General features: G+C 67.8%; 55 protein-coding genes and 1 riboswitch (2 of these 56 only partly in view). Of the genes, 24 read left to right on the top strand and 31 right to left on the bottom strand.

Annotated elements, in window-relative coordinates:
• Positions 1–571 carry the start of an argininosuccinate lyase gene (gene argH, locus Q8S30_RS14805; protein WP_305666797.1) on the bottom strand. Its footprint begins 842 nt before the window's first position, so 571 of the gene's 1,413 nt are visible here — the first part of the coding sequence; its start codon is at positions 569–571; the stop codon falls past the left edge of the window.
• 34 nt (positions 572–605) lie between these two features.
• Between argH and Q8S30_RS14800 the strand changes: the two genes are divergently transcribed.
• Complete coding sequence (locus tag Q8S30_RS14800; RefSeq protein ID WP_305666796.1) at positions 606–1,163, top strand: TlpA disulfide reductase family protein; 558 nt, start codon at positions 606–608, stop codon at positions 1,161–1,163.
• A gap of 72 nt (positions 1,164–1,235) precedes the next feature.
• Here Q8S30_RS14800 and Q8S30_RS14795 read toward each other — a convergent pair whose 3' ends face one another.
• Entirely contained in the window at positions 1,236–1,826 is a 591-nt protein-coding gene (locus Q8S30_RS14795; RefSeq protein WP_305666795.1) for a DNA-3-methyladenine glycosylase I, read from the bottom strand.
• Between the two features lie 70 nt (positions 1,827–1,896).
• On the opposite strand from Q8S30_RS14795, the gene Q8S30_RS14790 reads away from it, so the two are divergent.
• From Q8S30_RS14790 to Q8S30_RS14775, 4 genes are all read left to right on the top strand, one after another.
• Positions 1,897–2,745 carry an EAL domain-containing protein gene (locus Q8S30_RS14790; protein WP_305666794.1) on the top strand — a complete coding sequence of 283 codons (849 nt, stop codon included), beginning with the start codon at positions 1,897–1,899 and terminating at the stop codon, positions 2,743–2,745.
• A 176-nt stretch (positions 2,746–2,921) separates the two neighbouring features.
• The gene (locus Q8S30_RS14785) at positions 2,922–4,097 is read left to right on the top strand and encodes an acetyl-CoA C-acetyltransferase (protein WP_305666793.1); all 1,176 of its coding nucleotides are present in this window, start codon (positions 2,922–2,924) and stop codon (positions 4,095–4,097) included.
• 91 nt (positions 4,098–4,188) lie between these two features.
• Complete coding sequence (locus Q8S30_RS14780) at positions 4,189–4,911, top strand: beta-ketoacyl-ACP reductase (RefSeq protein WP_305666792.1); 723 nt, start codon at positions 4,189–4,191, stop codon at positions 4,909–4,911.
• 105 nt (positions 4,912–5,016) lie between these two features.
• Positions 5,017–5,946, top strand: coding sequence for an EamA family transporter (locus Q8S30_RS14775; RefSeq protein ID WP_305666791.1), 930 nt, complete (start codon positions 5,017–5,019; stop codon positions 5,944–5,946).
• Here Q8S30_RS14775 and Q8S30_RS14770 read toward each other — a convergent pair.
• The 3 genes from Q8S30_RS14770 to Q8S30_RS14760 all read right to left on the bottom strand — a co-directional run bounded on the left by Q8S30_RS14770 (position 5,912) and on the right by Q8S30_RS14760 (position 7,204).
• Positions 5,912–6,079, bottom strand: a complete 168-nt coding sequence (locus Q8S30_RS14770; RefSeq protein ID WP_305666790.1) for a YdcH family protein — start codon at positions 6,077–6,079, stop codon at positions 5,912–5,914. The two genes, Q8S30_RS14775 and Q8S30_RS14770, sit on opposite strands and share 35 nt — an antisense overlap.
• Before the next feature lie 118 nt (positions 6,080–6,197).
• On the bottom strand, positions 6,198–6,986 hold the full coding sequence (locus Q8S30_RS14765) for a tRNA1(Val) (adenine(37)-N6)-methyltransferase (RefSeq protein WP_305666789.1): 789 nt from the start codon (positions 6,984–6,986) through the stop codon (positions 6,198–6,200).
• A gap of 2 nt (positions 6,987–6,988) precedes the next feature.
• The gene (locus tag Q8S30_RS14760; RefSeq protein WP_305666788.1) at positions 6,989–7,204 is read right to left on the bottom strand and encodes a DUF2007 domain-containing protein; all 216 of its coding nucleotides are present in this window, start codon (positions 7,202–7,204) and stop codon (positions 6,989–6,991) included.
• A gap of 55 nt (positions 7,205–7,259) precedes the next feature.
• Between Q8S30_RS14760 and Q8S30_RS14755 the strand changes: the two genes are divergently transcribed.
• Complete coding sequence (locus tag Q8S30_RS14755) at positions 7,260–8,261, top strand: polyprenyl synthetase family protein (protein ID WP_305666787.1); 1,002 nt, start codon at positions 7,260–7,262, stop codon at positions 8,259–8,261.
• On the opposite strand, the gene Q8S30_RS14750 is transcribed toward Q8S30_RS14755, so the two are convergent.
• The 3 genes from Q8S30_RS14750 to Q8S30_RS14740 form a co-directional block, all read right to left on the bottom strand.
• Entirely contained in the window at positions 8,237–9,103 is an 867-nt protein-coding gene (locus Q8S30_RS14750; protein WP_305666786.1) for a 4-(cytidine 5'-diphospho)-2-C-methyl-D-erythritol kinase, read from the bottom strand. The two genes, Q8S30_RS14755 and Q8S30_RS14750, sit on opposite strands and share 25 nt — an antisense overlap.
• The gene (locus tag Q8S30_RS14745) at positions 9,093–10,820 is read right to left on the bottom strand and encodes a tetratricopeptide repeat protein (protein ID WP_305666785.1); all 1,728 of its coding nucleotides are present in this window, start codon (positions 10,818–10,820) and stop codon (positions 9,093–9,095) included. Before Q8S30_RS14745 ends, Q8S30_RS14750 begins: the two co-directional genes overlap by 11 nt.
• 106 nt (positions 10,821–10,926) lie before the next feature.
• Positions 10,927–12,579 (bottom strand): electron transfer flavoprotein-ubiquinone oxidoreductase, encoded by a 1,653-nt coding sequence (locus Q8S30_RS14740; RefSeq protein ID WP_305666784.1) that lies wholly within the window; start codon positions 12,577–12,579, stop codon positions 10,927–10,929.
• A gap of 258 nt (positions 12,580–12,837) precedes the next feature.
• On the opposite strand from Q8S30_RS14740, the gene greA reads away from it, so the two are divergent.
• Positions 12,838–13,308 carry a transcription elongation factor GreA gene (greA, locus tag Q8S30_RS14735; protein ID WP_305666783.1) on the top strand — a complete coding sequence of 157 codons (471 nt, stop codon included), beginning with the start codon at positions 12,838–12,840 and terminating at the stop codon, positions 13,306–13,308.
• 19 nt (positions 13,309–13,327) lie between these two features.
• The gene (locus Q8S30_RS14730) at positions 13,328–14,353 is read left to right on the top strand and encodes a hypothetical protein (protein ID WP_305666782.1); all 1,026 of its coding nucleotides are present in this window, start codon (positions 13,328–13,330) and stop codon (positions 14,351–14,353) included.
• A 3-nt stretch (positions 14,354–14,356) separates the two neighbouring features.
• On the opposite strand, the gene Q8S30_RS14725 is transcribed toward Q8S30_RS14730, so the two are convergent.
• Both Q8S30_RS14725 and mobA read right to left on the bottom strand, forming a co-directional pair.
• Positions 14,357–14,941 carry a GNAT family N-acetyltransferase gene (locus Q8S30_RS14725; protein WP_305666781.1) on the bottom strand — a complete coding sequence of 195 codons (585 nt, stop codon included), beginning with the start codon at positions 14,939–14,941 and terminating at the stop codon, positions 14,357–14,359.
• Positions 14,938–15,597, bottom strand: coding sequence for a molybdenum cofactor guanylyltransferase MobA (gene mobA, locus Q8S30_RS14720; RefSeq protein WP_305666780.1), 660 nt, complete (start codon positions 15,595–15,597; stop codon positions 14,938–14,940). Before mobA ends, Q8S30_RS14725 begins: the two co-directional genes overlap by 4 nt.
• 96 nt (positions 15,598–15,693) lie before the next feature.
• Here mobA and Q8S30_RS14715 point away from each other — a divergent pair, with 96 nt between their 5' ends.
• A complete protein-coding gene (locus Q8S30_RS14715) occupies positions 15,694–16,410 on the top strand; it encodes an AzlC family ABC transporter permease (RefSeq protein WP_305666779.1) in 717 nt (238 codons plus the stop codon).
• Positions 16,407–16,730: an AzlD domain-containing protein gene (locus Q8S30_RS14710; RefSeq protein WP_305666778.1), complete on the top strand. Its 324-nt coding sequence runs from the start codon at positions 16,407–16,409 to the stop codon at positions 16,728–16,730. Before Q8S30_RS14715 ends, Q8S30_RS14710 begins: the two co-directional genes overlap by 4 nt.
• Positions 16,731–16,739: 9 nt before the next feature.
• Here Q8S30_RS14710 and Q8S30_RS14705 read toward each other — a convergent pair whose 3' ends face one another.
• The 4 genes from Q8S30_RS14705 to Q8S30_RS14690 all read right to left on the bottom strand — a co-directional run bounded on the left by Q8S30_RS14705 (position 16,740) and on the right by Q8S30_RS14690 (position 20,389).
• Complete coding sequence (locus Q8S30_RS14705) at positions 16,740–17,360, bottom strand: hypothetical protein (RefSeq protein ID WP_305666777.1); 621 nt, start codon at positions 17,358–17,360, stop codon at positions 16,740–16,742.
• Between the two features lie 34 nt (positions 17,361–17,394).
• Positions 17,395–17,529, bottom strand: a complete 135-nt coding sequence (locus Q8S30_RS14700; protein ID WP_305666776.1) for an aa3-type cytochrome c oxidase subunit IV — start codon at positions 17,527–17,529, stop codon at positions 17,395–17,397.
• A gap of 122 nt (positions 17,530–17,651) precedes the next feature.
• Positions 17,652–18,692 carry an MBL fold metallo-hydrolase gene (locus Q8S30_RS14695; protein WP_305666775.1) on the bottom strand — a complete coding sequence of 347 codons (1,041 nt, stop codon included), beginning with the start codon at positions 18,690–18,692 and terminating at the stop codon, positions 17,652–17,654.
• Entirely contained in the window at positions 18,689–20,389 is a 1,701-nt protein-coding gene (locus Q8S30_RS14690; RefSeq protein WP_305666774.1) for an acyl-CoA dehydrogenase, read from the bottom strand. Before Q8S30_RS14690 ends, Q8S30_RS14695 begins: the two co-directional genes overlap by 4 nt.
• A gap of 127 nt (positions 20,390–20,516) precedes the next feature.
• Between Q8S30_RS14690 and Q8S30_RS14685 the strand changes: the two genes are divergently transcribed.
• Positions 20,517–21,476: an L-threonylcarbamoyladenylate synthase gene (locus Q8S30_RS14685; RefSeq protein WP_305666773.1), complete on the top strand. Its 960-nt coding sequence runs from the start codon at positions 20,517–20,519 to the stop codon at positions 21,474–21,476.
• Here Q8S30_RS14685 and Q8S30_RS14680 read toward each other — a convergent pair.
• The 4 genes from Q8S30_RS14680 to leuC all read right to left on the bottom strand — a co-directional run bounded on the left by Q8S30_RS14680 (position 21,473) and on the right by leuC (position 25,801).
• Entirely contained in the window at positions 21,473–22,498 is a 1,026-nt protein-coding gene (locus Q8S30_RS14680; RefSeq protein ID WP_305666910.1) for an endonuclease/exonuclease/phosphatase family protein, read from the bottom strand. The genes Q8S30_RS14685 and Q8S30_RS14680 overlap by 4 nt on opposite strands.
• A gap of 50 nt (positions 22,499–22,548) precedes the next feature.
• A complete protein-coding gene (locus Q8S30_RS14675; protein WP_305666772.1) occupies positions 22,549–23,382 on the bottom strand; it encodes a hypothetical protein in 834 nt (277 codons plus the stop codon).
• 267 nt (positions 23,383–23,649) lie between these two features.
• Positions 23,650–24,255: a 3-isopropylmalate dehydratase small subunit gene (leuD, locus tag Q8S30_RS14670; protein ID WP_305666771.1), complete on the bottom strand. Its 606-nt coding sequence runs from the start codon at positions 24,253–24,255 to the stop codon at positions 23,650–23,652.
• Between the two features lie 106 nt (positions 24,256–24,361).
• Positions 24,362–25,801 (bottom strand): 3-isopropylmalate dehydratase large subunit, encoded by a 1,440-nt coding sequence (gene leuC / locus Q8S30_RS14665; protein WP_305666770.1) that lies wholly within the window; start codon positions 25,799–25,801, stop codon positions 24,362–24,364.
• 461 nt (positions 25,802–26,262) lie between these two features.
• Between leuC and rsfS the strand changes: the two genes are divergently transcribed.
• The 6 genes from rsfS to Q8S30_RS14635 all read left to right on the top strand — a co-directional run bounded on the left by rsfS (position 26,263) and on the right by Q8S30_RS14635 (position 31,972).
• A complete protein-coding gene (gene rsfS / locus Q8S30_RS14660; RefSeq protein WP_371135529.1) occupies positions 26,263–26,637 on the top strand; it encodes a ribosome silencing factor in 375 nt (124 codons plus the stop codon).
• Between the two features lies 1 nt (position 26,638).
• Positions 26,639–27,109, top strand: coding sequence for a 23S rRNA (pseudouridine(1915)-N(3))-methyltransferase RlmH (gene rlmH, locus Q8S30_RS14655; RefSeq protein ID WP_305666768.1), 471 nt, complete (start codon positions 26,639–26,641; stop codon positions 27,107–27,109).
• Between the two features lie 265 nt (positions 27,110–27,374).
• The gene (gene gpmI / locus Q8S30_RS14650) at positions 27,375–28,895 is read left to right on the top strand and encodes a 2,3-bisphosphoglycerate-independent phosphoglycerate mutase (protein ID WP_305666767.1); all 1,521 of its coding nucleotides are present in this window, start codon (positions 27,375–27,377) and stop codon (positions 28,893–28,895) included.
• Positions 28,896–28,903: 8 nt separating this feature from the next.
• Positions 28,904–30,076, top strand: a complete 1,173-nt coding sequence (locus Q8S30_RS14645) for a murein hydrolase activator EnvC (protein ID WP_305666766.1) — start codon at positions 28,904–28,906, stop codon at positions 30,074–30,076.
• A 3-nt stretch (positions 30,077–30,079) separates the two neighbouring features.
• Positions 30,080–31,423, top strand: coding sequence for a S41 family peptidase (locus tag Q8S30_RS14640; RefSeq protein ID WP_305666765.1), 1,344 nt, complete (start codon positions 30,080–30,082; stop codon positions 31,421–31,423).
• A 48-nt stretch (positions 31,424–31,471) separates the two neighbouring features.
• A complete protein-coding gene (locus tag Q8S30_RS14635) occupies positions 31,472–31,972 on the top strand; it encodes an RNA pyrophosphohydrolase (RefSeq protein WP_305666764.1) in 501 nt (166 codons plus the stop codon).
• A gap of 27 nt (positions 31,973–31,999) precedes the next feature.
• On the opposite strand, the gene Q8S30_RS14630 is transcribed toward Q8S30_RS14635, so the two are convergent.
• The 6 genes from Q8S30_RS14630 to Q8S30_RS14605 all read right to left on the bottom strand — a co-directional run bounded on the left by Q8S30_RS14630 (position 32,000) and on the right by Q8S30_RS14605 (position 38,207).
• A complete protein-coding gene (locus Q8S30_RS14630; protein WP_305666763.1) occupies positions 32,000–33,085 on the bottom strand; it encodes a hybrid-cluster NAD(P)-dependent oxidoreductase in 1,086 nt (361 codons plus the stop codon).
• Entirely contained in the window at positions 33,082–34,320 is a 1,239-nt protein-coding gene (locus tag Q8S30_RS14625; protein ID WP_305666762.1) for an SRPBCC family protein, read from the bottom strand. Before Q8S30_RS14625 ends, Q8S30_RS14630 begins: the two co-directional genes overlap by 4 nt.
• Before the next feature lie 103 nt (positions 34,321–34,423).
• Positions 34,424–34,643, bottom strand: a riboswitch (cobalamin riboswitch).
• Positions 34,644–34,707: 64 nt separating this feature from the next.
• A complete protein-coding gene (locus tag Q8S30_RS14620; protein ID WP_305666761.1) occupies positions 34,708–35,883 on the bottom strand; it encodes an acetyl-CoA C-acyltransferase family protein in 1,176 nt (391 codons plus the stop codon).
• 91 nt (positions 35,884–35,974) lie between these two features.
• On the bottom strand, positions 35,975–36,439 hold the full coding sequence (locus Q8S30_RS14615; RefSeq protein ID WP_305666760.1) for a CreA family protein: 465 nt from the start codon (positions 36,437–36,439) through the stop codon (positions 35,975–35,977).
• A complete protein-coding gene (locus Q8S30_RS14610) occupies positions 36,421–37,236 on the bottom strand; it encodes a metallophosphoesterase (RefSeq protein WP_305666759.1) in 816 nt (271 codons plus the stop codon). The genes Q8S30_RS14615 and Q8S30_RS14610 overlap by 19 nt, the downstream gene beginning before the upstream one ends.
• Positions 37,236–38,207, bottom strand: coding sequence for a diacylglycerol kinase family protein (locus Q8S30_RS14605; protein WP_305666758.1), 972 nt, complete (start codon positions 38,205–38,207; stop codon positions 37,236–37,238). The genes Q8S30_RS14610 and Q8S30_RS14605 overlap by 1 nt, the downstream gene beginning before the upstream one ends.
• A gap of 160 nt (positions 38,208–38,367) precedes the next feature.
• Between Q8S30_RS14605 and Q8S30_RS14600 the strand changes: the two genes are divergently transcribed.
• Positions 38,368–39,255 carry an MBL fold metallo-hydrolase gene (locus tag Q8S30_RS14600; protein WP_305666757.1) on the top strand — a complete coding sequence of 296 codons (888 nt, stop codon included), beginning with the start codon at positions 38,368–38,370 and terminating at the stop codon, positions 39,253–39,255.
• 3 nt (positions 39,256–39,258) lie between these two features.
• Here Q8S30_RS14600 and Q8S30_RS14595 read toward each other — a convergent pair whose 3' ends face one another.
• The 3 genes from Q8S30_RS14595 to Q8S30_RS14585 all read right to left on the bottom strand — a co-directional run bounded on the left by Q8S30_RS14595 (position 39,259) and on the right by Q8S30_RS14585 (position 43,001).
• On the bottom strand, positions 39,259–40,017 hold the full coding sequence (locus Q8S30_RS14595; RefSeq protein WP_305666756.1) for a metallophosphoesterase family protein: 759 nt from the start codon (positions 40,015–40,017) through the stop codon (positions 39,259–39,261).
• 133 nt (positions 40,018–40,150) lie between these two features.
• Entirely contained in the window at positions 40,151–41,746 is a 1,596-nt protein-coding gene (gene serA, locus Q8S30_RS14590; RefSeq protein WP_305666755.1) for a phosphoglycerate dehydrogenase, read from the bottom strand.
• Positions 41,747–41,846: 100 nt separating this feature from the next.
• Positions 41,847–43,001, bottom strand: a complete 1,155-nt coding sequence (locus tag Q8S30_RS14585; protein ID WP_305666754.1) for a phosphoserine transaminase — start codon at positions 42,999–43,001, stop codon at positions 41,847–41,849.
• Positions 43,002–43,208: 207 nt separating this feature from the next.
• Between Q8S30_RS14585 and Q8S30_RS14580 the strand changes: the two genes are divergently transcribed.
• The gene (locus Q8S30_RS14580; RefSeq protein ID WP_305666753.1) at positions 43,209–44,336 is read left to right on the top strand and encodes a lytic murein transglycosylase; all 1,128 of its coding nucleotides are present in this window, start codon (positions 43,209–43,211) and stop codon (positions 44,334–44,336) included.
• A gap of 32 nt (positions 44,337–44,368) precedes the next feature.
• Here Q8S30_RS14580 and Q8S30_RS14575 read toward each other — a convergent pair whose 3' ends face one another.
• A complete protein-coding gene (locus tag Q8S30_RS14575) occupies positions 44,369–45,727 on the bottom strand; it encodes a GntP family permease (RefSeq protein ID WP_305666752.1) in 1,359 nt (452 codons plus the stop codon).
• A 203-nt stretch (positions 45,728–45,930) separates the two neighbouring features.
• Between Q8S30_RS14575 and serB the strand changes: the two genes are divergently transcribed.
• The 3 genes from serB (at position 45,931) to Q8S30_RS14560 (ending at position 48,505) form a co-directional block, all read left to right on the top strand.
• The gene (gene serB, locus Q8S30_RS14570) at positions 45,931–46,824 is read left to right on the top strand and encodes a phosphoserine phosphatase SerB (RefSeq protein ID WP_305666751.1); all 894 of its coding nucleotides are present in this window, start codon (positions 45,931–45,933) and stop codon (positions 46,822–46,824) included.
• Positions 46,825–46,849: 25 nt separating this feature from the next.
• Positions 46,850–47,347, top strand: coding sequence for an acyl-CoA thioesterase (locus tag Q8S30_RS14565; RefSeq protein ID WP_305666750.1), 498 nt, complete (start codon positions 46,850–46,852; stop codon positions 47,345–47,347).
• 399 nt (positions 47,348–47,746) lie between these two features.
• A complete protein-coding gene (locus Q8S30_RS14560; RefSeq protein WP_305666749.1) occupies positions 47,747–48,505 on the top strand; it encodes a TSUP family transporter in 759 nt (252 codons plus the stop codon).
• Between the two features lie 3 nt (positions 48,506–48,508).
• Here Q8S30_RS14560 and Q8S30_RS14555 read toward each other — a convergent pair whose 3' ends face one another.
• Positions 48,509–49,498: an asparaginase gene (locus tag Q8S30_RS14555; protein WP_305666748.1), complete on the bottom strand. Its 990-nt coding sequence runs from the start codon at positions 49,496–49,498 to the stop codon at positions 48,509–48,511.
• A gap of 194 nt (positions 49,499–49,692) precedes the next feature.
• Between Q8S30_RS14555 and Q8S30_RS14550 the strand changes: the two genes are divergently transcribed.
• Positions 49,693–50,235, top strand: coding sequence for an invasion associated locus B family protein (locus tag Q8S30_RS14550; RefSeq protein WP_305666747.1), 543 nt, complete (start codon positions 49,693–49,695; stop codon positions 50,233–50,235).
• A 378-nt stretch (positions 50,236–50,613) separates the two neighbouring features.
• Positions 50,614–51,792: a 23S rRNA (adenine(2503)-C(2))-methyltransferase RlmN gene (rlmN, locus tag Q8S30_RS14545; RefSeq protein ID WP_305666909.1), complete on the top strand. Its 1,179-nt coding sequence runs from the start codon at positions 50,614–50,616 to the stop codon at positions 51,790–51,792.
• On the opposite strand, the gene pbpC is transcribed toward rlmN, so the two are convergent.
• A complete protein-coding gene (gene pbpC, locus Q8S30_RS14540; protein ID WP_305666746.1) occupies positions 51,789–53,825 on the bottom strand; it encodes a penicillin-binding protein 1C in 2,037 nt (678 codons plus the stop codon). The genes rlmN and pbpC overlap by 4 nt on opposite strands.
• 25 nt (positions 53,826–53,850) lie before the next feature.
• Positions 53,851–54,883: the 3' portion of an alpha-2-macroglobulin family protein gene (locus Q8S30_RS14535; RefSeq protein ID WP_305666745.1), read on the bottom strand. It continues 4,439 nt past the right edge of the window; 1,033 of the gene's 5,472 nt are visible here — the last part of the coding sequence; its start codon lies beyond the right edge, outside the window — the gene reads right to left on this strand; it ends in the stop codon at positions 53,851–53,853.

Raw genomic sequence — 54,883 nt, 5'->3', positions numbered from 1 at the left:
TCATGTCGCGCCCGAACATCTCGACATAGGCCATCATGTGATGCCCCCAGGTCACCGGCTGCGCGGTCTGCAGATGGGTGAAGCCCGGCATCACCCAGGCGGCGCCAACCTCTGCCTGCCCCAGCAGCGCGCCGATCAGCGCCTGAAGGCCGCCGACTGCCGCATCGCATTGCTCGCGCACCCACAGCCGGAAATCGGTCGCCACCTGATCGTTGCGGCTGCGCGCCGTGTGCAGCCGCCCGGCAGGCTCGCCGATGATCTCCTTCAGCCGCGCCTCCACGTTCATGTGGATGTCTTCCAGCGCCACCCGGAACGGGAACTCCCCGCCCTCGATCTCTGACAACACCGTGAGCAGGCCTTCCCGGATCGCCTCTGCATCGCTATCCGTCACGATGCCCGTCGCCGCCAGCATCGCGGCATGGGCCCGGCTGCCGCGGATATCCTGCGCGTAAAGCCGCTTGTCGAACGAGATAGAGGCGTTGATCGCCTCCATGATCGCGTCCGGCCCTGCGGCGAAACGCCCGCCCCACATCTGGTTGGAGGGCTGGTTATCCTGGGTGCTGTCGGTCATGTCGGTCCTGTCCCCGGCCCCCGAAGGAGGCAAAATGCGTCTGATCCGTTCCGCCGTCCTCTACACAGCCCTTGCGCTCGGCGCAAATCCTGCCTTTGCCGCGCCCGACCTTGTGCCCTTCCTGCAAGGCGACATGCGCAAGCTGGTGCTAGCAGATGAGCCCGCCGCGCCGCTGGACGCCGTGGTGATCGACGCCGCCGATGCCGAGGTGCCGCTGTCAAGCTATCGCGGCAAATATGTGCTGCTAAACTTCTGGGCCACCTGGTGCCCGCCCTGTCGGGCCGAGATGCCGGCGCTCGACCGGCTGCAGGCAGAACTTGGGGGCGAGCGCTTCGCCGTCGTCACCATCGCCACCGGCCGCAACCCGGTGCCGGCGATCAAGGACTTCTTCGCCAGCGCATCCATCACGCACCTGCCGATGCTGCGCGACCCCAAGCAGACGCTGGCCCGGCAGATGGCGGTGCTTGGGCTCCCCGTCACCGTGATCCTCGATCCCGAGGGGCGAGAGATCGCGCGGATGCAGGGCGACGCGCATTGGGACGGGCCAGAGGCAAAGGCGCTGATCGCCGCGCTGATTGCGTCCGAAGGGTAGGCGCGGGGCATGCGGCAAATCGTATGTATGGTTGCCATATGGTTTCCATACGCTTTCCAGATGCCGTTTGCCTCACCCCAGCCGGAACCCCGCCCCCATATCTAGAACCCGCTCATGGCAGCGGCAGGTCACGATATGGTCGTTCACCATCCCTGTTGCCTGCATGAACGCATAGACAATCGTCGGCCCGCAGAACCGAAACCCGGCCTTTTTCAAGGCCTTGGACATCGCCTCCGCCTCGGGCGTGGTCGTCGGCACTTCGCCCATCGAAGCGCGCCGCGTCGGCAAGGGCGCGCCGCCGACAAACCCCCACAGGAACGGCGCAAACCCCTGTTCCTGCTCGATTTTCAGATAGGCCTGCGCATTCCCGATCGTCGCCTCGATCTTCCCCCGATGCCGCACGATCCCCGGATCCGCCAGCAGCCGCAGCACATCATCCTCGCCCCATTCCGCGATGACCTCCGGCGCAAACCCCTGAAACGCTTCACGAAATCCGTCCCGTTTCCGCAGGATCGTGATCCAGGCCAGCCCGGCCTGAAACCCGTCCAGCACCAGCTTCTCCCACAGCGCCCGCCCGTCCGGCTCCGGCACGCCCCATTCCGCGTCGTGATAAGCGACATAGAGCGGGTCGGTCCCGCACCAGCTACATCTTGTGTGGTCCATCCGATCCCCGCCCTTTCACCCGATCTTAACCCGCCACCCCGATAAATCTGCCGTGGTGACGGAGGGTATGATGCGCAGACCAGATGACATGGCCTCTTGGGAGGTGCCAGAGGGTATGGAAAGCCCGCTGGACTTCGCCCTGGCCGAACGCGACCGCGACACCATGGAGATGGTGCGCAGCGCGCTTGAACGCCAAGATGTGGTGCTGGCCTTCCAGCCGGTCGTGCAGGGCGCTCGGCCGGGCTCCGTCGCCTTTTACGAAGGGCTGATCCGCATCCTCGATGAAACCGGCAGGGTGATTCCCGCCAGCGATTTCATCGAAACCGCGGAAACCTCGCAGATCGGGCGCAAGATCGACTGTCTGGCACTGGAAATGGGCCTGATCGCCCTGTCCGAACACCCCTCGCTGCGACTGTCGATCAACATGTCCGCACGCTCCATCGGGTCACCGCACTGGATGCAAGTGCTGAAAGACGGGCTTCGCGCCGACCCGACCGCAGGCGACCGGCTGATCCTGGAAATCACCGAATCCTCGGCGATGATGCTGCCCGACCTCGTCGGCGCCTTCATGCATGACCAGCAATGCAGCGGCATTGCCTTTGCTCTCGACGATTTTGGGGCCGGTCACACCTCGTTCCGCTATCTGCGAGAGTTCTATTTCGACCTCGTGAAGATCGACAGCCAGTTCATCCGCGGCATCGCGCAATGCGCTGACAATCAGGTGCTGACCACCGCACTGCAGTCGATTTCCCGGCATTTCGACATGTTCACCGTCGCCGTGGGCGTGGAAACCGCCGAGGATGCAGCCTTTCTCCAACAGATCGGCATCGACTGCCTGCAGGGTTATTACTACGGCGCGGCAACGATCCAGCCGCCCTGGAAGACACCGTCGCGAAAGGGGCTGCTTCAGGTCGGATGACGTCTCCGGACGCCCGCGCCACCATGTCGCGGCCCTTCGGCGCATGACACCGTTGCGCCCCCAACGCCGCCATTGTGCTTGACCGCAGGTCCCCTTACGTCATTCTGCGACACAGCGTCGGGAGGGCGCTTCCGGGCCCCTCCTGCACAATTTCCGTGCCAAGGGAGAGGACCCTCATGACCAATGTCGTAATCGTTTCGGCGGCCCGCACGGCCGTCGGCAGCTTCAACGGGGCCTTTGCCGCCACTCCGGCCCATGACCTCGGCGCCGCCGTGCTGGAGGCCGTCGTCGCGCGCGCCGGGATCGAGAAATCCGATGTCTCGGAAACCATCCTCGGCCAGGTGCTGACCGCCGGTCAGGGCCAGAACCCGGCCCGTCAGGCGCATATCAATGCCGGCCTGCCCAAGGAAAGCGCCGCTTGGTCGATCAACCAGGTCTGCGGCTCGGGCCTGCGCGCTGTCGCGCTTGGCGCGCAGCATGTGATGCTGGGCGATGCCGCTATCGTCGCGGCTGGCGGGCAGGAGAACATGTCGCTCTCGCCCCACGTCGCGCATCTGCGCCAGGGCTACAAGATGGGCGATGTCTCCTTCATCGACTCGATGATCCGCGACGGGCTCTGGGACGCCTTCAACGGCTACCACATGGGCCAGACCGCCGAGAACGTGGCGAACCAGTGGCAGATCAGCCGCGAGATGCAGGACGAATTCGCCGTCGCCAGCCAGAACAAGGCCGAGGCCGCGCAGAAGGCCGGCAAGTTCGCGGATGAAATCATCGCCTTCACCATCAAGACCCGCAAGGGCGAGACTGTAGTGGATGCCGATGAATACATCCGCGCCGGCGCCACGCTCGAGTCGATGACCAAGCTGCGCCCCGCCTTCACCAAGGACGGCACTGTCACCGCCGGCAACGCCTCGGGCCTCAACGATGGCGCCGCCGCCGTGATCCTGATGTCCGAGGAAGAGGCCGCCAAGCGCGGGCTTACCCCGCTGGCCCGCATCGCCTCCTACGCCACCGCCGGGCTCGACCCGTCGATCATGGGCGTCGGCCCGATCCATGCCAGCCGCAAGGCGCTGGAAAAGGCCGGCTGGAAGGCCACAGATCTCGATCTGGTCGAGGCGAACGAGGCCTTTGCCGCGCAGGCCTGCGCGGTGAACAAGGACATGGGCTGGAACCCCGAGGTGGTGAACGTCAATGGCGGCGCCATCGCCATCGGCCACCCGATCGGCGCCTCGGGCGCGCGGATTCTGAACACGCTGCTGTTCGAGATGAAGCGCCGCGAAGCCAAGAAGGGCCTCGCCACGCTGTGCATCGGCGGCGGCATGGGCGTTGCGATGTGTCTTGAAGGTCTGTGAAACTTTGCAATTCATGCGCGCAATAATATTGCGCGCATGAATCATTTTAGGTAACAGAGTTTCAATGCACATTTTCCACGAGGGAGGAATCATGTCCAAAGTAGCACTCGTCACCGGCGGAACCCGGGGCATCGGCGCAGCCATTTCGCTCGCGCTTCAGGCGGCCGGTTACAAGGTCGCGGCAAACTACGCCGGCAATGATGAAGCGGCGGCGAAATTCACCGAAGAGACCGGCATCCCCGCCTATAAGTGGTCGGTGGCCGACTATGACGCCTGCGCCGAGGGGATCGCCAAGGTCGAGGCAGATCTGGGCCCGGTCGATGTGCTGGTCAACAATGCCGGCATCACCCGCGATTCGATGTTCCACAAGATGACCCGCCAGATGTGGCAGGAGGTGATGGACACCAACCTGTCGGGCCTGTTCAACATGACCCACCCGCTCTGGCCCGGGATGCGTGACCGCAAGTTCGGCCGCGTCATCAACATCTCGTCGATCAACGGCCAGAAGGGCCAGGCCGGACAAGCCAACTATTCGGCGGCGAAGGCTGGCGATCTGGGCTTCACCAAGGCGCTGGCGCAAGAAGGTGCCCGCGCCGGCATCACCGTCAACGCGATCTGCCCGGGCTATATCGGCACGGAAATGGTGATGGCAGTGCCGGAAAAGGTGCGTGAGAGCATCATCGCGCAGATCCCGGTCGGCCGTCTTGGCGCGCCCGAGGAAATCGCGCGCTGCGTGGTGTTCCTGGCGGGCGACGATGCCGGCTTCATCACCGGCGCGACGATCACCGCGAATGGTGGGCAGTACTTCGTCTGACCATACGCATTGAGGGCCGGTCCTTTGGGGCCGGCCCTTTCGCATTTGGGGGCTTGCTTGCGGCAGCGCAGCGGGGATGATGCCCGGGTTCTCACGGAGCCCAACATGACCCGCACCCGCGCCACCGCCTTCGGTTTCATCGCCATCCTTCTATGGTCGCTGCTGGCGCTGTTCACCGTCGGCTCTGCCCCGGTGCCGCCCCTGCTGCTGAACGCATTGACCTTTGCTGTCGGCGGTGCGCTCGGGCTGGTCTGGGTGGCGCGCAGCGGCGGGTTCGGGCAGCTGCGGCTTGTGTCCTGGAAGGTCTATGCCTTCGGCACAGCGGGGCTGTTCGGCTACCACCTGCTGTATTTCTCGGCACTGCGCATGGCACCGGCGGCCGAGGCCGGGCTCATCGCCTATCTCTGGCCGCTGCTTATCGTGCTGTTCTCGGGCCTGCTGCCGGGGGAGCGGCTAAGCGGCTTGCACATCCTCGGCGCCACCGTTGCGTTTGCCGGCGCGGCGCTGATCGTGGGCGGACGGCTCATTGACGGTGGCGTCACGCTGACAGGAGCGGCGCTGGCGGGCTACGGTCTCGCCTTCCTCTGCGCCCTGACATGGGCGACCTATTCCGTGCTGTCACGCCGGCTCGGCGAGGTGCCCACCGCGTCGGTAGCCGTGTTCTGTCTCGCCACGGCGGTACTCTCCGCCGTGGCGCATGTCTTCACCGAAGCGACCGTCTGGCCGCAAAGCGGGGTGGGCTGGCTGTCGGTTCTGGCCCTCGGCCTCGGCCCTGTGGGACTCGCCTTCTACGTCTGGGATATGGGCGTGAAAAAAGGCGACATCCAAGTGCTCGGCACCGCATCCTATGCGGCGCCGCTGCTGTCGACGCTTGCCCTCGTGCTGGCTGGACAGGCGCGGGCGGACCTGCGGCTGTTGCTGGCGGCGGGGCTTGTTGCGGGAGGTGCGGCGCTGGCCGCCTGGGCCAGCGCGAGGGCAAAGCCGTTTAAATCGGGGCCGATCAGGCCTGCGACAGGCGGCCGATCTCTTCCTTGATGCGAAGTTTCTTCTTCTTCATCTCGGCGATCATCAGATCATCGGTGGCAGGGCTGCGCTGTGCGCTTTCCACCTGCTCCGAAAGATGCTGATGCTTCTTGCGAAGTTCCGTCAGGTGCGAACTGAGAGTCATGGTCGTCTCCTTCTCCTGTTGAACTAGTCATAATTCCATCACACAACCTGAGTCGTGTCACGCGCCACGATGACCCATCGGGCGAAAACAGTGTCGCCTGCCAATTCTTGCCGAAGTGCTAATCGCCGCGCGGCGGAGCCCCGCCGCCTGCCCGGATTTCCAGCGCCGCCCCCTTGCGCAGGATCGCGGCTGCCATATCCGAATGGTTCTCGCGGTCGCCGTCATGCGTCGCGCCGTTGTGCAGGACCAACGGCGGCGCGAGGGTAAAGCGCCCGCGGCCGCCCTTGCGCGCCTGCACGATCACGCGGCCCGCCGGGCGCCCGGCCCGCGCCACCAGCGGCAGCGCCGTGATGCTCCCGGTTCTGGCAGACAAAGCGACCAGAAGGTCGGGCAGCCGGTGCGCCTCCTGGATGATCGTCAGCCAACCACCCGGATGCAGGCGCCGCAACCCGGCCGCGACCCAATCGGCCAAGGGGGTTGCCTCACGCTGCGCCATCTCGCGCCCGGGATCGGCGGCGGCGGTGCCGTCGCCAGCGGGATAAAACGGCGGGTTGGCGATGACATGGTCGAAGCAGCGCGCCCGCAGCGGCGCCGGCATCGTGGCCAGGTCGCCCTCCAGAACCTCCAGCGGCAGGCCGTTGCGTGCGGCATTGCGCCGCGCCAGATCGGCATAGGCCGGCTGCAACTCCAGCCCCGCCTGCACCAGCCCCGGCACCCGCGCCGCAAGGCAGAGCGAGGCGACACCAGCCCCACATCCCAGCTCCAGCACCGCCTGCCCCGGCTGCGCGGCCACGGCTGCGGCCAAAAACACCGGATCTGTCGCGACGCGGTAGCCCCTGCGCGGTTGCAACACCCGCAGCCGCCCGCCCAGAAACCCGTCATCGGTCAGGTCATCGGCCTCGAACATGGCTACAGCTCGGTCCCGATCCCGTTATCGGCCAGCACGGCACGGGCAAGGAACAGGTCCTGATCCCGCACCATGATCCGCCGCGGCAAGATGCCGATCGAGCCTTCAAGGACACTCATGTGGACGTCCATCTGAAACGCCGCTATACCCTCGCCCTGAAGCAGGACGGTGGCATAGGCGATCTTCGTCGGATCGGTGGTGCGCAAGAGTTCCTTCATGGTCCGCGACTAAAGGGCAGACGCCGGGAATTGTCGAGCGTCAACGGGGTTAACGATGAGCTTGGACGACGCCGCAACCAAACCGCATGACCGTCTGGCCGATCATCTGGCGGGCGACATGGAACGCGTGAACCTGTTGATCCGCGCGCGGATGGCCTCGCAGCACGCGCCGCGCATCCCCGAGGTGACGGCGCATCTGGTCGAGGCGGGCGGCAAGCGCCTGCGCCCGATGCTGACGCTGGCGGCGGCGCGGATGTGCGGCTATGGCGGCCCCTACCACGTGCATCTGGCGGCGACGGTGGAGTTCATCCATACCGCGACGCTGCTGCATGACGATGTGGTCGATGAAAGCACCCAGCGGCGCGGGCGGCCGACGGCCAACCTGCTGTGGGACAACAAATCCTCGGTGCTGGTCGGCGATTACCTGTTCGCCCGCAGCTTCCAGCTGATGACGGAAACCGGATCGATGCGGGTGATGGGGATCCTGTCCAACGCCTCGGCCGTGATCGCCGAGGGCGAGGTGTTGCAACTGACCGCGGCGCAGGATCTGGCGACGGATGAGGCGATCTATCTGCAGGTGATCCGCGGCAAGACCGCAGCGCTGTTCTCGGCGGCAACCGAGGTTGGCGGCGTCATTGCAGGAGCGCCCGAGGATCAGGTGCAGGCGCTGCACGCCTATGGTGATGCGCTTGGGATCGCCTTCCAGATCGTCGATGACCTGTTGGATTACGGCGGGCTGTCCGAGGTGATCGGCAAGAATGTCGGCGACGATTTCCGCGAGCGCAAACTGACCCTGCCGGTGATCAAGGCGGTGGCGCTGGCGAATGCCGAGGAGCGCGCCTTCTGGGTCCGGGTGATCGAGAAGGGCGACCAGCGCGAGGGCGATCTGGAGCAGGCTTTGGCGCTGATGACTGCACATGGCACGCTGCAGACGACGCGGGCCGATGCGCTGGACTGGGCCGCCAAAGCAAAGGCTGCGCTGGAGGTTCTGCCCCCGCATCCGCTGCGCGAGATGCTTGCCGATCTGGCCGATTACGTGGTGGCGCGCGTGTCCTGACCCGGCGCGGGCAGCATTCGCGCTGCCTGCACCCACCAGCCTGCCGCCGCGGCAGCGAGGGCTGCGGCCGCCCCCCGAGCCGGGGCCTCGGCGGCGAAGAGGCCAAAGCAGGTCGCCCCCGATCCTGACATCCGCGCCAGAAGGCAGCCTGTCTGTGCGCCAAGCGCTGCCAGAACCTCGCTCACCTGAGGCTGCAAGGTGCGGGCGGGCGGTTCCAGATCATTGCGGAGCCCCAGCAGGAACGCAGCGAAGGTGGCGGCATCGGCGCAGGCGGGCACCTCTGGCATGGGCGCGCCATCCTTGCTGGCCAGCGCGCGGAACACGGCCGGAGTTGACACGGCTACTCCCGGATTGACCAGCACCAGCCATGCGGGTGGCAAAGGCGGCACCTCTGACAGCAGATCCCCGATCCCCGCCATCCGCCGTGGTCGGGCATCGAGGCAAACCGGCACATCCGCCCCCAGCACCGCCGTCGCCTCCGCCGCAGGCAGCGGCAGATCCCACAGCCGCGCCAGAACCCGCAGCGCCGCCGCGGCATCCGAAGACCCGCCGCCGATCCCGGCCGCGGCAGGCAGGTGCTTGTCGAGCACCAGCCGCGCGCCTCGGTCCGGGTCCAGCAACCGCGCCGCGCGCAGCACGAGGTTCTCCGGCCCGTTAGGCACCCCTTCAGCACGCGGGCCCTTGACCTGCAGGCTCAGCGCGTCAGCCGCTTCGGCCGTCAGCCGGTCGCCGACATCGGCAAACACCACCAGACTGTCCAGCAGGTGATAGCCATCCGCCCGTTGCCCGGTGACATGCAGCGAAAGGTTGACCTTGGCGGGCGCGAAGCCTTCAGTCGGCATTCTGCGAAACGGCCAGCGGCGCGGCGCCTTCGACCGCCAGCACGGCATCAAGGCCGATCTCCAGCTTGCGGCGGATACGGTCCGCATCGGCGTCGCTGCTGCTGTCGCTGTCGGTGGCGAAAGAGAGCGCCCGGCTCCACTGGAACTCAGCCTCGCGCTTGCGGCCCACCGCCCAGTAGACATCGCCCAGATGGTCGTTGACCACCGCGTCGACCGGCATCAGCTCTACCGCGCGTTCCATGGGGGCCACGGCTTCTTCGTAGCGGCCAAGGCGGTAATAGCCCCAGGCGAGGCTGTCGACGATATAGCCATCCTCGGGCCGCGCAGCGACGGCTGTTTCGATCATCGCCAACGCCTCATCGAGATTTCGGCCCTGCTCAAGGAACGAATAACCCAGATAGTTGAGGATCTGCGGCTGGTCCGGCTGCAACTCCAGCGCCTTGCGCATGTCGGTCTCGGCGGCGTCATAGCGTTTTTGCCGCTCGTGGCAGATGCCACGCGCGTAATAGACCGGCCACTGGCCAGCATTCTCTTCGCCGAACAGCGCAATGGCGGCGTCATAGGCCACGATCGCTTCCTCGAACCGTTCAGCCCGGCGCAGCACGTCGCCCAGATTGGCCCAGATCACTTCCTGATCGGGATAGGACTTCGCCAACTGCTGCAGCGCCTCGATGGCCGCGTCCATCCGGTCGGCCGCGATCAACGCCTCGGCCCGGCCAAGCTCGGCAACCGGATAGGCCGGGTCATCGCGCGGGATGCGGTTGTAAGAGACATTCGCCAGATCATACTGGTTCTGGCTTTCCAGAAGCGCGGCCACCAGCAGGATCGCGTCCACATGATCGGGACGCAGGTATTCGCCAAGCCGTGCATAGACCAGCGTGAATACGTCCGTCGCCTCGCCGCTGAGCGCGCCAGCGAGCGAGTGGAACAGTTCGGCCATGCCGTCGGCGGGGCTGGTGACAACGGTGAAGGGCAGCATCTCGCCCGCCTCCATCTGCGCGCGCATTGCCTCCAGCGTCGGGTCGGGCTCGTTGCCGAAGGCCTTGTCGATCAGCTCGAGGGCCGCAGGGTTGCGCTCCAGCTGGCTCAGCACCTCGGCATGGGCAATCACGCCGCGGCGGGTCAGCGACAGCGGGCCGGCGGCATCGCCCGACAGGATCTTGTCCGCGCCTTCGAAATCGCCGACCGAGGCCAGCGCCAGTGCTTTGTGATACGCCCCGAACAGCTCCAGCCCCTGCACGGCTGCCACTTCGTCGAAGGCAGTCTGCGCTTCGGACATCTGGCCGCGGCCAAGCTCTGCCCAAGCCCGGAAGAGCCCTTCCACCAGCGGGCCGACCGTGGTGCCAGCCTCCAGCCGCTCCAGCGCCGCATCAAACTCGCCGCGCTTGGCCAGATCGACCAGCAGTACCAGATCGGCCACCTGGCTCTCGCGTCCGCCCGCAAGCAGTGCCGTCGCCACCGGAACTGCGCGCTGGATCTCGCCAAGGCCAAGCTGCGCCAGGATCGCGCTTTCCAGCAGCAGCGGGTTCGACGGATCGCGTGCCAGGGCTTGGGTGTAGTAGGTCGCAGCCTCGCGGTAATCGCTATGCCCACTGGCGACGCGGGCGGCAAGGTAGGGGCCGGCGGCGACCTCTCCCTCGGCGCGCACCGCGGTGGCAAGGCTCAGGGCGAGGGCAGAAGCTGAGGCAATCAGCGCTAGTCGGCGAAAACGGATCACGCAACAATTCCTTCTGGCAGGTTCGCCGAAGGTAGGCCGCGCGGCCTTGCTTGGCAATCGGCGGCAGCGGCGCAAAGCGCGCGCTGCCGCCGATCACACGCGATTGTCACATGTTCGGGTAGTTAGGCCCGTCGCCACCCTGCGGCGTGGTCCAGACGATGTTCTGGCTGGGATCCTTGATGTCGCAGGTCTTGCAATGCACGCAGTTCTGGAAGTTGATCTGGAAGCGTGGGTTGCCCGCCTCATCCGTCAGCACCTCATAGACGCCGGCCGGGCAATAGCGCGTTGCGGGTTCGGCGTATTTGGGCAGGTTCACCGCAATCGGGATCGACGGGTCGCGCAGCTTCAGATGGCAGGGCTGGCATTCCTCGTGATTGGTGGCCGAGAAGGCGACGTTGGTCAGCCGGTCGAAGGACAGCTTGCCATCGGGGCGCGGATATTCGATCGGCTTGAACTTCGCCGCCTCGCCCGTCGCCGCCGCATCGGACTTGCCGTGGCGCAGGGTGCCGAAGAGGGTGCCGCCGAAGATCGAGGCGAACCACATGTCGGCCCCGCCCAGCATCAGGCTCGCCGTCAGCCCATATTTGGACCAGAACGGCTTGACGTTGCGGACCTTCTTGAGGTCCTTCGCCACCGGGCCGCTGCGCAGGTCGGCCTCGTAGGCCGTCAGCTCATCGCCCTGCCGGCCCGCGCCAATCGCCTCAAACGCAGCCTCGGCCGCGGCCTTGCCCGACAGCATGGCATTGTGGTTGCCCTTGATCCGCGGCACGTTGACCAGCCCGGCCGAGCATCCCAGCATCGCCCCGCCCGGGAACACGACCTTCGGGATCGACTGCCAGCCGCCCTCGGAAATCGCCCGCGCGCCGTAGGCCACGCGCTTGCCGCCCTGCAACAGCTCCGCCACCATCGGATGGTGCTTGAACTGCTGGAACTCCATGTAAGGGTAGAGGTAGGGGTTCTCATAGTTCAGGTGGACGACGAAGCCGACCAGCACCTGGTTGTTGTCCAAGTGGTAGATGAACGACCCGCCGCCTGCATTGCTGCCAAGCGGCCAGCCCATGGTGTGGGTGACGGTGCCCAGCTTGTGCTTGGCCGGGTCGATCTCCCAGATTTCTTTCATGCCGAGGCCGAATTTCTGCGGGCATTTGCCCTTCGACAGCTCGAACCGCGCCATCACTTCCTTGGCGAGGCTGCCGCGCACGCCTTCGGACAGGAAGACGTATTTGCCCAGAAGCTCCATCCCGGGCTCGTAGCCATCACCGATGCTGCCATCGGGGTTCTTGCCGAACTCGCCCGCGACGACGCCCTTCACGGCGCCATCCGTCCCATAGACCAGCTCTGACGCGGCCATGCCCGGGAAGATCTCGACCCCCAGCCCCTCGGCCACGCCCGCCATCCAGCGGCACACATTGCCCATGCTGACGATGTAATTGCCGTGGTTCGACATCAGCGGCGGCATCGGCCAGTTCGGCACACGGATCTGCCCGGCCGGCCCCAGCACGTAGAAGTTGTCTTCCTGTACGGGCACCGTGATCGGTGCGCCCAACTCCCGCCAGTCCGGCAGCAGCGCATCGAGGCCCGAGGGATCCAGCACCGCGCCCGACAGGATATGCGCCCCGACTTCAGAGCCCTTTTCCAGCACGACGACCGACAGATCGGCATCGAGTTGCTTCAGGCGGATCGCCGCAGACAGGCCCGCAGGACCCGCCCCCACGATCACCACGTCATACTCCATCGATTCCCGTTCGATCCCGGTCATTTCTGGTCCCCTCCCGGCTCGCGGCTGCTGGCGATATCAAGTCCCTGCAACGGTTAACTTACCCCGCGGCACGACGCAATCGTGACGCGGCATCACGGCCAGCGGCAAGAAAGCCCGTCCCGGGCGGCGGGATCGGGCCTTGGCAGCCCGCAAGGCTCTTGCATTCGGGGCGGTTCCGGGGTCAGTTGCATCAAACGCGACCGAACGGCACCGCGGCCCCCTATGGGGCGAGCGGTGTTTTTGACTTACGTGAGTGCCATGGAAAAGATACCGATGACCCGCGCGGGTTTCGACGCGCTAGACTCTGAACTGCGGACCCTGAAGTCGGTGGAACGCCCCGCCGTCATCAAGGCCATTGCCGAGGCGCGCGAGCATGGCGACCTGTCGGAGAATGCCGAATACCACGCCGCGCGTGAAAAGCAGAGCTTTGTCGAAGGCCGCGTGAAAGAGCTGGAATCGATCCTTGGCCGCGCCGAAGTGATCGACCCCACCCGCCTGTCCGGCACCATCAAGTTCGGCGCCACCGTCACCCTGATCGACGAGGACAGCGAGGAAGAGCGCACCTATCAGATCGTCGGCGAACCCGAGGCGGATATCGAGCGCGGGCTGCTGAACATCCGCTCGCCGCTGGCGCGGGCGCTGATTGGCAAGGACGAAGGCGACAGCGTCGAAGTCCGCACCCCGGGCGGCGAGAAAAGCTACGAGATCGTCAGCATCCGGTTCGTTTAGGGCGGGGGGGCGGGGTTCCATGACGGACCGACAGGACGACCGCCCCATCGGCCAAGGCCTTGGCCCCTCCGAACCCGCCCGCATCTCGGCCACCGAGGTGATCGCCGCGGCGCTGACCCTGTGCTGGCTGGGGCTGGTCGCGGCCTTCTTCCTTATGACCGACCGTTCGGACGGGGGCGGCAATGCGCTTGGCCTGACAATGACGCTGGTGGCGATCTGCCTGCCGGTCGCCATGATCTGGGTGGCCGCCGTCACCGCCCGCACCGCGCGCGAGATGCGAGCCGAGGCGCAGCGGCTGCAGGGCGCCATCGACGCGATGCGCAGCGCCTGGATGCAGCAGGCGCAGACCACCGCGCTTGGCATGAAGCCTTCGGTGGAAAAGAAGCTGGACGAGATCGCCGCCGCGCAGCGCCAGACCGAAACCGCCATCGCCACCTTCACCTCGCGCCGCGATACCGGCGCTACCCAGCCCTCGGCGGACCGCAAGGCGGCGCTGGCTGCGCCTCGGGCCGCAGCAACGGGGGAGGACCAGCCGGGGCTGGCGCTTGGAACCCCGGCGGAAGACATGCGCGCGCCGGTCTCGGTCGCTGATTTCATCCAGGCGCTGAACTTCCCGGACTCGCCCGAAGACCGCGACGGCTTTCGCGCCCTGCGCCGGGCGCTGGAAGACCGCACCATGGCCAAGCTGATCCGCGCCGCGCAGGACGTGCTGACGCTGCTGGCGCAGGACGGCATCTACATGGATGACCTGAAGCCCGACCGCGCCAAGCCCGAGGTCTGGCGGCGTTTCGCGGCGGGCGAGCGCGGCAAGGGCATCGCCGCGCTTGGCGGGGTGCGCGACCGCTCCAGCCTCGCGCTGACGGCAGGGCGGATGCGGCAAGACACCATCTTCCGCGACGCTGCCCACCATTTCCTGCGCCAGTTCGACCGCACCTTCCAGGAGTTCGAGAAGAACTCCGCCGATCAGGAAGTGGCAGAGTTCGCCGAAACCCGCACCGCCCGCGCCTTCATGCTGCTGGGGCGGGTGACAGGGACGTTCGACTGAGCGCTAGAGCGGCCGGACCATCATCGTCACGGTCTGAAAACCGAACAGCACCCCGGTGATCCGGCTATGCGAAAGCCCCGCCGCGGCAAAGCCGGCTCGCTCATAGAGCGCCCGGGCCCGGATATTCTCGCCCACCACATCCAGCCGCACCTGCGCATAGCCGCGGGCGCGGCCCTCGGCACAGAGCGCATCCAGCAGCGCGCGGCCGATCCCCTGCCCGCGCCGGTCGGCCCGCACGCAGATGCCGTCGACCAAAAAGCGGTCATTGTCGACGTCGCGGGTCAGCAGCGCCAGCAGACCGGCGCGCAAGGCGCCCCCCGCCCGGCCATAGGCGCCGCGCAGATCGGCGGGCCCGCCGCCGACGAAGCTGCCATAGGGCGAGCGGAACCCTGCGATCCCGATGACCGTCCCATCGGCGTCAAGGGCGGCAAAGGCATGATCGGGGCGCATCACCTGTGCCACATAGGCCAGCGCCCGTGCCTCTGGCCCCATCACCCGCCCTAACTTGCCGCCGAAGGCCTGCCAGTAGAGCGCGGCCGCCTCGGCCCGGCGGGCGGGATCGAAGCCGTGGCAGACACTGTAGGTCATCCCCTGCCCCCGCGCAGCAGCGCCTCGGCGGCGGCGAGGTCTTCGGGGGTGTTGAGGTTCACGAAAGGGTCGGTGCCCCCGGAGGAGAATTGCACCGTCACCGCCCCCTGATCCAGCGCCCAACCGGCCACCCGCCGCTGGCCCTGATCCAGCGCCAACCGCAGATCCTCGCGCAGTCTCACCGGCCACAGCGCGGCTGTGGGATGGAGCCCGCTGTCGCTCGCCGCCAGCACCGGCCCGCCGCCCGGCACGGCGGCAGCCGCCAGCCGCGCCACCAGATCGCGCGGCACGAAGGGCGTGTCCACCGGCACCGTCGCCAGCCAGTCCGCCCCGATCCCAGCCGCCCAGTCCAGCCCCGCCAGCACCCCGGCCAAAGGCCCCGGCCGGTCCGGCGCCCCATCTTGCAGCAGCGGCAGCCCTAGATGCGCCAGTGCGGCAGCATCGCCATTGAACGACACCGCGACGCAGCCCACCTGCGGCATCAGCCGGTCCAGCACATGCGCGATCAGCGGCCGCCCGGCCAGCGCCAGCAGCGCCTTGTCCTGCCCCATGCGCGAGGATCGGCCGCCAGCCAGCACGAGGCCAGCCACCGGCCCGACCGTCCCCTCCGCCCTCGCCTCGCCGCCCGTCACCGCCAGATCGCCCCTTGCAGCCACCCCATCCCCATGCCTATGACTTGGCCAACCACCCGTCCAGACCTTCCCGCATCCGGGCCCTCGCACGCCCGGATCTTTCCAAGCCCAGAGCTTTCCATGACCGCCTCCCTCTCTCGATCCGCCTTCTGGCGCGGCTTCCGCGAAGGATTGCCCTTCGTTCTGGTTATCATCCCCTTTGGCCTGCTGTTCGGCGTCGTCGCCACCGAGGCGGGGTTCAACCTTGCCGAGACCATGGCGATGACGGTGCTGGTGATCGCCGGCGCCTCGCAATTTGCCGCGGTGCAGATGATGGCCGACAACGCCCCAGCCGTCGTGGTGGTGGTAACCGCGCTGGCGGTGAACCTGCGGATGGCGATGTATTCGGCCTCGTTGACCCCGCATCTGGGCAAGGCCCCGGTCTGGCAACGGGCGCTGATTGCCTACACGCTGGTCGACCAGTGCTATGCGCTGGCATCGCAGGAATACGAACGCCGTCCGCAGCAGAGCATGGCCGAGAAGGTGGCGTATTTCTTCGGCAGCTCGATGGTCGTCTGCCCGTTCTGGTATGGGATGACGCTGATCGGCGCGACGGTGGGCGAGGCGATCCCTCCCGGGATGGCGCTGGATTTCGCGGTGCCGATCACCTTTCTGGCGATGGTGGCGCCGATGCTGCGCACGCTGGCGCATGTGGTGGCGGCACTGGTCTCGGTCACCGTTGCGCTGCTGCTGGCCTGGATGCCGCACAATACCGGGCTGCTGGTTGCCGGGCTGGTGGCGATGGCGGCGGGGGCCCAAACCGAACTCTGGCAGGCACGGCGGAGCGCAGGGCTATGAACACGGTCGAAACCTGGGTGATCATCATCTTGCTGGGCGTGGGCACCTTCGTGCTGCGCTTTTCGTTCCTGGGGATGATCGGTGGCCGGCCGATGCCGGAATGGGTGCTGCGCCATCTGCGCTATACCCCGGTCGCGGTGCTGCCCGCACTGGTCGCCCCTGCTGTCGTCTGGCCTGCCGCGACCGGAGGCGACCCGGACGCAGCGCGTCTTTTGGCGGCCTTCGCCACCGTGGCGATTGGCCTCGCGACGCGCAATGCGCTGTGGTCGATCCTTGGCGGGGCCGTCACGCTCTATGGCGCGCTCTGGCTGCTGGGATAGGCAGCAACCCTAAGGGGTCGCTGCCGACACCACGGTTCCGCCCGTCTGCGCGGCCAGCAGGCCGGTATTGTCATCGGAATCGTCGTCATAGAACTTGCGGGTCTGCACGTTCGGCAGCTTCTCGAAAGCCCGCATGATCTTGGCCGGGTAGAAGGTTTGCGGAATGCTCTGGAAGCCCGGCAGATCGTTCAGGATATTGCTGACATTGGCGCCGCACATCGCCTTGGGCACCGCGCCATTGGCCTGAACCTTGGCCATCGCCAGCGCCGCAACCTCGGGCGAGACATAGATTTTCTGCTCGACCACGTGGTAGGTCTCGCGCGCGTGGTAGTCGATGTAGAAGTCCAGCATCGTCGGTGTCATCCCGAAGATGACATCGTTGCGCTCGGCGGTGTTGCTGTGCCACCAGGTGCCGGCGGGGTCGAACATCACCCGTTGCCCCGAATTGACCAGGATAGCCGAGTGCCCGCCCTCGCCGTTGGAGTTGCGGATCGCGGTGTAGAGCGTGATCGAGGGCGGCTCGGGGCTGACATAGGCAGCGCGCTGCACATCCGCGTCGGGGGCCCATTTGGGTTCTGCGCAGGCGGCAAGAGCCAGCGAAATGGCGAGGGCGGCAAAAGCGCGGCGCATGAAGGATCCCGTCAGGTAGTGATCGCGGCTGCGATCAGGAGTTGGTGAGGGCGAGGAAGATCAGAAAGCCGATCGACAGACCCGCGCCCCACATCGCAAAGCGGATGAACCCCGCGAAGGTGTGTTCCTGAACGGTGATGTCCATGCTTCCCGGCTTGTGTTCGGCCATCTCTGCACTCCCTGAAAACTGTTTCCTGCGGATCAGATACCCGATTCACCGGGGGCTGTCACGCCCTGCAAGCCCCGGGTCTGGTCACCTTTCCGAACTGTGATCTGCCTGCCCGGAGCAGGTCAGGCGTCTGCCCTTTGCCACATCCACGCGCCATCGGCGCCGCGGCTGCGGGTGACGGCGCCCTTGTGCAGCAGGTGGTTGAGATGCGCCACCGCCTCGACCAGCGCCATGCCATGTTCGGCCCCACCGATCTCGCGCTTGAACAGCGGCATGAAACAGCCGGCGGCAGTGCGCGGCACCTCCAGATGCGCCATCAACCGGTCCAGCGCGCCCTCATGGTTCTCGACCATCTGACGCAGCCGCAGCGGCAGGCCGGTGAAGGGCAGCTTGTGGCCGGGCAGCACCAGATGCCGTTCTTCGGCATGGGTGGCAAAGCGGGCGCAGGAGGCCATCCAGTCGGCCACCGGATCGGCCAGCGGCTCGGTCGCATAGACCCCGAGATTGGCCGAGATCGAGGGCAGCAGCTGATCGCCCCCCAGCACCAGATCGTCATCGAGGCTCCAGAAAGTAGCGTGTTCCGGCGCATGGCCATCGCCGCAGCGGATGATCCAGGTGCGCCCGCCGATGCGGATGGTGTCCCCCTCGCGGATGCGCCGGTAGCCAAGCGGCAGCGGGTGCACGACGTCGCAGAAGTTGAAGGGCCGCTCTGCCGCCCGCCGCGCCAGCAGATCCGCCTCCATCCCCGCGCCGCGCCAGAAGGCGACGGTCTCGGGCAGCGGCAGCGGCTGTTCGTCCAGCACCATCATCCGCGCCATCAGCCAGCTGGTGCGGGTGGTCACCAGCTCGGCCCCCCGCGCCTGAAACCAGCCGGCGAGGCCGATATGGTCGGGGTGGTAATGGGTGGCAATCAGCCGCCGCACCGGGCGCCCGGCGAGCGGGCCAGCGAGGATCGCCTGCCACTCCGCGCGGCTGCGAGCGGTGTCGAAGCCGGTATCGACCACCGTCCAGCCGTCGTCCTCATCCAGCGCGTAGCAGTTGACGTGGTCGAGCCGCATCGGCAGCGGCAGCCGCATCCACAGCACCCCCTCCGCCACCTGAACCGCCTGCCCGGGTTCGGGCGGGGTGTCCCAGGGGTAGCGGATGCCGGGCGCTGCGCTCACGCCGCCAGATCCTCGGCCGACAGGGCGTAAAGGCCAGCAGCGCCCTGCTTCGCCTCATCCAGCGCGGCCGCGAATTGCGGCAGCAGGCGGGTAACGTAGATCCGCGCCAGCGCGGTGCGGGGCCCCGCTTCCGCCTCGGCCAGCGCCGCCTTCAGGTGGAAATGCCCGCCAAGCACCCGCGCGAAGGCGCGCAAATAGGGCACGGCCCCGGCAAAGCGGTCCTGCACATCCTGCCGCACCAGCCATTCCGTCGCCTCGCGCAGCGTCTCTGCCGCCGTCCACACATGCTCGGCAAGATCGGCAAGTTCGGGGCGGGCAGCGCGGGCCGCGTTGGCGGCATCCTCGACCTCTTGCAGCAGGCGGAAGGCCGCCTCACCGCCATCCATCATCTTGCGGGCGACAAGGTCCATCGCCTGAATGCCGTTCGTGCCCTCATAGATCGCCGTCACCCGCACATCGCGGTAGAACTGCGCGGCGCCCGTCTCCTCGACAAAGCCCATGCCGCCGTGGATCTGCACCCCAGTTTCCGACACGGCCATGCCGACATCGGTGCCAAACGCCTTGGCAATCGGGGTCAGCAGCGCGGCGCGGGCCTGCCATTCCGGCTCGCCGGTGGCGCGGCCCATGTCCAGCGCCACGGCGCAGGCCAGCGCGATGGAGCGCGAGGCGAAAATGTCGGCCTTCATCCCTGTCAGCATCCGCCGCACATCGGCATGGTCGATGATCGCGCCCATCTGCTTGCGGTCCACGGCATAATCGAGCGCCTTCTGATAGGCCGCCTCGGCCACGCCGATGCCCTGCACGCCCACCGCCAGCCGGGCGTTGTTCATCATCGTGAACATCGCCGCCATGCCCTTCGCCTCGCCGCCGACCATCCAGCCGGTCGCGCCCTCGAAGGCCATCACGCAGGTCGGAGAGCCATGCAGGCCCATCTTGTGCTCGAGGCTGACGACCTTGAGGCTGTTGGCGACGCCCGGCGCGCCATTCGCATCGGGAATATACTTCGGCACCATGAAGAGGCTGATCCCGCGGGTGCCGGGGGCCGCATCGGGCAGCCGCGCCAGCACCAGATGGCAGACATTCGCGGTGACGTCGCTGTCGCCCCAGCTGATGAAGATCTTCTGCCCGGTCACCGCATAGGTGCCGTCGCCATTCGGTTCGGCCTTGCTGCGCACCGCGCCCACGTCGGACCCGGCCTGCGGTTCGGTCAGGTTCATCGTGCCCGACCATTCGCCCGAGATCAGCTTGGGCAAATAAAGCGCTTTCAGCTCATCGCTCGCATGATGCTCCAGCGCCTCGATCTGGCCCTGGGTCAGCAGCGGGTTCAGCTGCAGCGCAAGGCAGGCGCCCGACATCATGTCGTTGACCGCCATGTTCAGCGCCTGCGGCAGGCCCATGCCGCCAAACTCCTGCGGGCCGGCGAGGCCGACCCAGCCGCCTTCGGCAATCGCCGCATATCCCTCGGCGAAACCGGGGGAGGAGCGCAGCACGCCATTCTCCAGCCGCGCGGGGTGAAGATCGCCGACGCGTTGCAGCGGGGCCAGCACCTCATCGCACATGCGGGCGGCCTCGGTCAGGATCGCGTCTACCGTGTCGCCCGTCGCCTCGGCGAAGCGTTCGGTGGCGGCGACGGGGGCCAGCGGCACCACCTGATCGAGGATGAAGCGGAATTCGCCGACGGGGGACCGGTAAGGCATGTCTCTCTCCCTGGACAATCGCTCGCCTTGGCAAGACCCGGCGCGGCGCGTATGTGACCCTCTACGCGGCCACACCTAAAGCACGGTCCGGCCGCCTCAACCCTTACGCTACGTCATAATGGATCTGATGCCGCAGCACACCCGCCTTTTGCCTGCAACGCCCGTGGGGATGACCGACGCCGCAAAGCTGCTGGCGGCGGGCGAGCTTGTCGCCTTCCCGACCGAGACTGTCTACGGGCTTGGCGGCGATGCGCGCTCGGACATCGCCTGCGCCCGGATCTTCGAGGCGAAGGGGCGACCGCAGTTCAACCCGCTGATCGTGCATGTACCGGATCTGGCCGCGGCGCGCGGGTTTGCCGAGGTGGGGGATGAGGCGGAGCGATTGGCGGCGGCGTTCTGGCCGGGGCCGTTGACGCTGGTGCTGCCGCTGCGGACGGATGCGGGCCTGTCACCGCTGGTGACGGCGGGACTGGGGACGGTCGCGGTGCGGGTGCCGGCGCATCCGCTGGCGCAGGCTCTGCTGCGCGCGTTCGGCGGGCCGCTGGCCGCGCCCTCGGCCAACCCTTCGGGTAAGGTCAGCCCGACGCGAGCCGCGCATGTGATGGCGGGGCTGGCGGGGCGGATCGCGGCGGTGGTCGATGGCGGCGATTGCGCGGTGGGGGTGGAGAGCACGATCCTTGGCCTTGCCGGCGAGCCCGTGCTGCTGCGACCCGGCGGGCTGCCGGTGGAGGCGCTGGAGGCTTGCCTTGGCGCGCCGCTGGCGACAGGCGGCGATGCGGCTAAGCCCTCGGCCCCCGGCCAGCTTGCCTCGCATTACGCACCCGGCGCCGCACTGCGGCTGGAGGTGACGGCACCTGAGGTGGGCGAGGTCTGGCTGGGCTTCGGGCCGGGTTGCACGGGCGCTGCGCTGACCCTGTCGGAGACCGGAGATCTGGTCGAGGCGGCGGCCAATCTGTTCCACCTGCTGCGCGAGGCCGATACGCTGGCCGGGCCGGGCGGGCGCATCGCGGTGGCGCCCGTGCCCGAACGTGGGCTCGGCCGCGCGATCAATGACCGGCTGCGGCGCGCGGCGGCACCCCGGCCTTAAGGCAGCTCCACCCGCACCCAGACCAGTCGGTGCCGCGAGGCGGCGCGCGCCTCCTCGGCCAGCGGCGCGCCAAGCGGGGGCCAGAACACGCCCGTCTCCAGCACCCGCAAGTCGCTGGAGGGCAGCACCAGATCCACCCGCATGTTTCCCGGCCTGCCCGGCTCATCCGGCCAGTCGGCGGTGTCGAGCGCGGGATCGCCCCGGTGCCCGGCATTGACGCCGCCCTGCCCTGCCGCCTCTGCCCCGCCCTCGGACCTCGGCGCGGGATCTTGCATCCGCGGATCGGCCAGCAGCGCTTGGATCGCCTCGCGCCGACCCTCGCCATCGGCTGGATCGAGGTTGCTGTCCCCCAGCAACACGAAGGGCGGCGCGGGGGCTGCGAAGGGCAGCCGCCCGTCCAGCAGCGCCGTCCAGAACGCGACCTCGTCATGGTTGCGGCGGCCGTTACGATCTTCCGGTCCGTCAAAGACCGGGGGAGTGGCGTGCCAGACCAGCAGCGTCAGCCGGCCCCCATCCGGCAGGATCACCGGCACCGCCCAATGCCCCGTGGTGGACAGGCGCTGCACCGCCATCGCCTCGGCGCCCATGTCCGGCGGAAGCAGCGCGTCCGGCAGATCGGCCCAGAGGAAGCGAGAATAGTCCTGCGCCGCGGCCGTCTCCAGCGGCAGGCGCGACAGGACCGCCATCCCGCCCTCCCCCGCGAAGCGCCCCCAGCCCTGCGCGTCGCCCGGGCCGCCAAGCCGTCCGTCGCCGTCAAGGTCCAGCGGCGTCATCCAGCCGGTATTGGGGCGCAGGGAGAAATGGTAGGGATACTCGATGCCCTGCTCCGCAATTCGCACCGCAAAGGCCGACAGCGCCGCAAGCCCGTGGTCATAGTCGATGCCGGTCAGCACCAGCACATCGGGCGCGGCTGCGGCGATGACGGCAGCCGCAGCCTCGGCCTGCGGGTCGGTGGCGGTCAGCACATCCCGCAGCAGAAGCCCCGGCCCCTCGCGCGTGAGTTCGACATTGTAGGTGGCAATGGTCAGCGGCTCTGCAGCAGCTGGGGCGGCAAAGGCCAGCAGCGCCGCGATCAGGCAGGCTGCAATCCGGCGACCATCTTCGCGTGGATCTTGCGCCGCTCCACGATCATCGCGGCGACGCGGCCCATGGCGATGCCGCGCATCAGCAGGCTGAGTGGCAGGAAGGACCATGTCGTCATCGTCCAGATCAGGGTGTGTTCCGAGGCCAGCGTCACCGGCTCAAACATCATCGCCGCGGATTTGACCACGGCGGGGATCACGAAGGGAAGGGCGAAACCAAGCGCCACATTGGCCATCGCGTCGCGGTTCAGCCGCTCCACCACATCGCCGCCCGTGGTCGGATCGAAGGTTGGAAGGTTGATCCAGACGTTGAACGAGCCTTCGGCAGAAGGCCAGCCAAAGCCGCGGATGGTCACGATGAACACGATCAGGGTGATCAGCGAGATGAAATAGGCCAGTCCCGCGGTGATGCGCACCAGTTGGAGATGGGCCGCCGAGGTGCCCTCGGGCAGCATCAGCGTCATCAGCCGGACCGGACTGTAAGGGAAATCAAGCACATCCGCGACATGCCCGCCCAGATACGAGATCAGCTTGGCCAGCACCGCCGGATCGTTCTGGCCCATGCAGACCACCGACAGCAGGAATACCGTCAGGAAGAGCGACAGGAAACGGATGCGGTTGAAGGGTGGCGCGTCACGGAATTCCACGAGGCCGGGATAGGTCGAGGCGTATTCGAAGAAGGTCAGCGCCGCGGCGAAGAGGGCGACCAGTGCCACCACTTCGGCGGTGTCCGGGTTTACGGATTGCGTCACGACCGAGGGTGTGGCGATCATCACCACAACCAGCATCGCGCGCACGATGGCGCCTGTCAGACGGGATATCAAAGCCCTGTACCCTCCACCCGGTCGAGAACGGTACGATGCCGGCCTCTTGTTCCGAATGTATTCCCGCACGATTGTGGCGGCCTGCCTCATTTAAGCCTCAATCCTGCCAAGTTTCAGGGCGCGTGGCAATCCACCGTTAAGAAAGACGAAACTCTTCCGGCGAATCGATGGAAGAACTGGTGCGAAGTTGCATCAACATCCGGGCAGAAAAATGGCCGCCCCCGGGGGACGGCCATCGATTTCACGGGAAATGGAGGGTTCCCGGGGTCAGACCCAAGGCCGCGACTGCGCCGCCTGCCCCTCGAAGCTGTCGATGGCGGTGACCTTTTCCAGCGTCAGCCCGATATCGTCCAACCCGTTGAGAAGGCAGTGCTTCTTGAAGGCATCCACCTCGAACGCATAGGTCGTGCCGTCCGATCCGGTCACCGTCTGGCTCTCCAGATCCACGGTGATGCGGGCATTGGCGCCCTTCTTGGCATCGTCCATCAGCGCCTCCACCGCCTCTTGCGGCAGCACCACGGGCAGAATGCCGTTCTTGAAGCAGTTGCTGAAGAAAATATCCGCGAAAGAGGTCGATATCACGCAGCGGATGCCGAAATCCAGCAGCGCCCAGGGCGCATGTTCGCGCGAGGAGCCGCAGCCGAAGTTGTCGCCGGCGACGATGATTTCGGCACTGCGATAGGCTGGCTGGTTCAGCACGAAGTCCGGCTTTTCGCTGCCGTCCTGATTATAGCGCATCTCGTCGAACAGGTTCACGCCCAGGCCAGACCGCTTGATGGTCTTCAGGAACTGCTTGGGAATGATCATGTCGGTGTCGATGTTGAGAAGCGGCATGGGCGCCGCGATGCCGGTGAGGGTGGTGAACTTGTCCATGGCTTTTTGCTGGTCCCACAAGGGCGGCGTGGGCATCTGGAAACCGTATGGAAAGTATATGGATACCATACATACGATTTGCCGGATGCCCCGCCGGCGGTTCGGTTCAGATTGCTTCGGCCGGTTCGGCCATCATCTCGCGCACATCGGTCAGGTGGCCGGTGATCGCGGCCGCTGCCGCCATCGCCGGGCTCATCAGATGGGTGCGCCCGCCGCGGCCCTGGCGGCCTTCGAAGTTGCGGTTCGAGGTGGCGGCGCAGCGCTCGCCCGGGCTCAGCTGGTCGGGGTTCATGGCGAGGCACATCGAGCAGCCCGCAAGGCGCCACTCGAACCCGGCATCGAGGAAGATCTGCGCCAGACCCTCCTCCTCTGCCTGGGCGCGCACGAGGCCGGAGCCGGGCACCACCATCGCGCGCTTCACGGCGATCTTCTTGCCCTTCAGGATCGCGGCGGCGGCGCGCAGATCCTCGATCCGGCCGTTGGTGCAGGAGCCGATGAAGACCGTATCGATCTTGATGTCGGTCAGCTTCTGCCCCGCGGTCAGGCCCATGTAGTCGAGCGCGCGCTGTGCCGCCTCGACCTTGCCGCCGGTGAAGCTTTCGGGCGCGGGTACCACAGCGGTGATCGGCAGCACATCCTCGGGCGAGGTGCCCCAGGTGACGACGGGGGCGATATCCTCGCCGCGCAGGGTGACGACCTTGTCGAAATGCGCGCCCTCATCGGTGAAGAGCGTCTTCCACCATGCCAGCGCGGCTTCCCACTGGGCGCCCTTCGGTGCGTGCGGGCGGCCCATGACATAGGCGAAGGTCTTTTCATCGGGCGCGATCAGGCCGGCGCGGGCGCCGCCCTCGATGGCCATGTTGCAGACGGTCATCCGGCCTTCCATCGACAGCTCGCGGATCGCCTCGCCGCAATATTCGATGACATAGCCGGTGCCGCCGGCGGTGCCGGTTTCGCCGATGACCGACAGGGTGATGTCCTTGGCGGTGACACCGGGGCGCAGGCGGCCGGTGATTTCCACCTTCATGTTCTTGGATTTCTTCTGGATCAGCGTCTGGGTGGCCAGCACATGCTCCACCTCTGACGTGCCGATGCCATGGGCCAGCGCGCCGAAGGCGCCATGGGTGGCGGTGTGCGAATCGCCGCAGACCACGGTCATCCCCGGCAGCGTCCAGCCCTGTTCGGGGCCGACGATGTGGACGATGCCCTGCCGGATGTCGGACACGGGGTAGTAGTTGATCTTGAAGTCGCGGGCGTTCTTGTCGAGCGCATCGACCTGGATCCGCGATTCCTCATTGTCGATGCGGATGTCGCGGCCTTCAGTGGTGGGCACGTTATGGTCGGGCACCGCGATGGTCTTTTCGGGGGCGCGGACGGTGCGGCCGGTCATGCGCAGACCCTCGAAGGCCTGCGGGCTGGTCACCTCATGCACCAGATGCCGGTCGATATAGAGAAGGCAGGTGCCATCCTCGGAGGTGTCGACGACATGGGCGTCCCAGATCTTGTCATAGATGGTCTTGGGCGCGGCGTGGGTGGGTGTGGTCATGGCTGTCTCTTCTCACGAATGGCGGAGGCACGGGATGCGTGCGGGCTGTTTGTGGAATGCGGATGGGTAGGCTCTCGCTGGGATCGGCGGGGCGTGCAGGCACGCGGGGCGATCAAAGTCGGGCGAGAATCGAATGCGACACGCCGAAGAAGCGGCCCGGAAGCCGCGCGCGGTCGTGGATATCGAAATAGACGAAGCCTCTCATGGGCTGCGTCAATACGCGCGAATCCGCTGCAAGGCAACTGGGAAGCGTGGGCCGGGGGCGGGCCGGCGCGCCATGATCCGCGCATTTCTGCCCGGCGCGGCGGGCCCGCGAATGGCTCCATTGAGATTTCGGGGCCGCGATGCTACTTATAAGGTATTGCCTCGCGCCGGGGCCGGATCGGCGCGCAACCCAGGAGGACGATGTCCTGTCTATTTCACTGCAGGCGGCCACTGCCGGGGCCGCAGGATCGGTGCCGATGAGCGCCCTTTCCCAAGATGTGTCGAGCGATGTGGTGCTCGACCGCGTTCTGGCTTCCCTCGACGATGACAAGGCCGAAGAGGTGGTGTCGATCGACCTGCGTGGCCGGTCTTCCGTGGCCGATCACATGGTGATCTGCTCGGGCCGTTCGTCCCGTCAGGTCGGCTCCATCGCCGAAAAGCTGGTCGACCGGATGAAGACCGAGTTCGGCCGTGTCTGCAAGATCGAGGGCAAGGATCAGGGCGACTGGGTGCTGATCGATGTGGGCGATGTCGTCGTTCATGTCTTCCGCCCCGAAGTGCGCGACTTCTACCAGCTTGAGAAGATGTGGCTGCCGTCGAACGCAGCCGAGTTCGGCGTGCGCCAGTCCTAAGGTGCGGGTGCATCTGTGCGCGGTGGGCCGGATCAGGTCCGGCCCCGAGCGCGCGCTTGTCGATGACTATCTGAAGCGTTTCGACCGCAGCGGGCGGGCCCTTGGCCTTGGCCCGGCGGCGGAGCATGAGGTGGAGGACAAGCGCGGCGGCGGGCGCGAGGCGGAAGCCGAGCTGCTGGCGCGGGCTGTCCCTGCAGGCGCGCTGCTGGCGGTGCTGGATGAGCGGGGGCGGGTGATGACCTCGCCCGAGTTTGCCGCCGTTCTGGGCGGTTGGCGGGATGCGGGGCGGTCCGACGTGGCCTTCGTTATCGGCGGGGCGGACGGTATTGCCCCGGCCCTGCGCGCGCGGGCGGATTTCGCGCTGTCCTTCGGGCAGATGGTCTGGCCCCATATGCTGGTGCGGGTGATGCTGGCGGAGCAGCTGTATCGTGCCGCGTCGATATTGGCGGGGTCGCCGTATCACCGGGAGTAGTTCGGGCGGGTCAAGGCGAGCCACTGCCTCGCCCCCACCCGCTGCGCGACCGTTCACCCAGAGCCACTGGCAACGCGAAACCGGGGGAGGACAGCGCCCGCCCCTTGAGGCCCGTCCGGTGTGGTTGAAAGGGCGGTGAGTGGCGAAGGCGATGGCCTTCGCCAAGGCAGGCGGCGCAGGCAACCGCATCTGCTCCCACACCCACCGGTTGCTCCGTGCGGCGCTGCGGCGTATCAAGGGCGCGACCCTGGCAGGAGGCCTCGCGATGACCCATCCCAAACCCGTTGTGCTGTGCATCCTCGACGGCTGGGGCCAGCGGGCCGAGCCCGAGGGCAATGCGCCGCTGCTGGCCGACACCCCGACCTTCGACGCGATCATGGCGGGGTGTCCGCATTCCACGCTGATCACCCACGGGCCGGATGTCGGGCTGCCGACCGGGCAGATGGGCAATTCCGAGGTCGGGCACACCAATATCGGCGCGGGCCGGGTGGTGGCGATGGATCTGGGGCAGATCGACCTGGCGATCGAGGATGGCAGCTTTGCCGTGAACCCTGCCCTGCTGGCCTTTGCCGAACGGCTGCGGGCCACCGGCGGCACGGCGCATCTGATGGGCGTGGTGTCGGATGGCGGGGTGCATGGGCATATCGTGCATGTGCTGGCGGCGGTCCGGGCGCTGGTGGCGCTTGGCGTGCCGGTGGCGCTGCACGCGATCACCGACGGGCGCGATGTGGCGCCCTCCTCTGCCGCGGGGTTCGTGGCGGATCTGCTCGCGGGGATGCCCGAGGGCGCGCGGGTGGCGACGGTGATCGGCCGCTATTGGGCGATGGACCGCGACAACCGCTGGGAGCGGGTGGAGCGGGCCTATGCGGCGATGGTGCGCGCCGAGGGCGAGGCTGCGCCCGATGCCGCCACCGCGGTGGCCGCCGCCTATGCGCGGGGCGAGACCGACGAGTTCATCGCCCCCACCATCATCGGCACCTATGCCGGGGCGCAGGAGGGCGACGGTTTCTTCTGCCTCAACTTCCGGGCCGACCGTGCGCGGGAAATCCTGTCGGCGATTGGCGCGCCGGAGTTTGCCGGGTTCGACACGGGGGCGCGCCCGGTCTGGGCGGCGATGCTGGGGATGGTGGATTACTCTGCCGCGCACAACGCCTTCATGACCGCCTGCTACCCCAAGCAGGCCATCGCCAACACGATTGGCGAATGGGTTGCCAAGCATGGACTGACCCAGTTCCGGCTGGCCGAGACCGAGAAATACCCCCATGTGACCTTCTTCCTGAACGGCGGGCGAGAGCTGCCGGAGCCGGGGGAGGACCGCTACATGGCGAAGTCCCCCAAGGTCGCCACCTATGACCTGCAGCCCGAGATGTCGGCTGAGGAAGTGACCGAGCATTTCGTGGGCGCCATCGAGCAGGGGTTCGACCTGATCGTGGTGAACTATGCCAACCCCGACATGGTGGGCCATACCGGCAGCCTGCCCGCCGCGATGGCCGCCTGCGAGGCGGTGGACCGGGGGCTGGCCAAGGTCGTCGCCGCGCTGCAAGCCGCAGGTGGTGCGATGGTGCTCACCGCCGACCATGGCAATTGCGAGGTGATGATCGACCCGGTGACAGGCGGGCCGCATACCGCGCATACCACGAGCCCGGTGCCGGTGGCGCTGATCGGCGGGCCGGCAGGCGTGTCGCTGCGGCAGGGGCGGCTGGCGGACCTTGCGCCGACGCTGCTGGACCTGATGGGCCTGCCGCAGCCGCCCGAGATGACCGGGCAAACTCTGATCGTGCGTTGATGCGACGGATGCGCGCCACCCGATGCATCATGCTCGCCGCCGCTCTGGCGCTGGCGGCGCCTTCGCTGGCGCAGCAAAGCACCGCCGAGCGCGGTGCGCCGCCGCGGCCGGTGACGGTGGCGCAGGGCGCGGTGACGGCGGCCGAGGAGCTGCGCACCGCTATCGCCGCATTGCGCAAGGCGGGTACCGGGCGCGAGCAGGTGGCGGCGCTGAGTCAGACCATCCGCGCCTATGAGACCGGGCTTGCCTCGCTGCGCGACGGGCTGCGCAAGGCGGCGCTGCGCGAGGCGGAGATTGCCGCCGATCTGGACGCGCGGCGCGACCGGCTGTCGCGTCTGCTGGGCGCAATGATGACGATGCAGACCTCGCCCGCGCCGCTGACGCTCCTGCACCCCGAGGGACCGGAGGCCGCGGTGCGCGCCGGGATGATCCTGTCGGACGTGACCCCTGCCTTGCAGGACGAGGCCTCGATGCTGAGCCGCGACCTGCAGGAGGTTGCCCAGATCCGCGGGCTGCAGGAGGGGGCGGTGGAGCTGCTGTCGTCTGGCCTGACTGCGGCGCAAGAAGCGCGCACCTCGCTGAGCCAGGCGATGCAGGACCGCACCGACCTGCCGCGCCGCTTTCTGGAAGATCCCGAGGAGCTGCAGGCGCTGCTGGCCAGTGCCGAAACGCTGGAAGCCTTCACCAATGGCATCGACGGGATGGAGCAAGACATCGGTCCGCCGATGGAGGATTTCGAGGGTGCGCAGGGCACGTTGGCTCTGCCGGTTCTGGGAACCGTGCTGCGCGCGGCCGGTGAGGCCGATGCCGCCGGCATCCGCCGCCCGGGGCTGTTGATCGCCACGAGGCCCGCCGCATTGGTCACCACGCCCTGGCCCGCGACGATCCGCTACCGGGGCCCGCTGCTCGACTACGGAAACGTGATGATCCTTGAGCCCGCAGAAGACTATCTTCTGGTTCTGGCGGGGCTCGGCACGGTCTATGGATCGACGGGTGACGTGCTGGAGGCGGGTGCACCCGTCGGACTGATGGGCGGGGCAGAGCCGGGTGGGCAGGAATTCCTGGCCGCGGCCCAAGAAGGCGGTGGCGCCGACCGGACCGAAACGCTTTATATAGAGCTGAGACAGGGCAAGGAGCCCGTGGACCCTGCCGCATGGTTCACCGAAACGAGGGAAGACTAGCGCATGAAGAAGTTCGTGATGGCCGTTCTTGGCGGCACCGTGGCGGGGGCGCTTCTGACGACGCAGATCGCGGGGCCGATCATTGCGCAAGAGGCGAACAAGGAGGCCTCGGTTTACGAACAGCTGGACCTATTTGGCGATATCTTCGAGCGGATTCGCGCCCAGTATGTAGAGCAGGTCGATGCCGGCGAGCTGGTCGAGGCCGCGATCAACGGGATGCTGACCTCGCTTGACCCGCATTCGAGCTATCTGCCGCCCGCCGATTTCGACGACATGCAGGAACAGACCCGCGGCGAGTTCGGCGGGCTGGGGATCGAGGTCACGCAAGAAGAGGGCTTCGTGAAGGTGGTCTCGCCCATCGACGGCACCCCGGCAGCCGAGGCTGGCATCCAGTCGGGCGACTTCATCACCCATGTGAATGGCGAGAGCCTGCTGGGCCTGACGCTGGACGAGTCGGTCGAGATGATGCGCGGCCCGGTCGGGTCCGAGATCGTGATCACCATTGGCCGCGAGGGCACGGCAGAGCCGTTCGACGTGACGCTGGTGCGCGACACCATCAAGCTGACCGCAGTGCGCGGCCGCGTCGAAGGCAAGACCGTGGTGCTGCGGATCACCACTTTCAACGACCAGACCTATCCCAACCTGGAAGAGCAGCTGAATGCCAAGGTCGAGGAAGCCGGCGGGATCGAGAAGATCAACGGCTTCGTGCTCGACCTGCGCAACAACCCGGGCGGGCTGCTGAGCCAGGCGATCATGGTGTCGGACGCCTTCCTTGACGCCGGCGAGATCGTCTCCACCCGTGGCCGCGACACCGATGACAGCGAGCGATTCAACGCCGAGCCGGGCGATCTGGCGCAGGGCAAGCCGGTGGTGGTGCTGATCAATGGAGGGTCTGCCTCGGCCTCGGAAATCGTTGCCGGCGCGCTGCAGGACCATCGCCGCGCCATCGTGGTCGGCACCAAGAGCTTCGGCAAGGGCTCGGTGCAGACGGTGATCCCCCTGCGCGGTGATGGCGCGATGCGGCTGACCACCTCGCGCTATTACACGCCGTCGGGCCGCTCGATCCAGGCGCTTGGCGTGGCCCCCGACATCGTGGTGCAGCAGCCCGCGCCGCTGCCCGAAGCGACCGAGGAAGAGGAAAAGGCAAGCGCCGCCGCTCAGGCCCGGTCTGAAGCGGATCTGCGGGGGGCGATCTCCAATGACTCGATGACCGAGGATGAAAAGCGCCTGCTGGAAGAAGAGCAGACCAAGGCCGAGGAAGCCGCCAAGCTGCGGGTTGAGGATTACCAGATGGCCTATGCCATCGACATCCTGAAGGGCCTGTCGGCCATCGCGCCGGCGCAGTAAGACGATGGGGCCGGGAGGCCGGCCCCTTTTCGTATCAGGACCTTGCCCATGACCCGACCGAACTTGACCGAGGCCGAAGCCGCCGCCCTGCCCTACCGCCCCTGCGTGGGCGTGGTGCTGATCAATGCCGAGGGCCGGATATTTGCCGGCCGCCGCATCGACAGCGACGCCCCTGCCTGGCAGATGCCGCAGGGCGGGATCGACGAGGGCGAGAAGCCCCGGCAGGCGGCGTTGCGCGAGCTGTGGGAAGAGACCGGGGTCACCGAGGATCTGGTGGAGTTCTTGGCCAAGTCACCGGATTGGGTGACCTATGACCTGCCGCCGGAATTGCTGGGCCGCGTCTGGGGCGGGCGCTTTCGCGGGCAGAAGCAGCGCTGGTTCCTCTACCGCTTCACCGGGCGCGACGATCAGGTGAACATCGCCACCGACCATGCCGAGTTCTCGGAATGGCGCTGGATCGGCGCAGAGGAGATGATCGAGGCCATCGTACCGTTCAAGCGCGCGGTTTATGAAGAAGTGGTGGCGGCGTTCCGCGGCCATCTGGCCTGAACGCCGCCGATCATTGCAGTCGGGCCGTCAGATCTCCACCGACACCCGCCCGATGGGACGCGAGCAGCAGGCAAGGATATAGCCCGCCTCGATATCCTCATCGGCAATGCCGCCCGAATGCACCATCACCACCTCGCCCTCGGTCTTCTTGACCTTGCAGGTGCCGCAAACGCCGAAGGTGCAGCCCGAGGGGATGTTGAGCCCCGAGGCGCGCGCCACCGTCAGCACCGTATCGGTCTCGCGGCAGGTCGCGGTCACGCCGGAGGCCGCGAAATGCAGCTCGGCGGTGCGGTCGTCGGAGGGGACCACATCGTCGATTTCCGGCACCTCGGCCTCGGTCGCGGCGGGGGCGTGGAAGCTTTCCTGGTGATAGCGGGCCATATCATAGCCAAGCGCGTTCAGCATGTCGCGCACCGACTGCATGAAGCTTTCGGGGCCGCAGCAGAACACCTCGCGGTCGAGGTAATCGGGCGCCATCAGGCCCAGCATCAGCTGGTTGAAGCGGCCGCGATAGCCGGTCCAGGTGCGGTAGGGGTCATCCTCCTTCACCACCCAATGCAGCTTCAGCCCCGGGGTACGGCTGGCCATATGCTCCAGCCGCTGCCGGAAGATCAGGTCCTGCGGACGGCGGGCGCAATGGACGAAGGCGATGTCGGGCTCGAAGCCGGAATCCCAGATCCAGGTGGTCATCGCCAGCATCGGGGTGATGCCTGATCCGGCCGAGATGAACAGGTATTTGCGCGGCGCGGCGTCGGGCAGGGTGAAGACCCCGGCCGGGCCGAAGGCGCGAACCTTCGTGCCGGGGGTGAGGTGTTCCAGCATCCAGCGGGTGCCGAGGCTGACCTCCTGCGCCTTGACGGTGATGGTGATCGACAGCGGGCGCGAGGGGCTGGAGGAGATGGTGAAGGTGCGGTGCACGGTGCCGGTGGGCAGCGGCAGCTCCAGCGTCAGGAACTGGCCCGGCGCATGGTCGAACCACGCGCCCGAGGGCGCACGGAAGCAGAAGCTGGCCACCCCCGGCGCTTCGGGGATCACCATCGTGCATTCCAGCGGTTCATCCTCGCGCCACGGAGCGGAAGGGCGGAAGGCCGAGTGGAAATCGCCCGCGCTCATTCGGCGGCCATGATCGAGCGGCCGGTCAGGCGCTGGCCAAGGGTGTCGCAATACCAGTCGATGAACTGGATCACGCCTTCCTCTTGCAGCGTGGAATAGGGGCCGGGCTCATAGGCGGGCGAGTTGATGCCGTACTGGTTTTCCTCGACCACCTGACGGTCTTCGTCATTGGTCGCGAGCCACACTTCGGTCAGGCGCTGCAGGTCGTAATCCACGCCTTCCACCGCGTCCTTGTGGACCAGCCATTTCGTCGTCACCTGCGTTTCGGTGGGCGATAGCGGCAGGATGCGGAACACGATGGCGTGGTCAGCGAGGAAGTGGTTCCAGCTGTTGGGGTAGTGGTAGAACAGCAGGCTGCCGGCATTGTCGAAGGGCACATCGCCCATGCGCTTGGACACCGCGGCCTTGGTGCTCATCGTGAAGCTTTCGGCATTGTTCAGCAGCGGGATCCGCGCCAGACGCCATTGCATCGCCGGATGGTTGACGAAGCGCGATGGCAGGTTCGCCGCCTCGCACCGCGCCCAATGCGCCATGATCTCGGGCGCGGCGGCGTCTGGGCCTTCCATCGCGGTCATGGTGGGGCTGTCGGAATAGGTGCGGCAGAGCGAGGGGTGGCTGCCCGAGCAGTGATAGCATTCGCGGTTATTCTCGATCACCAGCTTCCAGTTGGCTTTCTCGATGATCGTCGATTCGAAGGCGACCTTGCTGTCTTTCAGGCGATGCGGGCCGACATAGGCGTCCAGCTTCTCGGCCAGCGCATCGAAGGCGGGCGGCGTGTCAGAGACGCAGACGAAGACCATCCCGCCGGCTTCACGGCACTGCACCGGCTTCAGCCCGTATTTGCCGGCGTCGAAATCGGGGCCCATGTCGCGGGCATAGAGCAGGCGGCCATCCAGCTCATAGGTCCATTGGTGATAGGGGCACACGAGCTTGGGCGCTGATCCCTTGATGGCTGAGCAGATGCGCTGGCCGCGGTGGCGGCAGGTGTTGTGGAAGGCGCGGATCACGCCATCGGCGCCGCGCACCACGACGACCGGATAGGCCCCGACCTGCATGGTGATGTAATTGCCGGTCTTGGGGATCTCGCAAGAGGGCAGCGCGAACAGCCAGTCCTGATACCAGAACCGCTCCAGATCCAGCTGGAACATGCCGGGATCATTGTAGAAAGGCTGCGGCAGGGAGTGGTTCTTCTTGCGGCTGAGCAGCAGGGCAAGGGCATCGGCGTCGCGCATCATCGGTCCTCATCTGCCCTTGGGGGCGGGGCTGGGCGATGGACGAGGGGGCGCACAGGCGGGGCGTGTGAGGAACGCCCGGCAAGGCAGCCCCGTGCCGCCCACCGCGGCTTGGCTGGTCCGAGGCTGGTTTCCGGGCTTGGCAGGGGCCTTGGCACCGGGGCGCCGCTGGCGGGGACGCGCCTTCCCGAACCTCCTCCGGTTCAGTGGCCCTCGCGCCCCTTTCCCTGCCCTACCGTTGCGGGGGCAGCGCCGGAATTTGACCGGCTTCCCAATTCTCTGCCGCCCGAAGCCCGGCCGGCAGCACCTTGGTGAACCGGATGATGCGGCAAGATGCTGCAGCGCAGTCGCCCGAAAACGACGCACCGCAGCGATTTCGCGGAGTGGCGCTTAAATCCGCTCGATGGCGAGGGCAATGCCCTGCCCGCCGCCGATGCACATGGTGATGAGGGCACGGCGCCCGCCCGTCCGCTCCAGCTCATACATCGCCTTCACGGTCAGCAGCGCGCCGGTGGCGCCGACCGGGTGGCCAAGGGCAATCGCGCCGCCATTGGGGTTCACGCGGGCCGGGTCGAGCCCGAGGCCGGCGTTGACCGCGAGGGCCTGCGCGGCAAAAGCCTCGTTCGATTCGATCACGTCGAAGTCGATGACCGTCAGGCCGGTGCGGGCGCAGAGCGCCTGCACGGCGGGCACCGGGCCGATGCCCATCACCTCGGGGCGCACGCCCGCGACGGCATAGCCAAGGATGCGGGCGCGGGGATTGAGGCCCGCGGCTTCGGCTGCCGAGGCACGGGCCAGCACCAGCGCCGCCGCGCCGTCATTGATGCCGCTGGCATTGCCGGCGGTGACAGTGCCGTCCTTCTGGAACACCGGCCGCAGCCCGCCAAGCGCCTCGAGGCTGGTCTGCTTGGGGTGCTCGTCGGTGTCGAAGATCACAGTGCCCTTGCGGCCCACGATCTCGACCGGCGTGATCTGGCTGGCAAAACGGCCCTCGGCGATGGCGGCGGCGGCGCGGCGCTGGCTTTCCAGCGCGAAAGCGTCTTGCGCCGCGCGGCTGACATCATGCTCGCGCGAGACATTCTCGGCGGTCACGCCCATATGGCCGGTGCCGAAGGGACAGGTCAACGCGCCGACCATCATGTCGAGCGCGCGTACGTCGCCCATCTTCTGGCCGAAGCGGGCGGCGGGCAGGATATAGGGGGCGCGGCTCATGCTCTCGGCCCCGCCGGCGAGGGCGAAATCGGCATCCCCCAGCATCAGCGCCTGCGTCGCCGAGACGATAGCCTGCGCGCCGGACCCGCAGAGACGGTTGACGTTCATCGCGGGCGCGGTGTCGGGCACGCCCGCCTCCATCGCCGCGACGCGCGACAGGTACATGTCGCGCGGTTCGGTGTTCAGCACATGGCCAAAGACCACGGTGCCGATCTGGCCGCCCTCAACGCCCGCCCGCTCCAGCGCGGCCCGCGAGGCAATAGCAGCAAGCGTGATGGGCGGCAGCGCGGCAAGGCTGCCGCCGAAGGTGCCGATGGCGGTGCGCGCCCCGGACAGGATGACGATATCGGTCATGGTCTCTCTCCCCTGCAGATTTGCGGGGAGGTTAGCCCTGCGCTGGCCGGGATGCCAGCGGCGCGGGCCATGTGACGCAAGGGAAATTGTCTCAGTCTGCTGGGGCGGCTTCCCAGAGCGGCACGGTCGAGATCGACATCTTGGCCGATCCCTCGACCAGCTCGCGGGCATGGGCGAGGTAGATCAGCACGTTGTTCTCGGCGTCATAGACCCGCCGCACCCGCAACGACTTGAGGATCAAGGATCGGCCCTCGCGGAACATCTCCTCGCCATCCTCGCCGCGGTCGATATCCCCCAGCGTGATCGGCCCGGTCTGGCGGCAGGCGATGGAGGCGTTGGAGGGATCCTCGAACCAGTTCCCCTGCGAGACGCGGTCGATCAGGCTGCGCTCAAAATAGGACAGGTGGCAGGTAACGCCGGGCACCTTGGGGTCGGCCAGCGCCTCGATCACGATGTCATTGCCGGTCCAGTCCACGCCGACGCGGCCGACCTCTTCGGCGAGGGTGGGCGTGGCGATCATCGCCATTAGCAAAGCCATCAGTCCGCGGGACGCCATCCGGTCTCTCCTTCGACGAAATCGGCTGTCGCCCCGGGGGTGAAGCCGTCGCCGCCAGTCTTCGCCACATAGCGGGTCACGCGCAAGGCATGAACGGGGGGCTGCGACAGGGTCTCGATAAGATTGAAGTCGTTTTCCTCGCCGCGCAAGCGGGTTGAAAGCCCGGTGCCGGCCGACACCTGCAGCATCGCGCGGCGGCCTTCCTGCAGCATGTCGGCTGCCGCGCCCCAGGTGTGCAGGTGCCCCGACAGCACCAGATCCGCCCCCGCCTCTGACAGCGCATGGGCGGCCTTCACGCCATTGGGCATCGGCTCCTTACGGGCGCCGGGCGGGTGGATCAGCGGGTGATGCAGCATGACCACGCGCAGCACGCCGGGGGGGGCCTCCTGCAGGCGCTGCACGGCCCGGACAAGGCCGCGGCTTCGCACTTTCCCATGCTCGAAAGCGAAGGGCCAGGCGGTGTTGATCGACACGATCCGCACCCCCGGCAGGTCCAGCATCGGCTCCAGATCGGGCGAGATGTCGGCCTTGTAGGCGGCGAAGCTGCGCAGGAAGCGCGACACAGGGCGATCCAGCGGAATGTCATGGTTGCCGGGCACGGTCAGCACCGGCTGCGGCAGATCGGCGATGAGGTTCGCCGCCTCTTCGAACTGCCACTCGCGGGCGCGTTGCGTCAGGTCGCCCGAGATCAGCGTGACATCGGGCTTCAGCTCCCACGCGGCATCGACCAGCGGTTGCAGCAGCCCCGGGCGGGTGCGGCCAAAATGCAAGTCGGACAGGTGCAGCAGCCTCGCCATCAGGCTGCGGCGCCGCTGGCGGCACCCGGCCCTTCGGCGGCAATGCGGTTGGCGACGCTGGCGGAGCTTTCCTCGGCCGCGGGCGGTGCCAGCACCTTCAGCGCGCCGGGCAGCATCCGGAACCGGAACGGGCCGGTCATCTTGTCACGCTCGCCATCCCGCGCGATGGTGCGGCGCGGCTTGCGCGTTTCGATCACGATCTCGGTCCCGCAAAGCATCTCGAAATCCGTCTCGGGCCGCGCCTGCTTCAGCGCCAGCCGCGCGGCGAAGCGCACCAGTTGCCCCCGCGTGCAATCGGGGGCGAGGAACACTGCGAACTGGCCTTGGTCGAGGCAGTCGGCCCCCGGCAGGCCGAACTGGTCGAGCTGGTAGCCATTGGCGGCGACGAAGACCATCGGCGCGCGCAGGCGGCGCGCCTCCCCGTCAATCGTGACCTTCATCACCGAGGGGCGGCGGAAATCGGCAATGGTGCGGATCACCGACCAATAGGCGGCGATGCGCGAGCGGCCCCAGCGGCTGTAGATCGCCTCGCGGCTTTCGAGGATGGCGGGGTAGAGGCCAAGGCTGGCATTGTTCAGGAAGATCTGGCCGTTCACCTCGCCGACCGCGATGCGGCGGGGTTCGGCCTCGGCCAGCGCGGTGACCGCCTCTTGCGGATCTTCTGGAAATCCAAGACTGCGGGAGAAGAAGTTGAACGTGCCAAGCGGGAGGACGCCCATCGCGATGTCTGTGCCGACCAGTTCCGCCGCGACGGCGCAGATGGTGCCGTCCCCGCCCGCCGCGATGATGGTGGCAAACCCGCCAGCCCGGGCCGAGCGGGCGGCGGCAGCGATATCCTCGCCCTCGTCGATCAGCCGCACCTCGGGATGCCCGCCGATGCGCTCGATCATCGGGTCCAGCAGGGCATGCAGCCGCGCGGCTTTCTTGCGCCCCGCGCCGGTGTTGGCGATGATACAGACTGGACCTTGCATGTTGCCCCCTTGGCCACGGGCACACCCCGGCCCCGGGTTCCAACGCAGCCCCCTTGCGGCGGTTCCCCCGCTGCGGCATTGCCTGCGCATGTTGCCGCGCCCGGGTTGACACTGCCGCACGGACCCCCACCTTGGGCGGAACGCATTCAGGAGACCGCATATGACCAGCCCCGCCCATAACCCCGTGGTCCAGTCGTTTTTCGACCGCCCCACCGGCTCTTTGCAATACGTGTTCCACTGCCCCGAGACGATGCAGGGCGCGGTGGTGGACCCGGTCTGGAACTATGATGCGAAGGCGGTGGCGACCTGGACGCAGAGCGCGGACGAGATCGAGGCCTATCTGCGGACCACCGGTATCACCCCTGTCTGGATCCTCGACACCCATCCCCATGCCGACCACCTGAGCGCGGCGCGCATCCTGTCCGACCGCTTCGGCGGCGTGCCGCGCGGCATTGGCGAGAAGGTGCGCGAGGTGCAGGGGCTGTGGCAGAAGCTGTACAACTGGCGCCCGGAGGAGACGCCGGATGGCGGTTGCTGGGATCGGCTGTTTGCGGCAGGGGACGCGTTCATGGTGGGCAACATCCCGGTGCGGGTGATGCTGTCACCCGGGCACACGCTCGCCTCGATCACCTATGTCACGGGGGATGCGGCCTTCGTGCATGACACGTTGATGATGCCCGAAAGCGGGTCGAGCCGGGCCGACTTCCCGGGCGGCAGCGCGGCGGTGCTGTGGGACAGCCTGCAGGCGATCCTGGCGCTGCCGGCAGAGACGCGGCTTTACATCGGCCACGACTACCCGGCCAAGGACGCCGCGCCGCGCTGCATGGCGACGGTGGCCGAGCATCTGGCGACGAACGCCCATGTGAAGGCGGGCACGGTCCGCGAGGAGTACATCGCCCGGCGCGAGGCGCGGGATGCGACGCTGGCGCTGCCCGAACGGATGATCGCGGCACTGCAGGTCAACCTGCGCGGCGGGGCGCTGCCAGCGGCCGAGGATGACGGGCACAGCTACCTGAAGATGCCGGTGAACCGCTTCGTGCCGCGGTAGCGCCTACTCCGCCGCGGCGGGTTGCGGCGACGGATCCAGCCGCACCCGGCCAGCCTCGGTCAGAAGCCAGACCTCGCGCCCCTCGATCACCACCGCCGTCAGCGTTCCGCCATAGGCGGCGCTGCTGTCGATGTTCAGGCGGTTGCCGTAATGCGTCGGCTCGGACAGGGCGGTATGGCCATGCACGATGAGCGCGCCATGATCGCGGGTATCCGACAGGAACCCGTCGCGGATCCACAGCAGGTCATCCTCGGTCTGTTCGCGCAGGTCGACGCCGGGGCGGATGCCGGCATGGACGAACAGCACATCGCCGCGCAGATGCCAGGTCGGCAGGCCGCGCAGGTAGTCGACATGCTGCGGCGGAACCGCCTCATGCGCCTCGGCATGGACATCGGCGAGCGGCCGATCCGACGGCGCCTCGAGACCGTAGGAGGCAAGCGTGGTGCCGCCGCCAAGGCGCGGATGCAGCCAGGCAAGATCGGCGCGCAGGCAGTCGTCGCTGTCATGGGGGTCGGCCATGAACAGCGTGAACAGCCGGTCATGGTTGCCCTTCAGCACCACCCAGGGCGCGCCCATCGCCTGACCCTGCATCAGGAAGTCGATCACGCCGCGGCTGTCGGGGCCGCGGTCCACCAGATCGCCGATATGCACCACCGGCGCCTCGGTATCGCCAATCGCTGCCCGGTCGGCCGCGATCAGCGCATGGGCGGCCTTCAGCAGGTCAAGATGGCCGTGAATGTCACCGATGGCATAGGTCCGCATGGCGTCTCCGAAACTTGAGGGAAAAGGCCCCCGCCGATTCGGGCAGGGGCCTTGCTGTTGCTATAGCGCGGGCGTGACAGAACGTCGAACCACCCGGGTGTGAACCCGCACCTTGCGGGCGGGTTCCGATGGGTCAGACGCCTTCGAACTCCAGGGGCTTGACCTGTTGGAACAGGCCGGTCGCTTCCAGATCGGCTTTCACTTCCTCTGGCAGCGGTTCGTCCAGATACAGGATCGCAATCGCATCCTCTCCCGCCGCGGCGCGGCCAAGGGTGAAGTTGGCAATGTTGACCCCGTGCTTGCCAAGCGTACCGCCAAGCGTGCCGATGATGCCGGGCACATCGCGGTTGGTGGTGTAGAGCATGTGCTGGCCCACCTCAGCGTCGATGTTGATGCCCTTGACCTGGATGAAGCGCGGCTTGCCGTCGCTGAACACCGTGCCGCCGATCGAGCGTTCGCGGGTCTCGGTGACCATCGTCAGCTTGATGTAAGCATCGAACACGCCAGACTTTTCCTGCTGCGTGGTCGAGATCTGGATACCGCGTTCCTTGGCGATTACCGGGGCCGAGACCATGTTCACCGCCGGGTTGGTGGCGCGCATGATGCCGGCAATGGCGGCGCAGTTCAGCGCGGCCAGGTTCATGTCGGCGACATGGCCGTCATAGAGGATGTTGATGGCCTTGATCGGCTCATCCGTCATCTGGCCGACGAAGGCGCCCAGATGCCCGGCCAGCTTGACCCAGGGCCCCATGACCGCGGCTTCCTCGGCGGTGACGGAGGGCATGTTGAGCGCGTTCTGCACGGCGCCGGTCAGAAGGTAATCCGACATCTGCTCGGCAACTTGCAGCGCCACATTCTCCTGCGCTTCGGTGGTGGAGGCGCCCAGATGCGGGGTCACCACCACGTTCGGCAGGCCGAAGAGCGGGCTTTCGGTGGCAGGCTCCACCTCGAACACGTCAAAGGCGGCGCCGGCGACCTGGCCGGACTTGAGCGCTTCGGCAAGGGCTGCTTCATCCACCAGACCGCCGCGGGCGCAGTTGATGATCCGCACGCCTTTCTTTGTCTTTGCAAGGGCTTCGGCGTTGAGGATGTTGCGGGTCTTGTCGGTCAGCGGCACATGCAGGGTGATGAAATCGGCGCGGGCGAGCAGGTCGTCCAGCTCCACCTTGGTCACGCCCATCGACTTGGCGCGCTCTTCGGACAGGAAGGGATCATAGGCCAGCACCTTCATGTGCAGGCCAAGGGCGCGGTCGCAGACGATGCCGCCGATATTGCCCGCGCCGATCACGCCGAGGGTCTTGTTGTACAGCTCCACCCCCATGAAACGCGACTTTTCCCATTTGCCGGAATGGGTGGAGACCGAGGCCTCGGGCAGCTGCCGCGCGACGGCGAACATCATCGCAATCGCATGTTCGGCAGTGGTGATGGAGTTGCCAAACGGCGTGTTCATCACGATCACGCCGTTGCGCGAGGCGGCAGGAATGTCAACGTTATCAACGCCGATCCCGGCGCGGCCGATGACCTTGAGGTTCGGCGCGAGGGCCAGAAGCTTGTCGGTCACCTTGGTGGCAGAGCGGATGGCAAGGCCGTCATACTGACCGATGATCTCGGCCAGCTTTTCCTTGTCCTTGCCGAGTTTGGGCATGTAATCCACCTCGACCCCGCGGTCGCGGAAGATCTGCACGGCGGTTTCGGAGAGTTCGTCGGATACGAGAACGCGGGGGGCCATGATGGGCTCCTGTGAGGATATGGAATGCATATGGAAACCATGCAGATGTCATGCGCATGATTTTGCGGGAGGCCGCCGGGACGCGCCCGGCGGCAAAAGATCATGCGGCTTTCGCCTGCGCCTCGATCTCGGCCTCGAAGGCGTATTCGACCCAGGGCATCAGCGCGGCGACATCGGCGGCCTCCACCGTCGAGCCGCACCAGATCCGCAGGCCGGGAGGCGCGTCGCGGTAGGCGCCAGCATCAAGGGCGACGCCCTCTTTCTCCAGCCGCTTGGCGACGGCCTTGGCGAAGGCGGCGCCATCCACGATCCGCGGATCGGTGAACTTCAGGCAGACTGAGGTGGTCGAGGCGGTGGCCGGATCGACGGCAAGGTTGGCGATCCAGTCCTTGCCGTCGATGAAGTCCGCAATCGCCGCGGCGTTCGCCTGCGAGCGGGCGATCAGGCCCTGAAGCCCGCCGACCGTCTGTGCCCATTTCAGGGCCACAAGGTAGTCCTCGACACACAGCATCGACGGGGTGTTGATCGTCTCGCCCACGAAGATGCCTTCGTTCAGCTTGCCCTTGGAAGTGAGGCGGAAGATCTTCGGCAGCGGCCAGGCGGGGGTGTAGCTTTCCAGCCGCTCCACCGCGCGGGGGCTGAGGATCAGCACGCCATGCCCGCCCTCGCCGCCCAGAACCTTCTGCCAGGAGAAGGTCACGACATCGAGCTTGTCCCAGGGCAGGTCCATCGCAAAGGCGGCGCTGGTCGCGTCGCAGATGGTAAGGCCAGCGCGGGCAGCGGGGATCGCATCGCCGTTCGGGACCCGCACGCCCGAGGTGGTGCCGTTCCAGGTGAAGACCACGTCCTTGTCGAAATCGACCTCGGCCAGATCGACGATCTCGCCGTAGGGGGCCTTGCGCACGGTGGCGTCGAGCTTGAGCTGCTTCACCACATCGGTGACCCAGCCTTCGCCGAAGCTTTCCCAGGCCAGCATCTCTACCGGGCGGGCGCCGAGCAGCGACCACAGCGCCATTTCCACGGCGCCGGTATCGGAGGCGGGGACGATGCCGATGCGGTACTCCGCGGGCACGCCCAGAATGTCACGGGTAAGGTCAATCGCCTCTTTGAGCTTGGCCTTGCCGATGGCGGCACGGTGCGAACGGCCCAAGGGGGCGTCTGCAAGCATATCGAGGGAGAAACCGGGGATCTTCGCGCAAGGGCCCGAAGAGAAACGCGGATTAGCCGGGCGCGTAGCCGGGGCGGTCAGTGCCATGATGGTATCCTTACAGATAATCGCCCTTCGTTGGGGAAGGGTGTCCCGCCGATGGGGATAGTGTTGGGCGGAAAATAAAGCAAGGGGGAAACTGGGGCCCCGGCCGGGCACCTTCCGGGGCCGAAACCCGCCGCTGCGCGAGGCGCGGATTGCGGCCCCGGGGGGTTCGGCTATGCTGGGTCCAAGGATCAGCCAAGGAGGGCAGACATGTCGATCAGCAGGCGGCACTTCGGCCTCGGGCTTGGGGCACTCGGGCTGGCGGCTTGCGCGGGCCCGCGCAACCTTGGGGGCGCGTCGGCGCCGGCGGGCATTCCGGACGATCTGCGCCCGGTGCCGAATGCGGGCTATGACGCCTGGGTGGCTTCGTTCCAGGGGCGGGCCGCAGCGCAGGGGATTTCCGCGGGCACGCTCGCCGCGGCCTTCCGGTCTGCCGGTTTCGTGCCGGGCGCGGTGACGCGGGACCGGAACCAGCCCGAATCCAACCGCACGCTGGAGGATTATCTGTCCATCGCCGTGTCGGATGAGCGGGTGGCCAAGGGCCGCGCCGCCTATGCGCGCCAGCGCCCGACGCTGGCCGCGCTGGAGGCGCGCTATGGTGTCGATGCCTCTATCATCACCGCGGTCTGGGGGCTGGAGAGCTTTTATGGCGAGCGGCGGGGCGATGTGCCGGTGATCTCGGCAACCTCGACGCTGGCCTATGACGGGCGCCGCGCGGCGTTCTTCGAACAGCAGCTGGTCGCGGCACTGCGGATCTTGCAGAACGGCGATGTCACACCAGAGCGGATGACCGGAAGCTGGGCCGGGGCGATGGGGCATACCCAGTTCATCCCGACCAGCTATCTGCAATATGCCGTGGATTTCACCGGCGACGGGCGGCGCGACATCTGGTCGGATGATCCCACGGACTCGCTCGCCTCGACCGCGGCGTATCTTTCGCGCAGCGGCTGGACCTCGGGGGTGCGCTGGGGGGCGGAAGCGGCGGACGGCGCGCTGCAGCCGCAGCCGGGAGGGCCGCGCTTTGCGGTGACCGGCAACTTCCGGGCGATCAAGCGCTACAACAACTCCGATCTCTATGCGATTGGCGTGGGGCATCTGGCCGACCGTATCGCCGGCGGCGGCCCGCTGCGCGGCAGCTTCCCGCCCGATGCCAACGGGTTGACCAAGGAGGACCGCATCCGGCTGCAGCAGCGCCTGACGGCGCGGGGATTCGACACCGGCGGAGCGGACGGGGTGCTGGGGCCGAAGAGCCGCAGCGCGATCAGCGCCTATCAGGGCAGCATCGGGCAGGCGGCGACCGGCGTTCCCTCGGTGGCCTTGCTGCGCAGCCTGGGGTGAGGGGCGGGCCGTCCGGCAAGGGCGGCCTGTTTTCAGAAACTTCCGAACAGCAGCCCCAGCCCGATGATCACCGCGCAGGCGAGGATCGGGACAAGCACCGCCACGACGAAGATATCGCCATAGGCCTGCCGGTGGGTCATGCCGCAGATGCCCAGAAGCGTGATCACCGCGCCATTGTGCGGCAGGGTATCCAGCCCCCCGGTGGCCACTGCGATGACCCGGTGCAGCAGCGACGGATCCACCCCCTGCGCCGCGGCCCCAGCCACCAGCGAGGGGCCGAGCACGTCGAGCGCAATGGACATGCCGCCCGAGGCGGAGCCGGTGATCCCGGCCAGCGCCCCAGAGGACAGCGCCGCCGAGATCAGCACATTGCCGCCCGACAGCCCTTCAAGGCTGATCCGCAGCGCCTCGAACCCCGGCAGGGTGGCGATCACCGCGCCGAAGCCCACAAGGCTGGCGGTGTTGAACAGCGGCAGCAGCGAGGATTCCGCGCCCTCGTTCAGCACCAGCATCATCCGGGGCGGGCGGCTGAGGATCAGCGCCAGGGCCAGCGCCAGCCCGAGCGCGGTGATCACCGACCAGAGGCCCTTCACCCGCGCCAGATCGGTCGCGCCATAGGCCGGCAGCGACAGGTAGGTTGTGTCGAGTGCCGGCAGGACAAGGCTGCCCATGACCAGCGTCACCACCGCCACCGACAGGATCGGCACCAGCGTGACCCACAGCGGAAGGGGGCGGTCGCGCGGCGGCAGCTCGGGCTGCTCGGGCGGGGCATCGCCCACCAGCAGGCGCACCCGCATCTGCAGCCAGAGCATCCCCAGCCCCAGCATCACCGCCGCCGCGATCAGGCCAAGGCCGGGCGCAGCAAAGGGGGTGGTGCCGAAGGTCGCCATCGGGATCGCGTTCTGGATCGAGGGGGTGCCGGGCAGCGCGGTCATGGTGAAGGTAAAGGCGCCAAGCGCGATGGTCGCCGGGATCAGCCGCGCCGGCAGGCCGGTCTGGGCGAACAAAGCCCGCGCGAGCGGCCAGGCGGCGAAAGCGACGACGAACAGCGAGACGCCGCCATAGGTCAGCACCGCGCAGGCGATGACGACGGCGAGGATGGCATTCTGCGGGCCGAGCACCGAGGCGATGGCCGAAGCGAGGCGGGCGGCAGCACCCGACGCCTCCATCACCTTGCCGAACATCGCCCCCAGCAGGAACAGAGGGAAGAAGGCCACGACGAAGCCGCCGGCCGCCGTCATGAACACCTGGGTGTAGCTGGCCAGCACCGGCATCCCCGAGGCGAGCGCCGCAAGCAGGGCCAGCGCTGGGGCCAGCACCAGCACCGAGATGCCGCGCCATGCCCCGACGATCAGAAGCGCGAGGGCGAGAATGATCAGGGACACAGCCATATGGGCCTCCATGCTGCGTCGCAGCGTAGCCGGAGTTGGGGCGCGGTGCCAGCGTTTGGAGCGTCCAGGTTGACGCACCCGCAGGATGGCGATGCAACAAGTGCACGCCCGCCACACTGGCGCGAGATGAAATTTTGCCGTAAGCGGCACACCGTCGCAGGAGTGCGGCACCCCCGCCGAAACCACCCGAGGATGTCTCTGCGATGAGTGACCTGCCCACCGATGCCGTCGTGACCCTGCTGGCGAGCCCGGCCCGCGCCGATCTGCACCGCGAGACGGTGGAATCGCTGCGCAATGCCTGGGGCGGCGGCGATGCGCGCTGGCTGGCGCCAGGGATCGCGGCGGAGTTCGGCGTGCCTGCAATGCCCGGCAACCGCTGGGAGGTGTGGGAGGGGCTGCAGGCGATGCGCGTCGATCTGGTGGTGCAGCCGGCGGCAGGGCGGCGCAAGCGGATGCTGCTGGCCGATATGGACAGCACGATGATCGGGCAGGAATGTATCGACGAGCTGGCCGACATGGCCGGGGTTGGCCCGCATGTGGCCGGGATCACCGCGCGGGCGATGAATGGCGAGCTGGATTTCGAGGCGGCCTTGCGGGAGCGGGTGGGGCTGCTGGCCGGGCTGCCGGAGGCGGTGATCGCGCAGGTGCTGGCGGAGCGGATCACCTATACGCCCGGGGGCCGTGAGTTGATCGCCACGATGAAGGCGGCGGGGGGATATGCGGCGCTGGTGTCGGGTGGGTTCACCGCCTTTACCGCCTCCGTCTCGGCGCATCTGGGGTTTGACGAGAACCGCGCCAACACGCTGCTGGTGGAGGGCGGCCTGCTGACCGGGCGCGTGGCCGAGCCGATCCTCGGGCGCGAGGCGAAGATGGTGGCCTTGCGCGAGATTTCCGCTCGGCTGGGGCTGCGGCACGATGAGGTTATGGCGGTGGGTGACGGCGCCAATGACCTGGGGATGCTGGGCATGGCCGGGGCCGGGGTCGCGCTGCACGCCAAGCCGGCGGTGGCGGCGCAGTGCGATATCCGCATCAACCACGGCGATCTGACGGCGCTGCTGTATATCCAGGGTTACGCGGCCGCCGACTTCGTGCTGTGATCCCCGGAAAAGACGGGGGACGGACATGAGCGAGCAAGAAGCCAGCAGGCGCCAGCTGGAGATGACGGTGCTGATGACACCGGACATGGCGAACTTTTCCGGCAAGGTGCATGGCGGGGCGCTGCTGAACCTTCTGGACCGGGTGGCGTTCTCCTGCGCCTCGCGGTTTTCGCAGCGCTATGCGGTGACGCTGTCGGTGGATCAGGTGTTCTTCTTGCAGCCGATCCATGTGGGCGAGCTGGTGACCTTCCGCGCCGCGATCAACCATGCAGGGCGCACCTCGATGGAGGTGGGCATCCGCGTCGAGGCGGAAGACATCCGCTCCGGCGCGCGGCGGCATACCAATTCGTGCTACTTCACCATGGTGGCGGTGGATGACGAGAGCCGCCCCGCCGAGGTGCCGGCCTATCTGCCGGAGACAGAGACGGAACGCCAGCGCCACCGCGCCGCCGAGATGCGCAAGGCGCTGCGCCGCGAGTTTGGCGCGCGGATGGAGGCGGCGGCGAAGGGTAACGCGGGGTAGCGGCGACGACCGCGCGTCCTTTTTGTTTCCCTCTGCAGGCTCGGGCCCCCTCGGTTCGGGCGGGAACAGGCGAGGCACTGCCTCGCCCCGCCCGTGCGGGACCTCTCCCCAAGAGCCGCCGGAAACACAAGACCGAATGAGGGCAGCGCCCGACCTGGCGGGCGAGAAGCGCCCGCCGAGGGCGGGGCGGGCGCTGTCCGGGCCCTTTGGGGGCCCGTCCGGTGCAAAATGCGATGGCACGGTGTAGCGAAGGCGATGGCCTTCGCCAAGGACGGCGGGGCCGACGCGGAAGAAGCGCAGCTTAACCGCGCGGCCCGACCACCCCCCACGCCCCACCCACCAAGCCTTTACTTCCCCACCGCCCCACCGCAGAAGGCGCCGTCCTGCCGGAGCCCTGCCATGTTCGAAGTCACCCTCGACCTTGCCCTGATGCTGATCGTCGCCGCCTTTGCGGCCGGCTTCGTCGATGCGATTGCGGGGGGCGGCGGGCTGATCACCCTGCCCGCGCTGCTGCTGGCCGGGGCGAGCCCCATGCAGGCAATCTCGACCAACAAGGTGCAGGCGGTGTTCGGCGCGGGAACCGCGGCGGTGTCCTATGCCGCAGCGGGGCATGTCGATCCGCGGCGGCAGATCGGGTCGGCCGCCATCGCCTTTGCCGCAGGCGTCGGCGGCGCGCTGATGGTGGCGCTGGTGCCGACAGAGTGGCTGCGGCTGGCGCTGCCGGTGATCCTTGTGGGGATTGCGCTGTTCTTCGCGTTCAAGCCCGGGCTGAATGATCTCGACCGGGCGCAGCGGATGCGGCCAGCGGTGTTCGCGGGCACGGTGGTGCCGCTGATCGCCGCCTATGACGGGCTGGTTGGGCCCGGCGCGGGGGCGTTCTACATGATCGGCTTCGTCACGCTGGCGGGGTATGGCGTGCTGAAGGCGACGGCGCATACCAAGCTTCTGAACCTCGCCTCCAACCTTGGCGGCCTCCTCGCCTACGCGGTGATGGGCGCGCCCTGGTGGTTCATTGGCCTCGCCATGGGCCTTGCGCAGGTGGCGGGCGCGCGGCTTGGGGCGCGGCTGGCGATGCGGATCGGGGCGGGGGTGATCAAGCCGCTGCTGGTCATCACCTCCTCGGCACTGGCGGCGCGGCTGATCTGGCAGATGCTGTAACGCTCAGCCGAAGCCGGGCGCCAGACGCATCTCTCCCGTCACGATGCCGCGCCAGTTCTTCTGCGCGCCGGTCAGGTATTGCGCCACCACCGGATGCGCGGCGGGCAGCGCGCCCAGCTTGACCAGCAGCGCCACGATCGCCGCCTCGGCCCCGCGGGTACCGCCATCGACGATCTTCAGCGCGATGCCGGTCTGCTGATCGGGCAGGATCGCCACGAACACCGCCTCGGCGCCGGTCTTGACCGAGACGCGGCCGCCCATGGCGCGCATCAGGTCGGTGCAGGCGCGGCCCTCGCCCGCCACCAGCTCAGGGTAGGCCGCCATCGCGCGGGTCAGGCGGGCGGCGGCGCGGTTGCGGGCATCGCCCTCGGGGTTCGCGGCGGCGAAGAAGGCCATGGAACGGGCAAGGGCGGCGACGGAGGTGGCGAAGTTGGGGGCAGAACAGCCGTCGATGCCATAGCCGGGGGAATCCTCGCCCGTGACCTCTTCGAAGGCCAGCTTGATGGCTTTTTGCAGCGGGTGATCGACCTCGACATATTCGGGCCCGGCCTTGGCGTGGCGGGTCCATGTCAGGAAGCCGGAGTGCTTGCCTGAGCAGTTGTTGTGGATCTGGCAGGGGGCGGTGTCCGAGCAGATCAGCCCCTTCTTCGCCCCGGGGTCGTTCGGCATATGCGAGCCGCAGCGCAGGTCGGCCTCGGACATTCCGAGATCCGCCAGCCAGGTGGTGACCATGTCGGTATGGATCTTTGCGCCCTGATGGCTGGCGCAGGAGAGGGCGAGCTGCGCCTCGGTCAGCCCCGCCGCATCAGCCGCGCCGCTTTCCAGCAGCGGCAGCGCCTGCAGCATCTTGCACGATGAGCGCGGGAAGATTACCGCCTCGGGGTCACCCCAGGCGGCAATGATCCCGCCCTTCCCCCAGATCACCGCATGTCCGGCATGGGTGCTTTCCAGCATCCCGCCCCGCCAAAGCTCGACCATCGGAACCGCTGCCATCACTGCCTCCATCTCACACCTGCGCGATTTTCCGCCCTTGGGGCTTTCGCATATCGGCGGAATTGCGTTATTGACGACATATCGAGTTGAATTGCCCGCCGCCAAGGGAAAAGGTGCGCAAAAGGCCCCCGGGACGGCAAAGCCGGGTCGAGGGGTGCGGGAACAGGCAGAGACGGCTGGAGGCTGAGGAAAACATGACATCACGCATTCTACGCGGGATTGCCGGTCCGGTGGCCTTGGCGGCCGCCTTCGCGGTGACGCTGACGGGACTGGCGGGCGCACAGGAATCGACGAACCGGGTTGCGGCCAAGACGGACTGGAGCGTCTTTGTCGAAGAGAGTCCGAAGGAATGCTGGGGCGTCTCGGCGCCCAAGGAAACCGTGAACAGCCGTGACGGGCAACCGACACAGGTGCGCCGCGGCGACATCTTGCTGTTCATCACCTACCGCCCGGGCGGCGGCGCGGGTGAAGTTTCCTTCACCGGCGGCTACCCGTTTGCGGGCGGCTCGACGGTGGAGCTGGACGTGGGCGGCACCAAGTACAACCTGTTCACCGATGGCGAATGGGCGTGGTCCGGGTCCAAGGACGAGGACGCCAAGATCGTCGCCTCGCTGAAGGCCGGTACCTCTGCGATCCTGACCGCCCGGTCGGGTCGGGGCACGCAGACCCGCGACACCTTCTCGCTGCTGGGGTTCACCGCGGCGATGGACGAGGCTGCCAAGCGCTGCGCAAGCTGACGCTGGCGGGATCATGGATAGGGAGGGCCCGGACGGTTGTCCGGGCCTTTTTGCTTTGCGCCACTCGACAATCTTCCTTGGGGGTCGTGCGAGACCTTGGTCTTTTGCGGAATTTCGGCCGCAGAATTTGGCCCCCTTCGGACCAAGCCTCACCCCCCTTGCCCTGCGGCTTGCGCCTCCGGGCAACCGTCGCGGGCAACCGTCGCGGGTGACTTGCCACCGGCAAGCCGCCCGATCGCGCCGGGAAGAGCCCCACGGCCTTTTTCCTCACCCCCTGTTTCGTTTTGCCCGCAAATCCTATATTGAGGCCCATCCTCTCCCCCCGGAAGCCCTGCCCCCATGACCGACCACCCCGCCGACCAAGCCCACACCCCTGCCCTGCGCCCCGCGGCGCCGATCACGCAGGACGTGCTGACGATCCCGCGCAAGCTGCCCGAGGGCGGCTTGACCAACCTCGTCGGTCTGACGCGCGAGCAGATGCGGGACGCATTGGTCGCTGCCGGCACGCCCGAGCGGCAGGCGAAGATGCGCGTGGGCCAGGTCTGGCAGTGGATCTATCACTGGGGCGTGCGCGATTTCGCCAAGATGACCAACCTTGCCAAGGACTACCGCGCCCTGCTGGCCGCCCATTTCGAGGTGACGATCCCCGAGCTGGTCTCCAAGCAGGTCTCGGCCGATGGCACCCGCAAATATCTGGTGCGCATCACCGGCGGGCATGAGGTCGAGGTGGTCTATATCCCCGAGGAGAGCCGCGGGACGCTGTGCATTTCCAGCCAGGTCGGCTGCACGCTGACCTGTTCCTTCTGCCATACCGGCACCCAGAAACTGGTGCGCAACCTGACCGCCGGCGAGATCGTCGGGCAGGTGATGCTGGCGCGCGATGACCTTGGCGAATGGCCCATCCCGGGCGCGCCGAAGGACGAGACGCGGCTGGTGTCGAACGTGGTGCTGATGGGCATGGGCGAGCCTCTGTATAACTTCGAGAACGTCCGCGACGCGATGAAGATCGTGATGGATGGCGAGGGGCTGACCATCTCGCGCCGGCGGATCACCCTGTCGACCTCGGGCGTGGTGCCCGAGATTGCGCGCACCGCCGAGGAGATTGGCTGCCTGCTGGCCGTCAGCTTCCATGCCACCACCGATGCGGTGCGCGACGGGCTGGTGCCGATCAACAAGAAATGGAATATCGAGACGCTGCTGGCGGCCCTGCGCGACTATCCGCGGCTGTCGAACAGCGAGCGGATCACCTTCGAATACGTCATGCTGAAGGGCGTGAATGACTCTGATGCCGATGCGCGGCGACTGGTGAAGCTGATCCAGGGCATCCCGGCGAAGATCAACCTGATCCCGTTCAACGAATGGCCCGGCGCGCCCTATCAACGCTCGGACTGGGAGCGGATCGAGGCGTTTTCCGACATCGTCTACAAGGCCGGCTATGCCAGCCCGATCCGCACCCCGCGCGGCGAGGATATCATGGCGGCCTGCGGCCAGCTGAAATCCGCGACCGAGCGGGCGCGCAAGGTCCGCGCCGCACCGCAGGCGGAAGCGGGCGTCTAACGCAGCGCCACCGTCACCGCGGCAGAGCGGCCCTGCGCGTCGATCACCGACAGCGTCACGAAGCCCGGTCCCGCCAGCGGGATCGCCGCCTCGCGCGCGCGGTCTGCCAGAACCACCGGCGCGCCATTTGCCAGCCAGGTGAACGGCGGCTCGCCGTTGCGGACCTTCACCACCAGCGCGCCACGGGTCAGCGCCAGTTCCGCGCCGTCGGGCGGGAAGGCCACCTCCGGCGCGCCCGGCGTCACCGCCGAGAACAGCGCCCCGCGGGGGCGGAAACGCTGCAGGGGTTGCGGCAGCCGGGCGTTGGGCAGGATCAGCGTGGCGGGCGGCGGTGGCGGCAAGGGCGTCAGCGCCGGGGCCAGCCGCCCGAACACCTCGAACAGCACCGGCGCCGCCAGATCGCCGCCAAAGGCGCCCGGCACCGGCGTGCCATCGGCCCGGCCCATCCAGACGCCGACCACATGCCGCCCGTCGAACCCCACCGCCAGCGCGTCGCGGTGGCCATAGCTGGTGCCGGTCTTGTAGGCGAGCCGCCCGCGCGGGGCATTGGGCGGCGGCGCGAGGCCGGCGAGGATGTCGGCCACCTGCCACGCCGCCTCGGGCGCGAAGAGCGGCTGCGGCAGGTCGGCCGCCCCGCCCGGGACCGCCGACAACCGCACCGGCCGCCCCAGCCGCGCCAGCGCCGCATAGGCCTGCACCAGATCCTGCAGGCTGATCCCCACCCCGCCAAGCGCCACCGCCAGCCCCGGCTGCCCGCCCGGAACCACGGGGCGCGCCCCTGCCCGCTCCAGCGAGGCCAGCAGGCGGGCGGGGCCGACAGCCTCGGTCAGTGTCACCACCGGGATGTTCAGCGACAGTTGCAGCGCCTCGCGCACCGGGACAGTGCCGCGGAAGGTGCGGTCGAAGTTCTGCGGGGCATAGGTGCCATAGGCGGTGGGCCGGTCCTCGATCAGCGTTTCAGGGTGCGCGAGGCCATCGTCGAAGGCGAGGCCATAGACGAAGGGCTTCAGCGTCGATCCGGGTGATCGCAGCGCCTGCGTCATGTCCAGAAACCCGGCGCGGGCATCGCTGGTCCAGTCGGCGGCACCGACGGAGGCCAGAATCTCGCCGGTCTGGTGGTCGGCGACGACGATGGCGACCGACAACCGGTCCCCGGCAAAGCGGACCGAGCGGGCGGCGAGGGATTCGAGGCCGGCCTGCAGGCCAGCGTCCAGCGTGGTGGGGTGGACGGTCTGTGCGGGCGCAGCGGCGCGCAGGCGCTGCGACAGGTGTGGGGCGAGCGCGGGGAAGTCGCGGCGCATGGTGGGGACGGGTTCGGTCTCGGCGGCGGCGATCCGGTCGGGGGCCAGCAGCCCGGCCCCCGCCATCCGCGCCAGCACCCGGCTGCGCGCGGCGCGGGCGACCTCTGGGCTGCGGTCGGGACGGCGGGTTTCGGGCGATTGCGGCAGCGCGACCAGCAGCGCCGCCTCGGCCGGGGTCAGGCGGCGGGGCTCCTTGCCGAAATAGGCGAGGCTGGCGGCGCGGATGCCTTCAAGGTTGCCGCCATAGGGCGCGATTCGCAGGTAGAGGTCCAGGATCTGCGCCTTGTCCAGCCGCCGCTCCAGCGCCAGCGCCAGCCGGATCTGCCGCAGCTTGCCCGGCAGGCGGCCGGTGCCGCTGTCCTCCAAGAGGCGCGCGACCTGCATGGTCAGGGTGGACCCGCCCGACACCACGCGCCCGTTCAGCGCCGCCTGCCCTGCGGCGCGCAGCATGGCCCGGGGATCGATCCCGGAGTGGGAGTAGAAGCGCTTGTCCTCATAGGCGACCAGCATCTGCACCAGCAACGGATCCACCTGCCCCGGCTCCAGCCGCCAGCGGCCATCCGACACGGTGAAGGCGCGCAGCAAGCTGCCGTCGCGGGCGCGGACCTCGGTGGAGGTCTCGACGGTCAGCGGCGGCAGCACGGTCAGGTCCACCCAGCGGTCCAGCCCGTCGCGGGCCGCGGCGGCGAGAAACAGCAGCAAGGCCAGCGCTAAAAGGGCCGAGCGGCGCAAGTGCCCGCCCCCGGCCCTGCGCGCCCTACTCGGCAATCGTCACCCGCCCCGCATCGGTGCGCGCCCGGTAGTCGGGGCGGTACATGTCCATCACCGAGGCGGCGGGGTGGTGGAAGCTGCCGGGCGACACGGCGCGCACGACATAGGCCAGCCGGAACGGGTTGCTGCCCGACCAGTCCACCGCGGCCACGAACCTCTCCTGCCGGAACTCGGTCATCCGCGTGTCATCGAGGCTGTCCACCCAGTCCAGCGCCGAGATGTCGCCGGCGCGGATCAGGTTGGGGTTGTCAATCTCGAACCCGGCGGGCAGCGGGTCATCGACGATCAGCCGCGCCTCGCCCCCGGCATAGGGGGTGACTTCCAGCACCGCGACCATGCGGGCGCCTTGGGTCACGGCAGAGGGGTCCACCGGCGCGCCCTCCAGATCGTAGTAGCTGCGGGTGATCTGATAGCCGTTGCCGCTGGCCGGTTCGGGTTCCGAGGGCACCCCGAAGGTGGTCAGGGTCACCGTCGCCTCTGCCCCCGAGCCATTGGCGATGCGCATCGCCGCGCCGCCCGCGGTCTGATCCTCCAGCATCCGCACCAGCGGGCCGGTGACAGGCGCGCCGTCGATGGTGAAGCCTTCCGCGCCCGGCCGGTCGATCAGCGCATGGGTCGCCAGCAGCGCCCATGTCGCCTCTTGCGTCGAAAGGTTGCGGCTGGCGACGCCCGCCGCCACCGCATCGCCCAGCGCGTCGGAGGGGATCGCGGTCGAACCGGCTTCGGTCGCCAGCGCCAGCAGCGCGGCACCGTCGCGCAAATGCGTGCCATAGTCGGCGCGCCAGACCTGCCCCTCGTTCCGGCCAAGGTTCGAGGCGACCATCCGGGCGGCGCGGGTGAACATCGCATCGGCGCGGGTCTGATCGCCATAGGCCGCCAGCGCCGCCCCCAGCTGCGCCGCCGCGATGGGCGTGTCGAAGGCATCGGGCTTCACATCGGCATAGTAGCGCAGGTCGCCGATGGCCGCCGCCCCTTCGCGCGCCAGCACCATCAGCGCATAGGCATAGGGGCCGGCGCCC

The organism is Frigidibacter sp., assembly GCF_030695035.1.
Classification (GTDB): Bacteria; Pseudomonadota; Alphaproteobacteria; order Rhodobacterales; family Rhodobacteraceae; genus Frigidibacter.
Note: the sequence above shows the minus strand (reverse complement) of the source record. Positions and strands in the feature narration are given on the sequence as shown.

What these genes read in the sequence shown, in the direction of transcription:
- Q8S30_RS14585 (WP_305666754.1), bottom strand. Translation starts at nt 43,001, where the DNA reads ATGGCACTGACCGCCCCGGCTACGCGCCCGGCTAATCCGCGTTTCTCT.
- Q8S30_RS14580 (WP_305666753.1), top strand. Translation starts at nt 43,209, where the DNA reads ATGTCGATCAGCAGGCGGCACTTCGGCCTCGGGCTTGGGGCACTCGGG.
- Q8S30_RS14625 (WP_305666762.1), bottom strand. Translation starts at nt 34,320, where the DNA reads ATGATGCGCGACGCCGATGCCCTTGCCCTGCTGCTCAGCCGCAAGAAG.
- Q8S30_RS14600 (WP_305666757.1), top strand. Translation starts at nt 38,368, where the DNA reads ATGACCAGCCCCGCCCATAACCCCGTGGTCCAGTCGTTTTTCGACCGC.
- Q8S30_RS14790 (WP_305666794.1), top strand. Translation starts at nt 1,897, where the DNA reads ATGCGCAGACCAGATGACATGGCCTCTTGGGAGGTGCCAGAGGGTATG.
- Q8S30_RS14775 (WP_305666791.1), top strand. Translation starts at nt 5,017, where the DNA reads ATGACCCGCACCCGCGCCACCGCCTTCGGTTTCATCGCCATCCTTCTA.
- Q8S30_RS14685 (WP_305666773.1), top strand. Translation starts at nt 20,517, where the DNA reads ATGCCGCAGCACACCCGCCTTTTGCCTGCAACGCCCGTGGGGATGACC.
- Q8S30_RS14725 (WP_305666781.1), bottom strand. Translation starts at nt 14,941, where the DNA reads ATGACCTACAGTGTCTGCCACGGCTTCGATCCCGCCCGCCGGGCCGAG.
- rsfS (WP_371135529.1), top strand. Translation starts at nt 26,263, where the DNA reads ATGAGCGCCCTTTCCCAAGATGTGTCGAGCGATGTGGTGCTCGACCGC.
- serA (WP_305666755.1), bottom strand. Translation starts at nt 41,746, where the DNA reads ATGGCCCCCCGCGTTCTCGTATCCGACGAACTCTCCGAAACCGCCGTG.
- Q8S30_RS14785 (WP_305666793.1), top strand. Translation starts at nt 2,922, where the DNA reads ATGACCAATGTCGTAATCGTTTCGGCGGCCCGCACGGCCGTCGGCAGC.
- Q8S30_RS14755 (WP_305666787.1), top strand. Translation starts at nt 7,260, where the DNA reads ATGAGCTTGGACGACGCCGCAACCAAACCGCATGACCGTCTGGCCGAT.
- Q8S30_RS14550 (WP_305666747.1), top strand. Translation starts at nt 49,693, where the DNA reads ATGACATCACGCATTCTACGCGGGATTGCCGGTCCGGTGGCCTTGGCG.
- Q8S30_RS14645 (WP_305666766.1), top strand. Translation starts at nt 28,904, where the DNA reads ATGCGCGCCACCCGATGCATCATGCTCGCCGCCGCTCTGGCGCTGGCG.
- Q8S30_RS14605 (WP_305666758.1), bottom strand. Translation starts at nt 38,207, where the DNA reads ATGCAAGGTCCAGTCTGTATCATCGCCAACACCGGCGCGGGGCGCAAG.
- Q8S30_RS14750 (WP_305666786.1), bottom strand. Translation starts at nt 9,103, where the DNA reads ATGCCGACTGAAGGCTTCGCGCCCGCCAAGGTCAACCTTTCGCTGCAT.
- Q8S30_RS14610 (WP_305666759.1), bottom strand. Translation starts at nt 37,236, where the DNA reads ATGGCGAGGCTGCTGCACCTGTCCGACTTGCATTTTGGCCGCACCCGC.
- Q8S30_RS14705 (WP_305666777.1), bottom strand. Translation starts at nt 17,360, where the DNA reads ATGCGCCGCGCTTTTGCCGCCCTCGCCATTTCGCTGGCTCTTGCCGCC.
- Q8S30_RS14640 (WP_305666765.1), top strand. Translation starts at nt 30,080, where the DNA reads ATGAAGAAGTTCGTGATGGCCGTTCTTGGCGGCACCGTGGCGGGGGCG.
- Q8S30_RS14635 (WP_305666764.1), top strand. Translation starts at nt 31,472, where the DNA reads ATGACCCGACCGAACTTGACCGAGGCCGAAGCCGCCGCCCTGCCCTAC.
- Q8S30_RS14795 (WP_305666795.1), bottom strand. Translation starts at nt 1,826, where the DNA reads ATGGACCACACAAGATGTAGCTGGTGCGGGACCGACCCGCTCTATGTC.
- Q8S30_RS14565 (WP_305666750.1), top strand. Translation starts at nt 46,850, where the DNA reads ATGAGCGAGCAAGAAGCCAGCAGGCGCCAGCTGGAGATGACGGTGCTG.
- Q8S30_RS14575 (WP_305666752.1), bottom strand. Translation starts at nt 45,727, where the DNA reads ATGGCTGTGTCCCTGATCATTCTCGCCCTCGCGCTTCTGATCGTCGGG.
- Q8S30_RS14800 (WP_305666796.1), top strand. Translation starts at nt 606, where the DNA reads ATGCGTCTGATCCGTTCCGCCGTCCTCTACACAGCCCTTGCGCTCGGC.
- gpmI (WP_305666767.1), top strand. Translation starts at nt 27,375, where the DNA reads ATGACCCATCCCAAACCCGTTGTGCTGTGCATCCTCGACGGCTGGGGC.
- Q8S30_RS14700 (WP_305666776.1), bottom strand. Translation starts at nt 17,529, where the DNA reads ATGGCCGAACACAAGCCGGGAAGCATGGACATCACCGTTCAGGAACAC.
- Q8S30_RS14555 (WP_305666748.1), bottom strand. Translation starts at nt 49,498, where the DNA reads ATGGCAGCGGTTCCGATGGTCGAGCTTTGGCGGGGCGGGATGCTGGAA.
- Q8S30_RS14710 (WP_305666778.1), top strand. Translation starts at nt 16,407, where the DNA reads ATGAACACGGTCGAAACCTGGGTGATCATCATCTTGCTGGGCGTGGGC.
- Q8S30_RS14690 (WP_305666774.1), bottom strand. Translation starts at nt 20,389, where the DNA reads ATGCCTTACCGGTCCCCCGTCGGCGAATTCCGCTTCATCCTCGATCAG.
- Q8S30_RS14740 (WP_305666784.1), bottom strand. Translation starts at nt 12,579, where the DNA reads ATGACCGGGATCGAACGGGAATCGATGGAGTATGACGTGGTGATCGTG.
- Q8S30_RS14715 (WP_305666779.1), top strand. Translation starts at nt 15,694, where the DNA reads ATGACCGCCTCCCTCTCTCGATCCGCCTTCTGGCGCGGCTTCCGCGAA.
- Q8S30_RS14760 (WP_305666788.1), bottom strand. Translation starts at nt 7,204, where the DNA reads ATGAAGGAACTCTTGCGCACCACCGATCCGACGAAGATCGCCTATGCC.
- Q8S30_RS14560 (WP_305666749.1), top strand. Translation starts at nt 47,747, where the DNA reads ATGTTCGAAGTCACCCTCGACCTTGCCCTGATGCTGATCGTCGCCGCC.
- Q8S30_RS14615 (WP_305666760.1), bottom strand. Translation starts at nt 36,439, where the DNA reads ATGGCGTCCCGCGGACTGATGGCTTTGCTAATGGCGATGATCGCCACG.
- Q8S30_RS14595 (WP_305666756.1), bottom strand. Translation starts at nt 40,017, where the DNA reads ATGCGGACCTATGCCATCGGTGACATTCACGGCCATCTTGACCTGCTG.
- leuD (WP_305666771.1), bottom strand. Translation starts at nt 24,255, where the DNA reads ATGGACAAGTTCACCACCCTCACCGGCATCGCGGCGCCCATGCCGCTT.
- Q8S30_RS14770 (WP_305666790.1), bottom strand. Translation starts at nt 6,079, where the DNA reads ATGACTCTCAGTTCGCACCTGACGGAACTTCGCAAGAAGCATCAGCAT.
- greA (WP_305666783.1), top strand. Translation starts at nt 12,838, where the DNA reads ATGGAAAAGATACCGATGACCCGCGCGGGTTTCGACGCGCTAGACTCT.
- Q8S30_RS14620 (WP_305666761.1), bottom strand. Translation starts at nt 35,883, where the DNA reads ATGACCGATATCGTCATCCTGTCCGGGGCGCGCACCGCCATCGGCACC.
- Q8S30_RS14630 (WP_305666763.1), bottom strand. Translation starts at nt 33,085, where the DNA reads ATGAGCGCGGGCGATTTCCACTCGGCCTTCCGCCCTTCCGCTCCGTGG.
- Q8S30_RS14730 (WP_305666782.1), top strand. Translation starts at nt 13,328, where the DNA reads ATGACGGACCGACAGGACGACCGCCCCATCGGCCAAGGCCTTGGCCCC.
- serB (WP_305666751.1), top strand. Translation starts at nt 45,931, where the DNA reads ATGAGTGACCTGCCCACCGATGCCGTCGTGACCCTGCTGGCGAGCCCG.
- Q8S30_RS14780 (WP_305666792.1), top strand. Translation starts at nt 4,189, where the DNA reads ATGTCCAAAGTAGCACTCGTCACCGGCGGAACCCGGGGCATCGGCGCA.
- leuC (WP_305666770.1), bottom strand. Translation starts at nt 25,801, where the DNA reads ATGACCACACCCACCCACGCCGCGCCCAAGACCATCTATGACAAGATC.
- Q8S30_RS14765 (WP_305666789.1), bottom strand. Translation starts at nt 6,986, where the DNA reads ATGTTCGAGGCCGATGACCTGACCGATGACGGGTTTCTGGGCGGGCGG.